This window comes from Pseudomonas sp. S3_C06, assembly GCF_054667675.1.
Map to the genome: position 1 here is coordinate 2,185,337 of NZ_CP162747.1, position 57,671 is coordinate 2,243,007.

At 59.5% G+C, this 57,671-nt stretch carries 50 protein-coding genes (1 of these 50 cut by a window edge); 21 read left to right on the forward strand and 29 right to left on the reverse strand.

Annotated elements, in window-relative coordinates; genetic code table 11:
* From AB4N44_RS09550 to AB4N44_RS09565, 4 genes are all read right to left on the reverse strand, one after another.
* A protein-coding gene (locus AB4N44_RS09550; RefSeq protein WP_460109141.1) for an AMP-binding protein crosses the window boundary here: on the reverse strand, positions 1-1,159 show its 5' portion. The gene continues 497 nt to the left of window position 1, outside the view; the window shows 1,159 of its 1,656 coding nt (coding positions 1-1,159); it begins with the start codon at positions 1,157-1,159; the stop codon falls past the left edge of the window.
* Between the two features lie 203 nt (positions 1,160-1,362).
* Positions 1,363-1,815 (reverse strand): phosphohistidine phosphatase SixA, encoded by a 453-nt coding sequence (gene sixA, locus AB4N44_RS09555; RefSeq protein WP_007917466.1) that lies wholly within the window; start codon positions 1,813-1,815, stop codon positions 1,363-1,365.
* The gene (locus AB4N44_RS09560; protein ID WP_150750540.1) at positions 1,812-2,159 is read right to left on the reverse strand and encodes a DUF4389 domain-containing protein; all 348 of its coding nucleotides are present in this window, start codon (positions 2,157-2,159) and stop codon (positions 1,812-1,814) included. The genes sixA and AB4N44_RS09560 overlap by 4 nt, the downstream gene beginning before the upstream one ends.
* Before the next feature lie 21 nt (positions 2,160-2,180).
* Positions 2,181-3,206 carry an NAD(P)H-dependent glycerol-3-phosphate dehydrogenase gene (locus AB4N44_RS09565; RefSeq protein ID WP_064391581.1) on the reverse strand — a complete coding sequence of 342 codons (1,026 nt, stop codon included), beginning with the start codon at positions 3,204-3,206 and terminating at the stop codon, positions 2,181-2,183.
* Positions 3,207-3,402: 196 nt separating this feature from the next.
* Here AB4N44_RS09565 and AB4N44_RS09570 point away from each other — a divergent pair, with 196 nt between their 5' ends.
* The 6 genes from AB4N44_RS09570 to AB4N44_RS09595 all read left to right on the forward strand — a co-directional run bounded on the left by AB4N44_RS09570 (position 3,403) and on the right by AB4N44_RS09595 (position 10,965).
* A complete protein-coding gene (locus tag AB4N44_RS09570; protein WP_460109138.1) occupies positions 3,403-5,526 on the forward strand; it encodes a TonB-dependent receptor plug domain-containing protein in 2,124 nt (707 codons plus the stop codon).
* A gap of 1 nt (position 5,527) precedes the next feature.
* Positions 5,528-6,460 carry an ABC transporter substrate-binding protein gene (locus tag AB4N44_RS09575; RefSeq protein ID WP_127929366.1) on the forward strand — a complete coding sequence of 311 codons (933 nt, stop codon included), beginning with the start codon at positions 5,528-5,530 and terminating at the stop codon, positions 6,458-6,460.
* Entirely contained in the window at positions 6,457-8,361 is a 1,905-nt protein-coding gene (locus tag AB4N44_RS09580; RefSeq protein ID WP_460109135.1) for an ATP-binding protein, read from the forward strand. Before AB4N44_RS09575 ends, AB4N44_RS09580 begins: the two co-directional genes overlap by 4 nt.
* A 247-nt stretch (positions 8,362-8,608) precedes the next feature.
* Complete coding sequence (gene fabA / locus AB4N44_RS09585; protein ID WP_003227150.1) at positions 8,609-9,124, forward strand: 3-hydroxyacyl-[acyl-carrier-protein] dehydratase FabA; 516 nt, start codon at positions 8,609-8,611, stop codon at positions 9,122-9,124.
* An 11-nt stretch (positions 9,125-9,135) separates the two neighbouring features.
* On the forward strand, positions 9,136-10,356 hold the full coding sequence (gene fabB, locus AB4N44_RS09590; RefSeq protein ID WP_003227152.1) for a beta-ketoacyl-ACP synthase I: 1,221 nt from the start codon (positions 9,136-9,138) through the stop codon (positions 10,354-10,356).
* Between the two features lie 420 nt (positions 10,357-10,776).
* Positions 10,777-10,965 (forward strand): hypothetical protein, encoded by a 189-nt coding sequence (locus tag AB4N44_RS09595; RefSeq protein WP_007917473.1) that lies wholly within the window; start codon positions 10,777-10,779, stop codon positions 10,963-10,965.
* Positions 10,966-11,035: 70 nt separating this feature from the next.
* Here AB4N44_RS09595 and AB4N44_RS09600 read toward each other — a convergent pair whose 3' ends face one another.
* From AB4N44_RS09600 to AB4N44_RS09630, 7 genes are all read right to left on the reverse strand, one after another.
* Entirely contained in the window at positions 11,036-11,578 is a 543-nt protein-coding gene (locus AB4N44_RS09600; protein ID WP_016987455.1) for a DUF2058 domain-containing protein, read from the reverse strand.
* Between the two features lie 25 nt (positions 11,579-11,603).
* The gene (gene mazG, locus AB4N44_RS09605; RefSeq protein WP_460111582.1) at positions 11,604-12,437 is read right to left on the reverse strand and encodes a nucleoside triphosphate pyrophosphohydrolase; all 834 of its coding nucleotides are present in this window, start codon (positions 12,435-12,437) and stop codon (positions 11,604-11,606) included.
* 127 nt (positions 12,438-12,564) lie between these two features.
* Positions 12,565-14,808 (reverse strand): GTP diphosphokinase, encoded by a 2,244-nt coding sequence (relA, locus tag AB4N44_RS09610; protein ID WP_007917476.1) that lies wholly within the window; start codon positions 14,806-14,808, stop codon positions 12,565-12,567.
* 101 nt (positions 14,809-14,909) lie between these two features.
* The gene (gene rlmD, locus AB4N44_RS09615; protein ID WP_150750537.1) at positions 14,910-16,286 is read right to left on the reverse strand and encodes a 23S rRNA (uracil(1939)-C(5))-methyltransferase RlmD; all 1,377 of its coding nucleotides are present in this window, start codon (positions 16,284-16,286) and stop codon (positions 14,910-14,912) included.
* Positions 16,286-17,188 (reverse strand): cysteine synthase CysM, encoded by a 903-nt coding sequence (gene cysM / locus AB4N44_RS09620; protein WP_026000780.1) that lies wholly within the window; start codon positions 17,186-17,188, stop codon positions 16,286-16,288. The genes rlmD and cysM overlap by 1 nt, the downstream gene beginning before the upstream one ends.
* A gap of 450 nt (positions 17,189-17,638) precedes the next feature.
* On the reverse strand, positions 17,639-19,063 hold the full coding sequence (locus AB4N44_RS09625; protein ID WP_127929369.1) for a sensor histidine kinase: 1,425 nt from the start codon (positions 19,061-19,063) through the stop codon (positions 17,639-17,641).
* Positions 19,050-19,772, reverse strand: a complete 723-nt coding sequence (locus AB4N44_RS09630; protein WP_127929370.1) for a response regulator transcription factor — start codon at positions 19,770-19,772, stop codon at positions 19,050-19,052. The genes AB4N44_RS09625 and AB4N44_RS09630 overlap by 14 nt, the downstream gene beginning before the upstream one ends.
* Positions 19,773-19,991: 219 nt before the next feature.
* Between AB4N44_RS09630 and AB4N44_RS09635 the strand changes: the two genes are divergently transcribed.
* Together AB4N44_RS09635 and AB4N44_RS09640 are read left to right on the forward strand one after the other, a co-directional pair.
* Positions 19,992-22,745, forward strand: coding sequence for a response regulator (locus tag AB4N44_RS09635; RefSeq protein WP_160042570.1), 2,754 nt, complete (start codon positions 19,992-19,994; stop codon positions 22,743-22,745).
* Between the two features lie 82 nt (positions 22,746-22,827).
* On the forward strand, positions 22,828-23,817 hold the full coding sequence (locus AB4N44_RS09640) for a 2-hydroxyacid dehydrogenase (RefSeq protein ID WP_137218870.1): 990 nt from the start codon (positions 22,828-22,830) through the stop codon (positions 23,815-23,817).
* A gap of 12 nt (positions 23,818-23,829) precedes the next feature.
* Here AB4N44_RS09640 and AB4N44_RS09645 read toward each other — a convergent pair whose 3' ends face one another.
* Complete coding sequence (locus AB4N44_RS09645) at positions 23,830-24,282, reverse strand: hypothetical protein (protein ID WP_460109131.1); 453 nt, start codon at positions 24,280-24,282, stop codon at positions 23,830-23,832.
* A gap of 133 nt (positions 24,283-24,415) precedes the next feature.
* Here AB4N44_RS09645 and AB4N44_RS09650 point away from each other — a divergent pair, with 133 nt between their 5' ends.
* Positions 24,416-24,850: a hypothetical protein gene (locus tag AB4N44_RS09650; protein WP_150651073.1), complete on the forward strand. Its 435-nt coding sequence runs from the start codon at positions 24,416-24,418 to the stop codon at positions 24,848-24,850.
* Entirely contained in the window at positions 24,850-25,254 is a 405-nt protein-coding gene (locus AB4N44_RS09655) for an META domain-containing protein (protein WP_127930439.1), read from the forward strand. Before AB4N44_RS09650 ends, AB4N44_RS09655 begins: the two co-directional genes overlap by 1 nt.
* Positions 25,255-25,582: 328 nt before the next feature.
* On the opposite strand, the gene AB4N44_RS09660 is transcribed toward AB4N44_RS09655, so the two are convergent.
* Entirely contained in the window at positions 25,583-26,050 is a 468-nt protein-coding gene (locus tag AB4N44_RS09660; RefSeq protein ID WP_007917494.1) for a TlpA disulfide reductase family protein, read from the reverse strand.
* A gap of 113 nt (positions 26,051-26,163) precedes the next feature.
* Here AB4N44_RS09660 and arsC point away from each other — a divergent pair, with 113 nt between their 5' ends.
* Genes arsC through AB4N44_RS09675 form a run of 3 tightly spaced genes read left to right on the forward strand, consistent with a single transcriptional unit; the run spans position 26,164 to position 27,537 of the window.
* On the forward strand, positions 26,164-26,517 hold the full coding sequence (gene arsC, locus AB4N44_RS09665) for an arsenate reductase (glutaredoxin) (RefSeq protein ID WP_460109128.1): 354 nt from the start codon (positions 26,164-26,166) through the stop codon (positions 26,515-26,517).
* The gene (gene wrbA / locus AB4N44_RS09670; RefSeq protein ID WP_460109126.1) at positions 26,514-27,110 is read left to right on the forward strand and encodes an NAD(P)H:quinone oxidoreductase; all 597 of its coding nucleotides are present in this window, start codon (positions 26,514-26,516) and stop codon (positions 27,108-27,110) included. Before arsC ends, wrbA begins: the two co-directional genes overlap by 4 nt.
* 1 nt (position 27,111) lies before the next feature.
* Entirely contained in the window at positions 27,112-27,537 is a 426-nt protein-coding gene (locus AB4N44_RS09675) for a DUF2069 domain-containing protein (RefSeq protein ID WP_077574125.1), read from the forward strand.
* 88 nt (positions 27,538-27,625) lie between these two features.
* Here the strand turns inward: AB4N44_RS09675 and AB4N44_RS09680 are convergent, their stop codons facing one another.
* A complete protein-coding gene (locus tag AB4N44_RS09680; RefSeq protein ID WP_077574126.1) occupies positions 27,626-28,300 on the reverse strand; it encodes a DNA-3-methyladenine glycosylase I in 675 nt (224 codons plus the stop codon).
* Between the two features lie 134 nt (positions 28,301-28,434).
* A complete protein-coding gene (ttcA, locus tag AB4N44_RS09685; RefSeq protein ID WP_137219598.1) occupies positions 28,435-29,259 on the reverse strand; it encodes a tRNA 2-thiocytidine(32) synthetase TtcA in 825 nt (274 codons plus the stop codon).
* A gap of 289 nt (positions 29,260-29,548) precedes the next feature.
* On the opposite strand from ttcA, the gene AB4N44_RS09690 reads away from it, so the two are divergent.
* Together AB4N44_RS09690 and AB4N44_RS09695 are read left to right on the forward strand one after the other, a co-directional pair.
* Positions 29,549-30,151 (forward strand): Yip1 family protein, encoded by a 603-nt coding sequence (locus AB4N44_RS09690; RefSeq protein WP_016773629.1) that lies wholly within the window; start codon positions 29,549-29,551, stop codon positions 30,149-30,151.
* Between the two features lie 127 nt (positions 30,152-30,278).
* Positions 30,279-30,773 carry a SprT family zinc-dependent metalloprotease gene (locus tag AB4N44_RS09695; protein ID WP_064391623.1) on the forward strand — a complete coding sequence of 165 codons (495 nt, stop codon included), beginning with the start codon at positions 30,279-30,281 and terminating at the stop codon, positions 30,771-30,773.
* Between the two features lie 109 nt (positions 30,774-30,882).
* Here AB4N44_RS09695 and AB4N44_RS09700 read toward each other — a convergent pair whose 3' ends face one another.
* On the reverse strand, positions 30,883-32,064 hold the full coding sequence (locus tag AB4N44_RS09700) for a CaiB/BaiF CoA transferase family protein (protein WP_460109123.1): 1,182 nt from the start codon (positions 32,062-32,064) through the stop codon (positions 30,883-30,885).
* Positions 32,065-32,209: 145 nt separating this feature from the next.
* Positions 32,210-33,544: a dicarboxylate/amino acid:cation symporter gene (locus AB4N44_RS09705; protein ID WP_095123044.1), complete on the reverse strand. Its 1,335-nt coding sequence runs from the start codon at positions 33,542-33,544 to the stop codon at positions 32,210-32,212.
* Between the two features lie 351 nt (positions 33,545-33,895).
* Here AB4N44_RS09705 and AB4N44_RS09710 point away from each other — a divergent pair, with 351 nt between their 5' ends.
* Positions 33,896-34,894, forward strand: a complete 999-nt coding sequence (locus AB4N44_RS09710) for an AraC family transcriptional regulator (protein WP_150750533.1) — start codon at positions 33,896-33,898, stop codon at positions 34,892-34,894.
* 203 nt (positions 34,895-35,097) lie between these two features.
* Here the strand turns inward: AB4N44_RS09710 and AB4N44_RS09715 are convergent, their stop codons facing one another.
* The 3 genes from AB4N44_RS09715 to AB4N44_RS09725 all read right to left on the reverse strand — a co-directional run bounded on the left by AB4N44_RS09715 (position 35,098) and on the right by AB4N44_RS09725 (position 37,870).
* Complete coding sequence (locus AB4N44_RS09715) at positions 35,098-36,444, reverse strand: ATP-binding protein (RefSeq protein WP_016987433.1); 1,347 nt, start codon at positions 36,442-36,444, stop codon at positions 35,098-35,100.
* The gene (locus AB4N44_RS09720; RefSeq protein WP_016987432.1) at positions 36,441-37,118 is read right to left on the reverse strand and encodes a response regulator transcription factor; all 678 of its coding nucleotides are present in this window, start codon (positions 37,116-37,118) and stop codon (positions 36,441-36,443) included. Before AB4N44_RS09720 ends, AB4N44_RS09715 begins: the two co-directional genes overlap by 4 nt.
* A 149-nt stretch (positions 37,119-37,267) precedes the next feature.
* Entirely contained in the window at positions 37,268-37,870 is a 603-nt protein-coding gene (locus tag AB4N44_RS09725; RefSeq protein ID WP_127929408.1) for an outer membrane beta-barrel protein, read from the reverse strand.
* A gap of 143 nt (positions 37,871-38,013) precedes the next feature.
* On the opposite strand from AB4N44_RS09725, the gene AB4N44_RS09730 reads away from it, so the two are divergent.
* Positions 38,014-38,805: a dienelactone hydrolase family protein gene (locus AB4N44_RS09730; RefSeq protein WP_460109121.1), complete on the forward strand. Its 792-nt coding sequence runs from the start codon at positions 38,014-38,016 to the stop codon at positions 38,803-38,805.
* A gap of 150 nt (positions 38,806-38,955) precedes the next feature.
* On the forward strand, positions 38,956-39,681 hold the full coding sequence (locus tag AB4N44_RS09735) for a 4'-phosphopantetheinyl transferase family protein (RefSeq protein ID WP_460109120.1): 726 nt from the start codon (positions 38,956-38,958) through the stop codon (positions 39,679-39,681).
* A gap of 116 nt (positions 39,682-39,797) precedes the next feature.
* Here the strand turns inward: AB4N44_RS09735 and AB4N44_RS09740 are convergent, their stop codons facing one another.
* Positions 39,798-41,408 carry an ATP-binding protein gene (locus tag AB4N44_RS09740; protein ID WP_460109119.1) on the reverse strand — a complete coding sequence of 537 codons (1,611 nt, stop codon included), beginning with the start codon at positions 41,406-41,408 and terminating at the stop codon, positions 39,798-39,800.
* Positions 41,405-42,127 carry a response regulator gene (locus AB4N44_RS09745; RefSeq protein WP_460109116.1) on the reverse strand — a complete coding sequence of 241 codons (723 nt, stop codon included), beginning with the start codon at positions 42,125-42,127 and terminating at the stop codon, positions 41,405-41,407. Before AB4N44_RS09745 ends, AB4N44_RS09740 begins: the two co-directional genes overlap by 4 nt.
* An 858-nt stretch (positions 42,128-42,985) precedes the next feature.
* Here AB4N44_RS09745 and AB4N44_RS09750 point away from each other — a divergent pair.
* Positions 42,986-45,880 (forward strand): ribonucleoside-diphosphate reductase subunit alpha, encoded by a 2,895-nt coding sequence (locus AB4N44_RS09750; protein WP_127929413.1) that lies wholly within the window; start codon positions 42,986-42,988, stop codon positions 45,878-45,880.
* A 172-nt stretch (positions 45,881-46,052) separates the two neighbouring features.
* On the opposite strand, the gene AB4N44_RS09755 is transcribed toward AB4N44_RS09750, so the two are convergent.
* From AB4N44_RS09755 to flgB, 5 genes are all read right to left on the reverse strand, one after another.
* Entirely contained in the window at positions 46,053-49,937 is a 3,885-nt protein-coding gene (locus AB4N44_RS09755) for a beta strand repeat-containing protein (RefSeq protein WP_460109113.1), read from the reverse strand.
* A gap of 263 nt (positions 49,938-50,200) precedes the next feature.
* Positions 50,201-51,541 carry a flagellar hook protein FlgE gene (gene flgE / locus AB4N44_RS09760; RefSeq protein WP_127929415.1) on the reverse strand — a complete coding sequence of 447 codons (1,341 nt, stop codon included), beginning with the start codon at positions 51,539-51,541 and terminating at the stop codon, positions 50,201-50,203.
* Between the two features lie 30 nt (positions 51,542-51,571).
* Positions 51,572-52,297 carry a flagellar hook assembly protein FlgD gene (gene flgD / locus AB4N44_RS09765; RefSeq protein WP_127929416.1) on the reverse strand — a complete coding sequence of 242 codons (726 nt, stop codon included), beginning with the start codon at positions 52,295-52,297 and terminating at the stop codon, positions 51,572-51,574.
* A 15-nt stretch (positions 52,298-52,312) separates the two neighbouring features.
* Positions 52,313-52,756: a flagellar basal body rod protein FlgC gene (gene flgC, locus AB4N44_RS09770; protein ID WP_003227217.1), complete on the reverse strand. Its 444-nt coding sequence runs from the start codon at positions 52,754-52,756 to the stop codon at positions 52,313-52,315.
* A gap of 3 nt (positions 52,757-52,759) precedes the next feature.
* Positions 52,760-53,167 (reverse strand): flagellar basal body rod protein FlgB, encoded by a 408-nt coding sequence (gene flgB / locus AB4N44_RS09775; protein WP_150651058.1) that lies wholly within the window; start codon positions 53,165-53,167, stop codon positions 52,760-52,762.
* A 311-nt stretch (positions 53,168-53,478) separates the two neighbouring features.
* On the opposite strand from flgB, the gene AB4N44_RS09780 reads away from it, so the two are divergent.
* Entirely contained in the window at positions 53,479-54,537 is a 1,059-nt protein-coding gene (locus AB4N44_RS09780; RefSeq protein WP_150774724.1) for an IS110 family RNA-guided transposase, read from the forward strand.
* A gap of 390 nt (positions 54,538-54,927) precedes the next feature.
* Here the strand turns inward: AB4N44_RS09780 and cheR are convergent, their stop codons facing one another.
* Both cheR and AB4N44_RS09790 read right to left on the reverse strand, forming a co-directional pair.
* Positions 54,928-55,755 carry a protein-glutamate O-methyltransferase CheR gene (cheR, locus tag AB4N44_RS09785; RefSeq protein ID WP_016983976.1) on the reverse strand — a complete coding sequence of 276 codons (828 nt, stop codon included), beginning with the start codon at positions 55,753-55,755 and terminating at the stop codon, positions 54,928-54,930.
* Between the two features lie 46 nt (positions 55,756-55,801).
* A complete protein-coding gene (locus tag AB4N44_RS09790) occupies positions 55,802-56,734 on the reverse strand; it encodes a chemotaxis protein CheV (protein ID WP_007917585.1) in 933 nt (310 codons plus the stop codon).
* A gap of 82 nt (positions 56,735-56,816) precedes the next feature.
* Here AB4N44_RS09790 and flgA point away from each other — a divergent pair, with 82 nt between their 5' ends.
* Complete coding sequence (flgA, locus tag AB4N44_RS09795) at positions 56,817-57,578, forward strand: flagellar basal body P-ring formation chaperone FlgA (protein WP_081265242.1); 762 nt, start codon at positions 56,817-56,819, stop codon at positions 57,576-57,578.
* The last annotated feature ends 93 nt before the right edge of the window (positions 57,579-57,671 follow it).

Sequence of the window (57,671 nt, forward strand, 5' to 3'; positions counted from 1 at the left end):
TGAAATAGCCGAGCATGTTCGCCTGACTGCGTACCTGCACTTCGCCCGATTCATCGATGCGCACTTCGACATCCGGACACGGCTTGCCAATCCAGCCCTGTTTGTATTGCCCGGGCAGACAGATGTGCGAGTAACCGCAGCCCTCGGTCATGCCATAGACCTCCAGCACATCAAGGCCGAGTTTTTGATACCAGGCAAGCAAGGTCTGCGGCACTGGCGCGGCACCGGATAATGCTACCCGCAAGGCGTCCAGCCCCAGCCCCGCCAGTACTTTGTGCCCGACCCGTTTGCCAATGAATGGCAGGCCAAGGAGGAAGTCGAGGCGCTTGGCCGGGATCTTGCTGTACACGCCCATCTGGAATTTGGTCCAGATGCGCGGCACGCCGAACATCGCGGTCGGCCGCGCGCGCTGCAAGTCAGTGATAAACGTCTCAAGGCTCTCGGCGAAGAACACTGTCTGCCCGGTGTAGATCGACGCCAGCTCAACGAACATGCGCTCGGCAACGTGGCACAGCGGCAAGTACGACAGCAGTCGGTCGTTCTCGTTGAGGCCGAACAGTTGCGTGCCACGGGTCGTGGCAAAACCGAGATTGGCAAAACTGTGCATCACGCCTTTGGGCAGGCCGGTGGTGCCGGAGGTGTAGATAATTGTCGCCAGTTGCTCGGCCGCCGGGCGCGGATCGTCCTGAATCGGTGAGCTGCGCTGCAGGTCGGCCCAGCTGAAATCGAAATCCCCGGGCGGATGCAGCGGCAGGCTGATGGTCGGCAAATCGGCCGGCACGCCTTTGGCCATGCCCGGCCAATCGTCGAGTTTGCCAATGAAGGCCAGGACGCTTTCCGAGTGATTGAGTACTTGCGCGACGGAGTCGGCGGTGAGGTTGGGATACAACGGAACGGAGACGTGCCCGGCCATCCAGATCGCCAGGTCGGCGATGATCCAGTGTGCACAGTTTTTCGAGATCAGGGCGATGTGACTGCCTTGCGGCAACTCGCGGGCGCGCAACCAGTGCGCGGCGCAGCGAGCCTGATGGCCGACATCCGCCCAGCTCAGCGTTTCGACCTGGCCGCCACCGACGGGCTGCACCAGAAAGCGCTGGCGCGGGTGCCGGGCTTCACGCTCGTAGAACACGTCCAGCGGCAAACGGAAGGCAGCAGACATGCGACTCGCTCCTGTTTTTGGGTCTGGAGCAAGCGTAGTCAACCAAGCAAGTGCTTGGTTGGAAAATTCAAACAAATAATTTCAGGATGTACGCAGAAACCAATGTGGGAGCGAGCCTGCTCGCGAATGCAGTGTGTCAGACCCATAAAGGGTGAATGACACGCCGCTTTCGCGAGCAGGCTCGCTCCCACAAGGGATCAGCGTTACGGGTGTTTGAGGCTGTTGAGGGTCATCGAGCCAATCAGCAACTCAGGGCTTTCCAGCTCGGCCAAGCCAGCAGTACTGACCTTCTCCGGCGGATACCCGGCGCCATGCTGCAGATAGCTCAGCAGATTGCCCACCAAAGGGTTATGGCTGACCAGCAACACATTGCTCACCGACACCAGTTGATCGGTCACCTTGTCCGGATCAACTTCCGGTGTCAGCCACTCCACCGTGCGGATTTCCGGCTCGAAACCCAGCGCTTCGCGAACAATCTGCGCGGTTTGCTGCGCACGCAGATAGGGGCTGGCGTAGATCGCCGTCAGCGGCTGGCCGATCAAACGGGCCGCGCTGCTCAAGGCTTCTTTACGACCGTGCTCGGTCAGTTCCCGCTCGGAATCGGGGCACGAGCCGTAAGGCACGGCCTCACCGTGACGCAACACCCAGAGTTTCATAGCTTGGGTTCCTCATCTCGGACCGGGTGCGGTGTCGGCGGCACGGCGTGCGGCGCTTCACCTTCCGGGGTACGCGGCGTTGGCCAGTCGGCGAACGGCCACGGTTTCTGGTCGCTGTGGAAACTGCCGAAGCGGCCGATCTGCGCCAGAAACTGGCTCAGGCTGTCGCCGAAGTTCATCAGGCTGGCGCTCGGGGCGCCATAGATCAAACGATAGATCAGTTGCACCAGGACCACCGCGCCGAGGATGAACTGCGCCACTTGCCAGACCAGCACGTAGACGATCATCCACAACACGCGCAGGAGGATGGATTCGTACTTGGCTTCGGTTTTCGGATCGTTCATGGCTTGCTACTCCCGGCTCACTCAGTTGAAACCACTGGTGGAAATAAAGTCGACGTCGGTTTTCGGCTCGGCCCGCATCAATAGACCGATCACCTGCTCCAGCGTGCGTCCTTCAAAGAGGATCGCATGCAGCCCGGCGACCAGCGGCATGTACACGCCGACTTCCTGGGACTTGGCCTTGAGCACTTTGAGCGTGTTGACGCCTTCGGCGACTTCGCCAAGACGCGACACCGCTTCGTCGAGGCTCAAACCCTGACCCAGCGCGAAACCGACTTGATAGTTGCGACTTTTTGGCGATGAGCAGGTCACGATCAGATCGCCGACGCCAGCCAGACCAAGGAAAGTCATGGGATTCGCCCCCTGATTCACGGCAAAGCGGGTCATTTCCGCCAATGCGCGAGTGATCAGCATGCTCTTGGTGTTCTCGCCCATTTCCAGCGCCACCGCCATGCCGGCGATGATCGCGTAGACGTTTTTCAACGCCCCGCCCAACTCGACGCCGAAACGGTCGGCACTGGCGTAAACGCGGAAGGTGCGACCGTGCAGCGCGGCTTGCACTTGTTTACAGAGTTCTTCGTCTTCGCTGGCGACCACCGTGGCGGTCAGCGCATGTTCGGCGATTTCCCGCGCCAGATTCGGCCCGGACAGCACGCCGATGCGCGCTTGCGGGGCGATCTCTTCAAGAATCTGGCTCATCAGTTTGAAGGTCTGGGCTTCGATGCCTTTGGTCAGGCTGACCAGCATCTTGCCGCTCAACCGCTCGGCGTGGGCGGCGAGTACCGTGCGCAATGCGCTGGACGGCAGCGCGACGAAGCACAAATCACAGGCGTCGAGGGTTTCCTGCAGGTCGGTGACGGCGGTCACCCCCGGCAGAATCTTGATGCCTTTGAGGTAACGCGGATTTTCGCGATTGACCCGGATGGCCTCGGCCTGCTCGGGGTCACGCATCCACTGCCGGACTTGATGGCCATTCTCGGCCAAAAGATTGGCCACGGCGGTACCAAAACTTCCGCCTCCCAGGACCGCAATCGGGCGCTGTTCAGTCATATGCAATCCGTTAATCCATACCAGTGGCGATGGCGGCATTATACGGGGCAGCCCGGTCGCGGCCAGCCCCAGCAACAATTACCGACACTTGTAGGAAGAAGACCAATAAAACCTAGGAAAATGCTACTAACGTGAATGGAAAAGTCACGGTGCTCGGTTAACATGCGCGCCAAATCTTTACGATCAAGGCTGCGTCGTGTTTTTCGCTCCTCCCCCTCCCCGTTCGTCCCTTTTGCTGGCGCTGCTGTTCAGCCCGCTAGTGCTGGCGGACGACCTGTTCATGGACAACGAAGCACTGCCGCAGGTGCTGACGGCCACGCGCCTGAAACAGACACCGGCGGAAGTGCCGGGGAGCATGACCGTACTCGACAGCGAGTTGATCAACGCCAGCGGCGCCCGCGACATCAGTGAGCTGCTGCGCCTGGTGCCAGGGATGATGGTCGGCAACATCAGCGGCAATCAGGCGGCCGTCAATTATCACGGCACCAACGCCAGCGAAGCACGGCGCATGCAAGTGTTGATCGACGGCCGCTCGGTGTACCGCGCCGGTTTGTCCACGGTGGACTGGAGCGATATCCCCGTGGCCATGGAGGACATCGAGCGCATCGAAGTGTTTCGCGGCCCGAACACTGTCAGTTATGGCGCCAACGCGCTGATGGCAGTGGTCAACATCATTACCCGTCACCCGGCAGACAGCCACGGCACTCGCCTGAAGTACACCCGTGGCCAGCGTGGCATCAATGATTTTTACGCCAGCCAGGGCACCGGCTGGAATGGTGGTGATCTGCGCTTGTCGCTGTCCGGTCAGGAAGATGACGGCTTCGACAGCGATCGCAGCGGTGCAGACTACCGTGACAGCCGCCGCTTGAATCGCTTCAGTCTCGCGGTCAGTCACACCCTCAGCGATAACCAGAGCCTCGACTGGCAGGTCAACGCCAAGGACGGCACCAACCAGCGGCCCTACACCTACCGCCCGGTGTTCTCCGGGATTACCGCCGCCGGGAACAATTCCGACGTAGTCGCCAAGGATTACGCCGGCTCGGTGCGCTGGAATCTCGATATCAACCCGGAGCACAGCCTTTATATACAAGGCTCGGCGCAACACTGGGATCGTCAGCAAACCTGGCGCGCCTGCGATGCCGAGGTATCGTTCAGCCCCGAACTGACGCAACTGTGGCAGCTCAACCCGAATTACACCGAACGTCTGGCGCGCAACATCACCCGGTTCACCGGCCCCGGAGCGGCGCCCGGCACGCCACAGGAAATGGCCCTGGCCAATCAGGTGCTTGATCAATGGCGCAACGGCGCCAGCCGAACCCTGTGCGGCGACATCGATCAGAGCGCCCGCGAATCGCGCTACGACCTCGAATTGCAGGACACCCTCAGCCTGTCCGACAGCCTGCGTCTGGTCAGCGGCATGAACTATCGTTACGACCGCGACGACTCCGAGACTTACTTCAATGGCACGCTGGACGACACCACTTGGCGCGCGTTCGGCCAACTGGAATGGCGCGCCACGGAACACTGGCTGTTGCAGGGCGGTGCGATGTTCGAAAACACGCAACTGATCGGCAGTTCGCTGACCCCGCGCTTCGCCGTCAATTACCTGATCAACCCGCGCCACGGCCTGCGTGCGGTGTATTCGGAGGCGATCCGCTCGCCGGACATGTTCGAAAACAATGTGAACTGGAGCTATCAGGTCAGCAACCTGCGCCCATCGGCCTATGGCCAGTCTTCGGCGCGCTACTTCGTCAAGACTCGCGGCCCCGGCGATCTCGATCAGGAACACATGCGCTCGCGCGAGCTGGGCTACAACGGCTATTTCGCCGAACTGGGCCTGGCCCTGGATGTGAAGCTGTTCTACGACGAGATCACCGGGATGATCAGTGAACCGCTACGTAACAACCAGTACATCGCCAGCAATGCCAACAGCTCACGTTTTCGTGGCACGGAAACCCAGCTCGACTGGCGCGTGAGCCTGGCCGACCGTTTGCGCTTCACCTACGCCTTTGTCGATGCCGAGGCGAGTAACCCACTGGATCAGCAGTTCACTTCACGCAACAGCGGTTCGGCCGGCTGGCTGCGCGACTGGGGCCATGGCTGGAACAGCGCCCTCTTCTATTACGGCGACAACGCACTCAACGGCTACCGTTTCGAGCGCGTCGACACGCGCATCGCCAAACGCATCGCGCTGGGCAAAGCACAATTGCAACTGGCTGGCGTACTGCAACAGCGTCTCGACCACGAGCCGACCACTTTCGTTGACAACAATTACGACGAACGCCGGGTGATGTACTTCAGCGCCGAGCTGGAGTTCTAGGATGCGCTACCGGCAGTCACGGAAGATGCCAACCCTGGGCCACTGGCTGGCCGGGGTTTGTCTGTTTATGACCGCATGGCTGCATGGTGTGGCGGTGCAGGCCGCCGATATCCTGTTGACCGGCGCCGAAGAAAGTCCAGGCGTACAAGCGTTCGTCCAGGCGCTCAGTGAACTGCGACCGACCGACAACGTGCGTTTCCAGCCACTGGCCAGCCTGCCTGCGCCGGGCAAACTGCCCGCCGGCCTGCGCCTGATTCTGCTCGACCTGCCGAGCCTCGACTGGCGTCTGCAAGAACCCCAAGGCCCGGCGACGCTGGTGCTGCGCATCAGTCGCCTGCAAGCCCGGCAGCGCCTCGGCAGCGCGCAACCGGCGCATCTGAGTTTGCTGTGGAGTGATCCGCCGCTGAGCCGACAGTTGCAGTTGATCCGACGCATTTTGCCCCAGGCCCGGCGGATCGGCGTGCTGTTCGATGAGCACAGCGAATTTCTCCTCAAGGAGCTGAATCTCGCCGCCGCGCCGCTGAACCTGCAAGTCGTCAGCCAGCGCTGGGACAACACCCACGACAGCCGCCCGCTGCAAACCGTGCTGAAAAACAGCGACGTGCTGCTCGGGCTCGACGACCCCGATCTGTACAACCCGAAAACCGCGAAAAACCTGCTGCTCAGCAGTTACTCACGGCAAGTCGCACTGGTCGGCCCCAACGTCGCGTTCGTCCGCGCCGGCAGCCTGGCCAGCAGTTACAGCGACCAGAACGACTGGCTGGCAATCCTCGATCAATTGCTCGACCAACCGCCGGCCACTTGGCCGCGGACGCTCTACCCCGCACGTTTTAAAGTCTCAAGTAATGCGCAGGTCGCTCGTTCACTGGGTATCGAACCGCTCAATGACGCATCTGTTGCCAGCGCGCTGGCTGAAGGAGAACGCCGCCCATGAGTTTCCGTCGCCGTTGGGACATCAACACCCGCACCCAGCTGATCAGCCTGGGCCCGGCGTTGTTGCTGACCTTGCTGTTGATCAGCTTCTTCACCTTCGTGCGCATTCAGGATTTGCGTCAGGAACTGAACCACACCGGTCAACTGATCGCCAACCAACTGGCGCCCGCCACCGAATACGGGGTGATTTCCGGTAACAACGAAGTGCTGGAAAGCCTGCTCAAAGCCACACTGGCCACGCCCAACGTGCGTTTTCTCGAAGTACAGGACAGCGCCAACCGGATTCTGGTGTACGTCGAACAACCCGCGGCGGCGCACGGTCGGCCGCATCAGGTCGAAGTGTTTCAGACACCAGTACGGTTGCAGCGCATCGCCCTGCACAATGATTTCTTCCAGGACGGCAAGGTCAGCAATAGCGGGGCCGGCGAAGATTATCTGGGCCGGGTGATCGTCGGCTTGTCCAACGACGCGTTCAGCCAGCGCCAGCAGGAGATTCTGCTCAAGGCCGGGATTCTCGCGCTGTTCGCCCTGCTCTTCACCTTTGTGTTGGCACGGCGCCTGGCCGGCAGCCTGTCGCAGCCGATCCGCGATATCGGTGACGCGGTGAAGGCGATTCAGGACGGCGATTACAAAACCCCGTTGCCGATCGTCGATGACACCGAACTGGGCGCGCTGTCGCAACACATCAACAACCTTGCCCAGGCGCTGGAACAGGCCAGCCGCGAGCAGCATCAAGCCATGGCCCAACTGATCCAGACCCGTGAAGAAGCGGAAAAGGCCAACAACGCCAAGTCCGACTTTCTGGCGATGATGAGCCATGAACTGCGCACGCCCATGAACGGCGTGCTGGGCATGCTGCAATTGCTGGAGACCACCGAGATGACCGAGGAGCAGGTCGAATACGCCGCCCTTGCCTCGGAGTCCACCGAGCACTTGCTGAAAGTCATCAACGATATTCTCGACTTCTCGCGCATCGAACGTTCGGAGCTGGAACTGGAGCACATCCCGTTCAACCTGGCCGAACTGATCGGCGCCTGCGCCCAGTCGTTCCAGCACAGCGCGGTACAGCGAGGGCTGGCGCTGAACCTGCGCATCCCGGACGACATGCGCGGTTTGCAGGTGCAAGGCGATCCAACGCGGATCCGGCAGATTCTGGTCAATCTGGTTGGCAACGCACTGAAATTCACCGAACAGGGTCGCGTCAGCATCGAGGCGCAGTGGCAGTCGCTGGATCATGAATTGCTGTGGTTCACCTGCTCGGTGCGTGACAGCGGCATCGGTATTTCTTCCGAAAGTCTGGAATTGATGTTCAACGCTTTCCAGCAGGCAGACAGTTCAATCTCGCGGCGTTACGGTGGCACCGGTCTCGGTTTGCCGATCGCCCGTACGCTGGCCGAACGGATGGGCGGCACCTTGCGCGCGCAGAGCGAGGAAGGCCGTGGTTCGGTGTTCACTCTGGAAATTCCGCTGGCACTCTATAAGCAGGCGCTCCCGCCATTGGCCGCGCCGCGTGCACTGAACGGCAAAGAGCATGGTGAAGGACGCAATGTCTTGCTGGTCGAAGACAATCCGGTAAACCAGACGGTTATTGAAGCGATGCTGCGCAGTCTGGGCTTTACTGTCAGTGTCGCCACTGATGGCGCACAAGCCGTGCGCAACGCCGAGGGCAGCGACTTCGAAGTGATTCTGATGGATTGCCGTTTGCCGATCATCGATGGCTATGAGGCCACGCGGCAGATCCGGCTGCTGCCCGGACGCAGTGAGGTGCCGATCATCGCGCTGACCGCCAACGCCTTGCAGGGCGACCGCGAAACCTGTCTGGCGGCGGGCATGAACGATTATCTGGCAAAGCCGTTCAAACGTAATGACCTGCAGCAGATTCTGCAGCGCTGGGTGTCGTAGTGTGGGCCTTTCGACCATCTGCGACTGGCGTGAAAAGCGAAAGTGCGGCAGTCTTAGGCACCCGAACGAGCCTCAAAAGGGGCTTGAATAAAAATTTCAGTGCACAAGTGTACATTCATGTCCTTGGTGCTGTGACTTTCACCACAACGCAATAGTCTATGAGTAGGCTGCCGGTTCGAGGCATGAACGCTTCGAACGGTCGGGAAGATTTGCCCCACCTGCCGCATGGGATTATTGAGGAGCTCGCATGACCAAACAAAACGCCTTTACTCGGGAAGATCTGCTGCGCTGCAGTCGCGGTGAGCTGTTCGGCCCAGGTAACGCGCAACTGCCCGCCCCGAACATGCTGATGGTCGATCGCATCACCCTGATCAGCGAAGAAGGCGGCAAGTACGGCAAAGGTGAATTGGTCGCCGAGCTGGATATCAACCCTGATCTGTGGTTCTTCGCGTGCCACTTCGAAGGCGATCCGGTGATGCCGGGCTGCCTGGGTCTGGACGCCATGTGGCAACTGGTCGGTTTCTTCCTGGGCTGGCAAGGCCTGCCGGGCCGTGGCCGTGCGCTGGGTTCGGGCGAAGTGAAATTCTTCGGTCAGGTACTGCCGACCGCCAAGAAAGTCACCTACAACATTCATATCAAACGCGTCCTCAAGGGCAAGCTGAACCTGGCCATTGCCGATGGTTCGGTGACTGTCGACGGTCGCGAAATCTACACCGCCGAAGGCCTTCGCGTCGGCGTGTTCACCTCCACTGACAACTTCTAAGGGTTATTCGCATGCGCCGCGTCGTTATCACTGGTCTGGGCATTGTTTCGTGCCTGGGCAATGACAAAGAGACCGTCTCCGCTAACCTGCGTGCAAGCCGCCCTGGCATCCGGTTCAACCCGGAATATGCCGAAATGGGTCTGCGTAGCCAGGTTTCCGGCTCCATCGACCTCAACCTTGAAGAGCTGATCGATCGCAAGATCTATCGCTTCGTTGGCCACGCAGCGGCTTACGCCTACCTGGCCATGAAAGACGCTATTGCTGACTCCGGCCTGACCGAAGAGCAAGTGTCCAACCCGCGTACCGGCCTGATCGCCGGCTCCGGCGGTGCTTCCACACTGAACCAGATGGAAGCGCTGGACATCCTGCGCGAGAAAGGCGTGAAGCGCGTTGGCCCGTACCGCGTAACGCGGACCATGAGCAGCACCGTTTCCGCTTGCCTGGCCACGCCATTCAAGATCAAGGGCCTGAACTACTCCATCGCTTCTGCCTGCGCCACCAGTGCTCACTGCATCGGTACCGCCATGGAACAGATCCAGATGGGCAAGCAGGACATCGTTTTCGCCGGTGGCGGTGAAGAAGAGCACTGGAGCCAGTCGTTCCTGTTCGACGCCATGGGCGCTCTGTCCAGCAAGCGTAACGACACCCCGGAACAAGCTTCCCGTGCCTACGACGCCGACCGTGACGGTTTCGTCATCGCTGGCGGTGGCGGCATGGTCGTGGTTGAAGAGCTGGAACACGCTCTGGCCCGTGGCGCGAAAATCTACGCGGAAATCGTTGGCTACGGCGCGACCTCCGACGGTTACGACATGGTTGCCCCGAGTGGCGAAGGCGCGATCCGCTGCATGCAGATGGCGATGTCCACCGTTGATACGCCGATCGACTACCTGAACACCCACGGCACCTCGACTCCGGTCGGCGACGTCGCGGAAATGAAAGGTGTGCGTGAAGTGTTCGGCGACAAGGCACCGGCGATCAGCTCGACCAAGAGCCTGTCGGGTCACTCCCTGGGCGCCGCCGGCGTTCACGAAGCGATCTACTGCATGCTGATGATGGAAGGCAACTTCATTGCCGGTTCCGCCAACATCGACGAGCTGGACCCAGAAGTGGCCGACCTGCCGGTGCTGACCAAGACCCGCGAAAACGCCACGATCAACACCGTGATGAGCAACAGCTTCGGCTTCGGCGGCACCAACGCCACGCTGGTACTGAAGCGCTGGGAAGGCAAGTAATTCCCCCCGCTTGAGCCACACATGAAAACGCCCCGACTGGTTCGGGGCGTTTTTTTTTTCGCCTGTAGAAATTAGCCGGGACACTATCGGTCCGTGTTGTTGATCGTTCCCACGCTCTGCGTGGGAATGCAGCCCGTGACGCTCCGCGTCACTGGACGCGGAGCGTCCCCAGAGGCATTCCCACGCGGAGCGTGGGAACGATCAAAGACAATGGGTTTCGGCGCTTCTGAAAATGAAACTTCTGTCATGAAACTTACCGCCCTGCGACCGAATGTCGCGGATTACGCGGGCTGCAGCACTGTTGCAAAATACGCAATAACACCTTGCACAAATCAGCCGTTTACTTAGCAAGCTAACAAATCATATAACAGAGTCCTGCACACGCCTTGCTGCAGATAACTTGAGATTTGGAGCTAGCAGATGACTGTAAAAGTAACTGAACGCGACGATTCACACATGTCCCACGAAGGCGTAGCCGCCGGTATCCGCATCTGGGATGTGCATCAACAAGACTTGCTGGTCGGCATGTTCCACAACGAGATCGATGCCCACAACTACAAGGCCGAACTGGAAGTGCAAGAACAGCAGCGGGATCTGAAATCCGCCTGATTCAACCACAGCATTGAAAACGACAAACCCCGCCATGAGCGGGGTTTGTCGTTGTTACAGCTTTATCGATTTACCACATCAGATCATCAGGAATCTGATACGCCGCGTACGGATCGTCCTCAGTGCTGACCTCTTCGGTCTGCACGTTGAGCTGGACGATACGCTGTGGATCGCGCTCCTGGATCTTCAGGGCCGCTTCACGCGGGATCACTTCGTAGCCGCCGGCATGGTGGACGATCGCCAGCGAACCGCTGCTGAGCTTGTTGCGCATCAGCGTGTTGACCGAGATGCGCTTGACCTTCTTGTCGTCGACGAAGTTGTAGTAGTCCTCGGTGGTCAGCTTCGGCAGACGCGAGACTTCAATCAGTTGCTTGACCTGCGCCGCACGCGCCTTGGCCTCGGCTTTCTCTTTCTGCTGACGGTTCAGCTCCTGGTCACGCTTGACCTTCTCGGCCATGGCTTCCTGGGCGGCACGCTGCTGCGAGTCGTCCAGCTCGATCTGGCCTTTGTGCGCCAGACGCTGCTGCTTCTGCTTGTCCTTGCTGACCTGTTTGGCCTGCTTTTGGTTGACCAGGCCTGCTTTGAGCAACTGGTCGCGAAGGGAAATACTCATGGTGCTTACTCACTTGGGCAGTGGCTCAGCCGCAGCCGGGCAAATTCTTTTCCTGACGTTTGGCTTCACCCCACAGGGCGTCCAACTCTTCGAGGGTGCAATCTTCTATGGGACGGTGGGTGTCGCGCAATGCCTGTTCGATAAATCGGAAACGTCTTTCGAACTTGCCGTTGGCGCCACGCAATGCCGTTTCCGGGTCGACCTTCAGATGCCGGGCCAGATTGACCACGGAAAACAGCAGGTCGCCGATCTCGTCAGCCACAGCGACGGGATCGTTTTCGGACATGGCTTCGAGGACTTCATCGAGCTCTTCGCGCACCTTGTCGAGCACGGGCAAGGCGTCTGGCCAGTCAAAACCGACCTGCCCTGCGCGCTTCTGCAGCTTGGCCGAACGCGACAAGGCCGGCAACGTCGCCGGCACGTCATCGAGCAGTGACAGTTGCTCGGGCGCGGCGGATTTCTCGGCGCGCTCTTCGGCCTTGATCTCTTCCCAGCGCTGCTTGACCTGTTCTTCGCTCAAGCGCGGCACATCCAGCGGTGCGTAGAGATCACCGGTGGGGAACACGTGGGGATGACGGCGGATCAGTTTGCGGGTGATGCTGTCGATCACGCCGGCGAATTCGAAGCGCCCTTCTTCCTTGGCCAACTGGCTGTAATACACCACCTGGAACAACAAATCGCCGAGCTCACCCTGCAAATGATCGAAGTCGCCGCGTTCGATGGCGTCGGCCACTTCGTAGGCTTCTTCGAGCGTGTGCGGGACGATGGTCGCGTAGGTTTGCTTGATGTCCCACGGGCAACCGTACTGCGGATCGCGCAGACGGCTCATCAGGTGGAGCAGATCTTCAAGGCTGTACATCATTTAGCTGTCTCACCACAAAACCACTGTGGGAGCGAGCCTGCTCGCGAAAGCGGTGTGTCTGCAACTATGTTGTCGACTGACACGCCCTCTTCGCGAGCAGGCTCGCTCCCACAGAGAAGCCACATCACGGCGTACGGTTACGCCGCGTTTCGATGATGTTCGGCAACTGCGAAATCCGCCCGAGCAACCGCCCCAGTGCATCCAGACCCGGGATCTCGATGGTCAGCGACATCAGCGCGGTGTTGTCTTCCTTGTTCGAGCGGGTGTTGACCGCCAGCACGTTGATGCGCTCGTTGAGCAGTACCTGCGAGACGTCACGCAGCAGACCGGAGCGATCATAGGCACGAATGACAATGTCCACCGGGTAGGTGAGCACCGGCACCGGGCCCCAGCTGACCTGAATGATCCGCTCTGGCTCGCGCCCGCCCAGTTGCAGCACCGAGGCACAGTCCTGACGGTGAATGCTCACGCCACGACCCTGAGTGATATAGCCGACGATCGCATCGCCCGGCAGCGGCTGGCAGCAGCCGGCCATCTGCGTCATCAGGTTGCCGACGCCCTGGATCTGAATGTCGCCGCGCTTGCCCGGTTTGTAGCCGGTGGCTTTGCGCGGAATCAGCTCCAACTGTTCGTTGCCGCGTTCCGGCTCGACCAGTTGCTGCGCGAGGTTGACCAGTTGCGCCAAACGCAGATCGCCGGCACCGAGGGCGGCGAACATGTCTTCGGCGGTTTTCATGTTGGCCTTGTCGGCCAGCTTGTCGAAATCCACCGCGGGCAGACCGAGGCGCGTCAGCTCGCGCTCGATCAGGGTTTTACCGGCGGCCACGTTCTGGTCGCGCGCCTGCAATTTGAACCAGTGGACGATCTTCGCCCGCGCCCGCGAGGTGGTGACGTAACCGAGGTTGGAGTTCAACCAGTCGCGGCTCGGTGTGCCGTGTTTGCTGGTGATGATCTCGACCTGCTCACCGGTCTGCAGGCTGTAGTTGAGCGGCACGATGCGCCCGTTGATCTTCGCGCCACGGCAGTTGTGGCCGATTTCGGTGTGCACGCGATAGGCGAAGTCCAGCGGCGTCGCGCCTTTCGGCAAGTCGATGGCGTGACCGTCGGGAGTGAAGATGTAAACCCGATCCGGCTCGATATCGACACGCAACTGTTCCGCCAGACCACCGATATCGCCCAGTTCTTCGTGCCACTCGAGCACCTGACGCAGCCAGGAGATTTTCTCTTCGTAGTGATTCGAACCGGATTTGACGTCGGTGCCCTTGTAGCGCCAGTGCGCGCAGACGCCGAGTTCGGCCTCTTCGTGCATCGAGTGCGTACGTATCTGCACCTCAAGCACTTTACCCTCAGGGCCGATCACCGCCGTGTGCAACGAGCGGTAGCCGTTCTCTTTCGGGTTGGCGATGTAGTCGTCGAATTCTTTCGGGATGTGCCGCCACAAGGTGTGGACGATGCCGAGCGCGGTGTAGCAGTCGCGCATTTCCGGCACCAGCACGCGCACCGCGCGCACGTCGTAGATCTGGCTGAATTCCAGACCCTTGCGCTGCATTTTGCGCCAGATCGAATAGATGTGTTTGGCGCGGCCGCTGATATCGGCGTCGACGCCGGTGGCCTGCAATTCATCCTTGAGCTGGGTCATCACGTCGGCGATGAAACGCTCGCGATCAAGCCGTCGCTCGTGGAGCAACTTGGCGATCTGTTTGTATTGATCGGGTTCGAGATAACGGAAGGACAAATCCTCCAGTTCCCATTTGATATGACCGATGCCGAGCCGGTGCGCGAGCGGCGCATAGATGTCGAAGACTTCCCGGGCGACACGGTTACGCTTTTCGTCGTCGGCGGTTTTCACTGCACGAATGGCGCAGGTACGTTCGGCCAGTTTGATCAGCGCGACACGCACATCGTCGACCATCGCCACGAGCATCTTGCGCAGGTTTTCCACCTGCCCTTGCGTGCCCATGACCATCGACTGACGCGGGCTGAGACTGGCACTGATGGCCGCCATGCGCTGCACGCCGTCGATCAGCTTGGCGACCACCGGACCGAAGCGCTGGCCGACGGCCGCGAGTTCGATCTGGCCTTCGCGCACGCCGCGATACAGGACCGCCGCGACCAGCGAATCCTGATCGAGCTTGAGGTCGGCGAGAATCTCGGCGATTTCCAGGCCGGTACTGAAACTGCCGGAGCCTTCGGCCCACAGATTCTTCTTGGCATTGGACTGTTGTTCGGCCTCGCGAGCGAACTCGCAGGCTTCTTTCAAGGCTTCGCGATCCAGTGCCAGATCGACACTGACCGCGTGATCGAGCCAAGCCTCGAGATTGATACTGCCGTCAGTGTTGATCGGCTGGTGTGCTCTCACCTGTACCATCTTGCTTTACCTTCCCTACGACGCAGATTCAATGCGTCAAATCGCTGATCCTTATTGCCCGTTTGCGCTCGCGGGGCTAAAGCGAGCGCTGCGCGGACAGATCAGACGGATTCAGACGAGCCATCCTGGCTCGCTTCAAATAACGCCATGGCCTCGACATGTGCCGTCTGAGGAAACATATCGAGAATCCCGGCACGTTTTAACCGGTAGCCCTGCTTGATCAATTCGACCGTATCGCGCGCCAGAGTTGCAGGGTTGCACGATACGTACACCAACCGTTTGGCACCCAGGGTCGCCAGCTTGCGAACCACCTCGAAAGCACCGTCACGCGGTGGGTCCAAGAGTACCGCAGAAAAGCCGTTTCCGATCCACTGGGCATCGGTCAAAGGCTGGGATAAATCGGCTTGAAAAAACTTTGTGTTATGCAAATTGTTACTGGCGGCGTTCGCTTCAGCGCGATCGACCATGGTTTGCACACCCTCGACCGCGACGACTTCGCGCACGGCTTTGGCCAACGGCAAGGCGAAGTTGCCCAAGCCGCAGAACAGATCGAGCACGCGCTCGTCGCGACCCGGCTTCAGCCAGTCCAGCGCCTGTGCAACCATCGCTTCGTTGACACCGGCATTGACCTGAATGAAGTCACCCGGTCGGTACGCCAGATCCAGATCCCACTGCTCCAGGCGATAGCCCAGCGACTGGGTGGCATCGACCGGTTGCGGCTCACCTTCGCCATGCAGCCACAATTGCGCTTCATGGAACTGGCAGAAGTCCTTGAGGATGGTCAGATCCGCTTCGGACAACGGCGCCATGTGCCGCAGCAACACCGCCAGTGACGAGCCGCTGAACAACTCGACATGCCCCAACGCTTGCGGTTTGCTCAAACGACGGAGCATCTCCGGCAAACGGGTCATGATCGGTTGCAAGGGCTGTACCAGCACCGGGCATTCGCTGATCGCGACAATGTCCTGACTGCCGGCGGCACGGAAACCGACTTCGAGTTTCTTCGCCTTCATGTCCCAGCGCACCGCAATCCGGGCGCGACGGCGATAGCCGAATTCGGGACCGGTCAGCGGTGCTGCCCATTCTTCAGGTTCGACACCGGCAACGCGCGACAATTGCTCGGCGAGCATGCGCTGTTTCAGGGCGAGTTGTTCGTCATGGGGCAAATGCTGGACGCTGCAACCGCCGCAACGGCCGGCGTGCTGACACGGTGCCGGGCGGCGCAATTCGCTGGCCTTGAACACGCGCTCGGTGCGCGCCTCGACCACTTTGCCGTGGGCGCCGAGCACCCGCGCTTCGACCTCTTCACCGGCAAGCGCGCCGAGGACGAACCAGGTTTTGCCTTCGAAAAACGCGATACCGCGACCGTCATTGGCCAGGCGCTCAATGCTCAAGCGCTGCTTTTTACCGGTCGGAATTTGCGCGGCCTTGCTGCCACCCGTGGGCTGGAAGCGCAGGCCTCTCTCGTGCTTGGCCATCAGTTGGGCGCGTCGAAAATGCCGGTCGACAGATAACGGTCGCCACGGTCGCAGATGATCGCGACGATCACCGCGTTTTCAACTTCTTTGGACAGGCGCAGCATCGCTGCCACCGCACCGCCTGAGGACACGCCGCAGAAGATGCCTTCCTCGCGGGCCAGACGCCGGGTGACGTCTTCGGCCTCGCTTTGCGCCATGTCGACGATGCGGTCAACGCGGTCAGCCTGATAGATCTTCGGCAGGTATTCCTGCGGCCAGCGGCGGATGCCGGGAATGGCCGAGCCTTCCATCGGCTGCAGACCGACGATCTGCACGCTGTCGCTCTGCTCTTTCAAGTAGCGCGACACGCCCATGATGGTACCGGTGGTGCCCATCGAACTGACGAAATGGGTGATGGTGCCCTGGGTCTGACGCCAGATTTCCGGACCTGTGGTGGTGTAGTGCGCTTCAGGATTGTCGCCGTTGGCGAACTGATCGAGCACCTTGCCACGGCCTTCGGCTTCCATACGCTGCGCAAGATCGCGCGCGCCTTCCATGCCCTCTTCCTGGCTGACCAGAATCAGCTCGGCGCCATAGGCGGTCATCGCCGCTTTACGTTCAGCGCTGGAGTTGTCCGGCATGATCAGGATCATTTTGTAACCCTTGATCGCGGCCGCCATGGCCAGCGCGATCCCGGTGTTGCCCGAGGTCGCTTCGATCAGCGTATCGCCGGCGTGGATCTGCCCGCGCAACTCGGCGCGAGTGATCATCGACAGCGCCGGACGGTCCTTGACCGAACCCGCCGGGTTATTCCCTTCGAGCTTGAGCAATAGGGTGTTGCTGGTGGCACCGGGCAGGCGCTGCAAACGCACCAGCGGAGTGTTGCCGACGCAATCGGCGATGGTTGGGTACTGCAGGGTCATGGCGTATTCGCAATCCAGACGTGCGGGGGCGCCTATCATACCGGCAAACCCGCGCAGGCCATATCACGCAAAGTGCGGTGCTTATGGTTTATGGGAATAAGCAGCAATAGTCTCACCACTGGTGAGACTTTTACGCTGGGTCATCTTTGTTTGCGGTGATGCGAATGGCCTCATCGCTGGCAAGCCAGCTCCCAAAGTGACCCGTGTTGCTCTATTAATAATGTCAGCAGTGCTGACACTGTCTTGTATTGCTCAAACAATCTGCGAGTAAAACACACTCCCTATGGGATGGGAGTAAGCGATAAAAGTCGCACCAGTGGCGCGACTTTTGTGTTGCGCCATTTTCATTGGTGGTGATGCTCAGAGACTCTTCGCGAGCAGGCTCGCTCCCACAGGGAGTAGTGTCATTCGCAGAATAGTGTCAGCAGTGATGACACTATTAACTGTTGATCACACAATCTGCGGCGAACCGAGATCCAATGTGGGAGCGAGCCTGCTCGCGAAGGCGTCAGTCTGCGCAACACAATCATCCGCCAGCAACCGTAAATTCAGCCGCAATCCCGCCCCGCCATTCTCCGCCCAAATACTTCCGCCCTGACGCTGGACGGCATTGCGCGCGATGCTCAGCCCCAAGCCAAAACCGCCATCACCGGGCCGCGAGCCGTCGAGCCGGGTGAACGGTGAGAAGATCCGTTCCAGATCCCCTTCCGCTACGCCGCCGCCCTTATCTTCCAGCCACAGATGCCAGAAATCGCCATCGCGCCGTCCATCCAGTCGCACGATCCCGCCCGGTGGCGAATGCCGAATGGCGTTGCGCAAAATGTTCTCCAGTGCCTGCGCCAGCGTGTTCAGGTTGCCGCGCACCCAGCATGAGGACTCGACCGCGCACTGCAATTGCAGACTCGGCCAGCCGCTTTCATAACAGGCATTGTCAGTGAGCATTTCCCACAGGGCCTGGATCTGAATCGCTTCTTCGGGCAATGGCGTGCGGTCGGTATCGAGCCAGGCCAGTTGCAGGGTGTCTTCGACCAGTCTTTGCATACCGTCGACTTCGCGACCGATGCGCTCGCGCAACTGCAGCAGACTTTGTTCGCTTTCACTGGCGACCCGCAAGCGGCTCAGCGGTGTGCGCAATTCGTGGGACAGGTCGCGCAGCAATTGCTGTTGCAGGGCGACGGTCGATTGCAAGCGTTCGGACATCGAGTCGAATGCCCGCGCAAGCTCACCGAGTTCATCCGGCCGTTGGGTGATGCCGCTCGACAGCCGCACATTCAATTGATCGGCGCGCCAGGCGTTGGCCTGTTCGCGCAGGTTGTTCAGGGGCACGACCAGCAAGCGGTACAGACCGACGCACAGCAACAAGGTGAACAGGCCCGGAATCACGCCGTTAGTGATAACGCGCCAGAACACACGATACTTGCCCGGCAGGAAACGTTCGGGTAGCTCGATCACCAGGCTGCCGGCAGATGGCTCTTTGGGAAACGGCACACGCAACCACGGCCGGTTCTTTTTGTGAATCGGCCAGTCGAGGCCGCGCAAGAACGTCAGGTGCTGGATTTCCTGCTCATTCAGCGGATCACTGCTCAGCGACTGCAGGTTGCCGCCGATGACGCCGACCCAACTGGCTTCACGCAACTCCATACTCTGCAACCAGTCATCGACCCCGCTGCGGCCGCCGTGCTGCCACGCTTGCTCGGCTTGCATCGCATAACGTGAAAGGGTGCCGCGCGCTTCGTCGGAGAGGAACTGGTTGCGCTCCTCCATATAACGGCCCCACGACCAGCTCAGCCAGATCATCAGCAGACAGAATGCGACCAGCAGACAGGCCAGTTTCCAGAACAGCGAATGCCGGCCCGGCAGTTCAGAGATTTTCATCGGCGGCGCTCAAGACGTAACCCTTGCCCCAGACGGTGCGCACTTCACGCTCGGTGTAACCGATGGCTTTGAGCTTGCGGCGGATCTGGCTGATATGCATGTCGAGACTGCGGTCATGGGCCGCGTATCCACGCTGCAGAACGTGCTGATAAAGGAAGGCTTTGCTCAGCACTTCTTCGTCATTGCGATTGAGGGTTTCCAGCAGACGGTATTCGCTGCGGGTCAGCCCGGCGGCGTGTTCGCGAAAAAAAACATCGCATTGCTCATCGTCAAAACGCAGCGTACCGGCCGCCACTGGCGCCGCCAGCGATGCCGGGCGCCGATCCAGCGCAACCCGACGCAGGATCGCTTCAATGCGCACATGCAACTCGGCCATGCTGAACGGCTTGGGCAAATAATCGTCGGCGCCCAGACGGAAACCGCTGATGCGATCCGCCTCGGCGCCTAGGGCCGACATCAGCAGCACCGGGGTCGAATGGCTTTGACGCAACTGCGTCAATACATTCAAACCATCCATTCCGGGCAACAGAATATCCATCAGCACCACGTCGAATGGCTGACGCCTGGCGATGCTCAGGCCTTCCTGACCATTCTGGCACCAGGTCACCTGAAAGCCGCTGCGGCCCAGATGTTCGTGAACATAGGCGCCGAGAACCGGATCGTCCTCGATGGAAAGAATGCGTGGCTGGCCGACGGAAACAGGAGTCATGAGTATCTGCAAGTAATTCTCAGTTGAGCGCGATTATTCAAGATTGCCCGGCAGCGGGCAACACAAGGCTGCCCTTTCTGACAAACGAGCACCGGTGCCCTGACCCACCCTGAGCGCATTTTTCCGGAGATTGCCTGCGAGCAAATCGCTACACTGCGCCCATGTCGCGTGCCGGATGCACGCATGAGTCAACAGATCAGCGGGATGCAGGAGATAGGCGTGCTCAAGAAACTGGGAATCAAAGGTCGCGTGTTGTTGCTGACCTTGTTGCCGACCAGCCTGATGGCGCTGGTACTGGGTGGTTACTTCACCTGGACGCAGCAGTCCGACTTGCAGAGCCAATTGATGCAGCGCGGCGAGATGATCGCCGAGCAACTGGCGCCGCTGGTGGCACCCGCCATGGGTCACGGCAACAGCGATCTGCTCGAACGCATTGCCACTCAGTCCCTTGAGCAACCGGATGTGCGCGCGGTGACCTTCCTCGCCCCGGACCGCTCACCGCTGGCCCATGCCGGCCCGACCATGCTCAATCAGGCGCCGAGCGGCGACAGCGCGCATTTGCAACGGCGCAGCGGCAATGACGCGACGCGTTACCTGATGCCGGTATTCGGCAAGCATCGCAACCTCGCCGGCGAACTGATCCCGGAAGAGTCTGACCGCTTGCTCGGCTGGGTCGAGCTGGAACTGTCGCACAACGGCATGCTGCTGCGCGGTTATCGCAGCCTGTTTGCCAGCCTGCTGCTGATTGCCGCCGGTCTGGCGGGCGCGGCATTGCTGGCGTTGCGCATGGGCCGCACCATCAATCGTCCGCTGAGCCAGATCAAACAAGCCGTCGCGCAACTCAAGGACGGCCATCTGGAAACGCGTCTGCCGCCGCTCGGCAGTCAGGAGCTGGATGAACTGGCCTCGGGCATCAACCGCATGGCCGGCACCCTGCAAAACGCCCGCGAAGAACTCCAGCACAGCGTCGATCAGGCCACCGAAGACGTCCGGCAGAATCTGGAAACCATCGAGATCCAGAACATCGAACTGGACCTGGCGCGCAAAGAAGCGCTGGAAGCCAGCCGGATCAAATCCGAATTCCTCGCCAACATGAGTCACGAGATCCGCACGCCGCTCAATGGTATTCTCGGCTTCACGCATCTGTTGCAGAAAAGCGAACTGACCCCGCGCCAGCTCGACTATCTGGGCACCATCGAAAAATCCGCCGACAGCTTGTTGGGGATCATCAACGAGATCCTCGACTTCTCGAAAATCGAGGCTGGCAAACTGGTGCTCGACCATATTCCGTTCAACCTGCGCGACCTGTTGCAGGACACCCTGACCATCCTCGCCCCCGCTGCGCACGCCAAGCAGCTTGAGCTGGTCAGCCTGGTCTATCGCGACACACCGCTGTCGCTGGTCGGTGACCCGCTGCGTCTGAAGCAGATTCTCACCAACCTTGTGAGCAACGCGATCAAGTTCACCCGCGAAGGCACCATCGTTGCCCGGGCGATGCTTGAAGATGAACACGAAGACAGCGTGCAACTGCGCATCAGCATTCAGGACACCGGCATCGGCCTGTCGAATCAGGACGTGCGCGCGTTGTTCCAGGCGTTCAGTCAGGCCGACAACTCGCTGTCGCGCCAGCCGGGCGGCACCGGTCTGGGGCTGGTGATTTCCAAACGCCTGATCGAACAGATGGGCGGCGAAATCGGCGTCGACAGCACACCGGGCGAAGGCTCGGAATTCTGGATCAGCCTGAGCTTGCCGAAAACCCGTGACGACGCCGAAGACCTGCCGGCCGCGCCGTTGCTCGGCCGCCGCGTGGCGGTGCTGGAGAATCACGAACTGGCGCGCCAGGCCTTGCAGCATCAACTGGAAGACTGTGGCCTCGATGTCACCCCGTTCAACACCCTCGAGACCTTGACCAACGGCGTCACCGGCGCCCACCAGACCGATCAGGCGATTGATCTGGCGGTCATCGGCATCACCAGCAACGACATGCTGCCAGAGCGATTGAACCAGCACATCTGGGACCTCGAACACCTTGGCTGCAAAGTGCTGGTGCTGTGCCCGACCACCGAACAGACGCTGTTCCATCTGTCGGTGCCGAACCCGCACAGTCAACTTCAAGCCAAACCGGCCTGCACACGCAAACTGCGCCGAGCCTTGGCCGATCTGGTCAACCCGCGCCAGCCGCGCAATGAGCCGGGCGAACCGCTGTCGAGCCGGGCGCCGAAAGTGCTGTGCGTCGACGACAATCCGGCCAACCTGCTGCTGGTGCAAACCCTGCTCGAAGACATGGGCGCCAAGGTGCTTGCCGTGGAAAGCGGTTACGCCGCGGTCAAAGCCGTGCAGAACGAATCTTTCGATCTGGTGCTGATGGACGTGCAGATGCCGGGCATGGACGGCCGTCAGAGCACCGAAACCATTCGCCAGTGGGAAAGCGAGCGGCACTGCACGCCGCTGCCGATCGTCGCCCTCACCGCCCACGCCATGGCCAACGAAAAACGCGCGCTGCTGCAAAGCGGCATGGATGATTACCTGACTAAACCCATCAGTGAGCGGCAACTGGCGCAGGTGGTGCTGAAATGGACCGGCCTGGCTTTGCGTAATCAAGCGCCGGAGCGGATCAGCGACAGTGCGGCGGGCAACAATGAACTGCCAGTGCTTGATCACGAGGAAGGCTTGCGCCTGGCTGCCGGCAAGGCTGACTTGGCGGCGGACATGCTGGCCATGTTGCTCGCTTCACTGGAAGCCGACCGCGAAGCCATTCGCGCGGCGTGCGAGAACCGCGACCAGAACGCATTGATCGAGCGCGTCCATCGCCTGCACGGTGCCACCCGTTATTGCGGCGTACCGCAATTGCGCGCGGCCTGTCAGCGCAGCGAAACCCTGCTCAAGCAGGACGACCCCAAGGCCGTGGCAGCGCTGGAAGAACTGGAGCGCGCGATCAACCGGCTCGCGGCGCAAGCGAAGATCAGTGCCTGATCCACAGCAATGCCGATCAACGCCAGCACCGCTAAAGTGAGCTTGGGTGATTCAATCCGCGTCGATGTTCCAGGAGGTTTTCATGCGCACGCTCGTTTTCAGTAGCCAGACCTATGATCGCGACAGCTTCCTCGCCGCCGATTGCCCGGCAGGTGTCGAGCTGCAGTTTCAACCGGCGCGGCTCAGCCTCGATACGGCGGCGCTGGCTGAAGCGCATGAAGTGGTCTGTGCGTTTATCAACGACGACCTTAGCGCACCGGTACTCGAGCGACTGGCCGCTGGCGGCACACGCCTGATTGCCCTGCGCTCGGCGGGTTACAACCATGTCGATCTGGCCGCGGCGAAACGTCTCGGACTGGCCGTAGTGCGCGTGCCGGCCTACTCACCGCATGCGGTGGCCGAACACGCCGTGGCGCTGATCCTCGCCCTCAACCGCCGTCTGCACCGCGCCTATAACCGCACCCGTGAGGGCGATTTCAGCCTGCATGGCCTGACCGGTTTCGACCTGGTCGGCAAAACCGTCGGGATTGTCGGCACCGGTCAGATCGGTGCGACCTTCGCGAAAATCATGCACGGTTTCGGCTGTGAGTTGCTGGCCTACGATCCGTTCCCGAACCCGGATGTACTGGCGTTGGGCGCGCGCTATCTGAGCCTGCCGGAACTGCTCGCGCAGTCGCGGATCATCAGCCTGCACTGCCCGCTCAACGAGCAGAGCAAACACCTGATCAACCGCGATTCACTGGCGCACATGCAGGCCGGCGCCATGCTCATCAATACCGGTCGCGGCGGCCTGGTCGACACCCCGGCGCTGATTGACGCCTTGAAGGACGGCCAGCTCGGCTATCTGGGTCTGGATGTCTATGAAGAAGAGGCGCAACTGTTTTTCGAGGATCGCTCCGACCTGCCCTTGCAGGATGATGTGCTGGCGCGATTGCTGACTTTTCCCAACGTGATCATCACCGCGCATCAGGCCTTTTTGACGCGTGAAGCACTGGGGGCGATTGCCGCAACCACACTGCACAACATCGCGACCTGGGCGGCGGGAACGCCGCAGAACCAGGTCGAGGGCTGAGCGCTTTTCAGCTTATTTCGGTGAAAGCGAGGACGCCAGAATCAACAACGCCAGCCAGCCGAAGCCGAAGAAGCGCTGTTTCATCGAGTGGCCGTAGCGCAGCAGGAACCAGACGAAAAACATCGGCAGCAGGAAAATCATGATCTTCAGCCAGCCTTCCACCGGCCGACTGCCGTCGGCATTGGTCTGCTCGGTAGCCGGTTGCTCGGTGGGCTGCTGGCGCCGGCGCCGCGCGGCGGCCGGCATGACTTTCGGCAAAGGTTGCGGTGCGGGTGCCGGAGCAATGACCTCGGGCACAGACTTGTTGCGCGGCAAGCTGCCGAACGAGATCGTCGCGGCCTGAGCGGGCGCAGCTGCGCCGTGCGCTTGTGTCACATGCTCCGCCATCGGAGCCCCACAATGAATGCACGCGTTGGCTTCGGAGCTGATGCTCTTCTTGCATTCATAACATTCGATCAGCGCCATGTTCCGTTCCTTCAGAGTCGAGGCCGGCAGTTTGCCATGAGCGTCGCCTCAATTGAACCTGATCGAAGGTCACACGCGCACATCATTCTGCAATCAAGCCCGTGCTAGCATGTCGCGCATATTTGGAGGACCCATGGTCGAACACGATTTCCGCTACAACCTGATGAACCCGCAACACACCCTCACCGAATGCCGCGCCCTTGTTCCGGGCCGCTATCAGGTCACCGGCAATGGTGGCTCGATTCGCATTGGTGACGCCTTGTTGGTCACCCTCAAAGGCAGCAAGGACTTGTCCATGCGCCTGACCGTTGAAACCGTCCGCCACCTGATCAATCCGCCGGGCCAATGGACCGCGATGACCACAGGTCCGGTATTTGGTGAACTGGCGATCCACACCTGGCAGGTCAACTGCGACAGCTGCGCCAAAGAGCTGAGCTTCGAATTCGCCGTGGACGCCAAACTCGGCAAAGCCGCCGAGAAACCGGCGGCCACCGCGCGCATCGCCGAGCTGGGCTGGAAAGCCGTTGGCGACAAACACCTGTGCCCGAAATGCCAGGAGCCGGCATGATGAAACGCTTTGCCCTGACCGCGCTGGTCGGTGCCGGCCTGGTGGGATGCGCTGCGGAGCCGGTGCAACTGCAACAGAACCGCAGCTACATTCTGGAATGGATCGGTGAGCGACCACTGATGGATTACAGCCATCTGACGGTGACCCTGGGCGATGATGGCCGCGCCTATGGCAACGGTGGCTGCAACCATTGGTTCGCGCCGTACACGCTGGACGGTGACAAGCTGACTTTCGGCAAGATCGGCAAGACCCGCAAACTGTGCGCCCCGGCGCTGATGGAGCAGGAGCAGCGCTTCCTGCAGGCGCTGGAGCATGTCCAGCGCTGGGACATCTCGCCGATCGAACAGATGCGCTTCTGGCCGGCAGAAGGCAAGCCGTTGCGCTGGTGGCTGGAAGAGGGTTAAGCCTCAGGATCGCCAAAGCCCTCACCCTAGCCCTCTCCCAGGGGGAGAGGGGACTGATTGGGGGATATTGGGGAGCTACGCCGACCTGAAAGGTCTTCACCGAATCCATCATCGACTGGACCTTGCTTTGGCGAATCCATAATCGACTGGATCCTGCTTTGGCGAATCCATAATCGACTCGATCCTGCTTTGGCGAATCTACAATCAACTCGACTCTGTTTTGGCGAATCTACAATCGACTCGATCTCTCAGGTCGCTGTAACTCGCCAGACACCTCGGTCGGCCCCCTCTCCCCCCGGGAGAGGGCTGGGGTGAGGGGCTTTTGACGTTACTTGGTCGCTTGCAACGCCTCCAGCTTCGCCATCACCCCCGCCGCCGTCTGCTCCCCCATCAACTGCTCACGCACCTTGCCTTTGTTGTCGATGATGTACGTCACCGGCAATGCCTCACTGCGCGGCAACTCGAACAGCTCCGCCGGATCCTGCGCCAGCACGGTGAACTTGATGCCCAGTTTTTCGCTGGCGTCTTTCAGTTCCACACCCTGCACGTTGTCGAAGTTGACCCCGAAGACGCCTACGTTCTTGCTCTTGAGCTCATCAGCCAAATGGTTGAGCTCCGGGATCTCGGTGCGGCACGGACCACACCATTCGGCCCAGTAGTTCAGCACCACCCATTGCTTGTCCAAACGCTCGGACGCCACTTTCTGGCCGTTCTGGTCGATACCGTAATCATTGCCGCAGCCCCCCAGCATCAACGCCCCGATTATCGTCAATGCCGCTGCCAATCGCCGTGTCATGTCGTGTTCCTTGTGAAAATTTGAAGGCGCCTGCGACCCATTGCCTCCGAAGGTTCTGGATTGCGCGCTGCACAGTTAGAATAGCCGCCACTTTACGCCAGAAGCGACCCGACATGACCGATCTGACGCTTTATCACAATCCGCGCTGCTCGAAATCCCGCGGCGCGCTGGAACTTCTTGAAGCCCGCGGCCTGACCCCGAACGTCGTGCGTTACCTCGAAACCCCTTTGAGCTCTGCGCAAATCAAGGCCCTGCTCGGCAAGCTCGGGATCAGCGCACGCCAGTTGCTGCGCACCGGGGAAGATGAATACAAAATGCTTCAACTGGCTGACGAAAGCCTCAGCGAAGCGCAATTGATCGACGCGATCGCTCAGCACCCGAAACTGATGGAGCGACCGATTTTCGAAGTCGGCGACAAAGCAGTGATCGGTCGCCCACCGGAAAATATCCTGGAGTTGTTGCCGTGAGCGCGCCGTACATTCTGGTGCTGTATTACAGCCGCAACGGCTCGACCAACGAGATGGCCCGGCAGATTGCCCGTGGTGTCGAGCAGGCCGGTCTCGAAGCGCGTTTGCGCACCGTGCCGGCAATCTCCACCGAGTGCGAAGCCGTGGCCCCGGCCATACCGGACGAAGGCGCGCTCTACGCCACCCTCGATGACTTGAAGAACTGCGCCGGTCTGGCCCTCGGCAGCCCGACGCGCTTTGGCAACATGGCTGCGCCGCTGAAATACTTCCTCGATGGCACCAGCAATCTGTGGCTGACCGGCGCCCTCGTCGGCAAACCGGCCGGCGTGTTCACCTCCACCGCCAGCATGCACGGCGGTCAGGAAACCACGCTGCTGTCGATGATGCTGCCGCTGCTGCACCACGGCATGCTCATCACCGGCCTGCCGTACAGCGAGTCGGCTTTGCTGGAAACCCAGGGCGGCGGTACGCCTTACGGTGCCAGTCATCACGCTGGGGCTGACGGTAAAAAAGGCCTCGATCAGCATGAAGTGGCGCTGTGTCGCGCGCTAGGTCTGCGGCTGGCTAAAACCGCTCAGAAACTGGAGGGCTGAGATGGCGAAGAAGCCGAAGATTCTGCCGAGTGTCGAGTGGCTTGAGCCACGGGTGAAAGCGATGCGGGTTGTCAGTCTGCTGAGCTTTTTTGCCCTCGCCGGCTTGCTGGCGGCCTACTACTTGCTGTTCGCCGATCTGCACGGCGCGCGGCCGTGGGTGATTCTGCTGGTCGAGCTGATCCCGTGGATTGTTCTCGCCCCGGCGATGATCATGGGCAGTGCCCGTGGGCATTCGTGGATGTGTTTTGTGGTGAATCTGTATTTCATCAAAGGCGCACTGGCAGCGTATGACCCGAACCGGCAGTTGTTTGGTGTGCTGGAGATGGTCGCGAGCCTAGCGGTGTTCTGCTCGGCGCTTTTGTATGTGCGGTGGCGGTATCAGTTGAATCGCAAGTTGGCTGGCGAAGGCGAGATCTCCGTCGCCTAAACGGACGCCTTCGCAGCAGGCTCGCTCCCACATTTGGAATGTGTTCCCCTGTGGGAGCGAGCCTGCTCGCGAATGGGGCGACGCGGTCTTAATGGTTGACGGTGTACGCGAGCATCATCGAAATCTGGCTCATCGCCCGCCCACCACTCTGCTCATGCCACTGGTTGAACACATCCTGCACAATCGCCAGATCGCGCAGACTGGTCGGCGCCTTGTCGACGATCTTCTGTGCATTCAGCGCCGCGACCACGTCATAGCTCGGCACAAACGTATCCTTGCCGACCATGCGCAAAAAGCGTGGCGCCGACAGCCCGCCCAGTTGATGACCGTGCTTTTTCAAGTACGTCCACAGCCCGACGATATCGGTCACCGGCCAGTCGGCAATCAGCGCACCGAAACTGCCCTTCTCCTTCTCCACATCGAGAATGAACTGCGCATTGCGCGGCACGCTTTTCAGTTTGCCCAAATGGCGAATGATCCGCGCGTCCTGCATCAGGCGCTCAAGATGTTCGGCGCTCATCAGCACAACTTTTTCCGGGTCGAACTTGAAGAACACTTCCTCAAAGGCCGGCCACTTGGCGTCGACCAGACTGTGCTTGAGGCCGGCACGAAATACGCGCAGGGCCATAGTCGAGAGGTAGCGGTCGTCGCTGATCTTGCGCAGTTGCGCCGGGGTCTTGGGAACGGGCAGATGGGCTTCCAGTTCAGCCGCCGAACCGAAGCGGTTCAGACAGTATTCGTGCAGCCACTTGTAATCGCGCATGCCCTCTCCTATTGAATGAAGCGAAGAAACCAATGTGGGAGCGAGCCTGCTCGCGAAAGCGGTGTGTCATTCAACTGATTTGTTGACTGATACTCCCCCTTCGCGAGCAGGCTCGCTCCCACATTTGAAGGTGTTTACAGGTTGACGACGTTAACGAAGCGCGAAGCCGCCGTCTCGTCGATCTTCAGGCTGGTGAAGTCGAACAGGTTGCGATCGGCCAGTTGCGACGGGATCACGTTCTGCAGACTGCGGAAGATGCTTTCAGTTCGACCCGGGGTCTTGCGCTCCCAGTCCAGAAGCATTTCCTTGACCACCTGCCGCTGCAGGTTTTCCTGCGAGCCGCAGAGGTTGCACGGGATAATCGGAAATGCCTTGAAGTCCGAGTACGCCTGGATGTCTTTCTCGTTGCAGTACGCCAGTGGACGGATCACCACGTTGCGACCGTCATCGGCACGCAGCTTCGGCGGCATGGCTTTAAGCGAACCGTTGAAGAACATGTTGAGGAAGAATGTCTCGACGATGTCGTCACGGTGATGACCGAGGGCCATTTTGGTCGCGCCGATTTCATCGGCAAAGGTGTACAGCGTGCCGCGACGCAGGCGCGAGCACAGCGAGCAAGTGGTCTTGCCTTCCGGGATCAGTTCCTTGACCACCGAATAGGTGTCTTTCTCGACGATGTGATACTCGACGCCCAGCTCTTTCAGATAGGCCGGCAGCACATGCTCGGGGAACCCCGGCTGCTTCTGGTCCATGTTCACCGCGACGATCTCGAACTTGATCGGTGCAACCTTCTGCAGGTGCAGGAGCACGTCGAGCATGGTGTAGCTGTCCTTGCCCCCGGACAGGCAGACCATGACCTTGTCGCCGTCTTCAATCATGTTGAAGTCAGCAACCGCTTCGCCGGCCAGGCGGCGCAGGCGCTTTTGCAGTTTGTTCTGGTTGACCGTAAGAGTGCCCATGACGCGAAATCCGTGAGGTGTGCCGAAAGGCCGGCATTTTACGCAAAAACCCCGGCGTTGTGGGCACAGGATATCGTGGCTCAAGGGTGCAATCTTTACAGACCCCAAGGCGATTAAGCCCCGTGTTTACAGCGCGATTTGCTCTAAGCCCCTGATACCTGTGCGGGTAAGACCTTTCTATACTGCGACATAAGGTCGCACACAATCTGAAGACCTGTATTTGCTCGGCCACCTTGGCCCGTAGGCGCTCCGCTGGGGGGCGATGGCAATAACAAGAGGAGTGACTGGCATGATCCATCACGTAGTGGGACTTTTCACCCACCCCGATCAGGAATGGAAGGAAATCCGTGGCGACCAAGAGGAAAGCATCAGCCACATGTACCTCACCCACACGCTGATTCTGGCGGCGATCCCCGCTGTCTCGGCGTTTATCGGCACTACTCAGGTTGGCTGGGTGATCGGCAACCGCGCACCGGTGATGCTCACCTTTGAAAGCGCACTGTGGATGACGATCATGTCGTACCTGGCAATGCTCGGCGGGGTCGCGGTCATGGGTGCCTTTGTGCACTGGATGGCCCGCACCTATGACGCCAATCCGAGCCTGGCCCGTTGCGTGGCATTTGCCACTTACACGGCGACACCGCTGTTTGTCGGTGGGCTGGCGGCGCTGTATCCACATATGTGGCTGGGGATGATCGTCGGTACGGCGGCCATCTGCTACACGGTTTATCTGCTGTATGTGGGTCTGCCGACGTTCATGAATATTCCGTCGGACGAGGGTTTTCTGTTCTCGAGCTCGGTGCTCGCGGTGGGTCTGGTAGTGCTGGTCGCCATCATGGCATTCACCGTGATCGTCTGGGGACTGGGCGTAGGTCCCGTTTACACCAACTGACTCGACAGGCTGAATACAGGCCGCCGCAAGGCGGCCTTGTCGTTTCACGGATGACCATTCGGCAGCTCGGCGATTCGCAAGTCCACAGGGTTGCGGCATACTCAACGCCTCTGGAGATCCATCAAGCATGCCCGAGCAACTCAATACCCGCGTCGAAGACTGTTACCAACTCGCAGAATCCTTTTTCAAACGTTCTTTCCCACGCCCTGTCGTCAGTCTCAAGCTGCGCGGGCAAAAAGCCGGTGTCGCGCATCTGCACGAGAACCTGCTGCGCTTCAATCCGCAGCTGTACCGGGAAAACGCCGAACACTTCCTCAAGCAGACCGTGGCCCACGAAGTTGCGCACCTGATCGCCCATCAGCTGTTCGGCGACCGTATCCAGCCGCATGGCGAGGAATGGCAATTGATCATGCGCGGGGTTTACGAACTGCCACCGGATCGCTGCCACACCTATGCAATCAAACGCCGCAGCGTGACCCGCTATATCTACAAATGCCCGTGCGCCGACAGCGATTTTCCGTTTTCGGCGCAGCGCCATAGTCTGGTGCGGCAGGGGCGGCGGTATTTGTGTCGGCGCTGCCGGAGTACTTTGGTGTTCAGTGGTGAGATGCGGGTGGAATGACTCCCTGATCGTTCCCATGCTCCGCGTGGGAACGCCGCCATGGACGCTCCGCGTCCACTGTGACGCAGAGCGTCGCGGGATGCATTCCCACGCAGAGCGTGGGAACGAGCTACGCAACTACCTTTAAGGCTCGCAATTCAGCAATCCGCTCAGCACTGAACCCCAACTCCGCCAACACCTGATCCGTATGCTGCCCCAACACCGCGCCAACATGCCGCGGCGCCGGCAACGCTTCGGAAAACTTCAACGGACAGGCCATCTGCGCCTGTGTCGTGCCATCCGCGCGCGGCACCTGCGTCACCAGTTCCCGCGCCTGCAACTGCGGATGGCGCACCGCCTCACCCAGACTCAACACCGGCTCGACACACGCATCGATCCCGGCAAACATTTCACATAGTTCAGCAAAGTCATGTTTTTCAAACTCGACCGTCAGTGCGTATTTCAACGCCCGCTGCTGCTCAGGCTTTGGGGACAGCCCTTGCGCGGCCAACTCCGGCCGCCCCAACGCCGTACACAGTTGCTGCATAAAGCCCGGTTCCAGACTGCCCACCGACATCCAGCGGCCATCGCGAGAGCGGTAATAATCGTAGAAGCTGCCGCCGTTGAGCATCTGATCTTCCCACTCAGGCTCTTCGCCGCAAGCGAGATACCCGGCCCCGGCCATGGCATTCAGGCTGAACGCACAGTCAGTCATGCTCACGTCCAGATGTGTACCCTGCCCCGTTTGCTGTCGGGCAATCACCGCCGCCAACAAGCCGATCACCCCGTGCAACGAACCACCGGCGACATCCGCCACTTGCATGCCCAACGGCAACGGGCCGCTGTCGGCGCGGCCGGTGTAACTGGAAAGCCCGGCCAGCGCCAGATAGTTGATGTCATGCCCGGCGCGATCCTTGTACGGCCCGGTCTGGCCGTAACCGGTAATCGACACATAAATCAGCTTCGGGTTGATCGCCTTCAGCGCTTCATAGCCCAGGCCCAGACGCTCCATCACGCCGGGGCGAAACTGCTCCAGAACGATGTCGTAATCGCCCAGCAGTTGCTTGACCACTTCCAGCGCCCCGGGCTGCTTCAGATCCAGCGCCAGACTGCGTTTGTTGCGGTTCAGGTAGGCATGGCTGGCCGATACTCCGCCATCATGCGGCGGCAACACGCGCAGCAGATCCATGCGTGTCGGCGATTCGATGCGCAGTACTTCAGCGCCCATGTCCGCCAGCAACAGCGAGGCGAACGGCCCCGGCAGCAATGTCGAGAAATCGAGGATTTTCAGTGAGGCCAGCGGTGCGGACATGGGCGAACTCCTTGGGCGATGCACTCAGCCTAGGCAGCGATACCGCGCACGGCAATCACCGGAAATGTCAGCGGGTGTGACCGTTACGCTCAAATCGCAGGCAAGAAAAAACCCGCCGAAGCGGGTTTTTCCAGGCAAGCAGTGCTTACTTCACATTGCTTGGGGTTGGGCCTTCAGCCACACCCAGGTCATCTTCCGGACGGGTATCAGCGATACCGCGGCCACCCGAGGCCAGCTCGGTTTGCAGCTGATCGGTATCCAGCTCCTTGACCCACTTGGCAACCACGATGGTGGCTACTGCGTTACCGACCAGGTTGGTCAGTGCGCGGGCTTCGGACATGAAGCGGTCGATACCGAGGATCAGCGCAAGACCGGCCACTGGCAGGTGACCGACCGCCGACAGGGTGGCAGCCAGCACGATGAAGCCCGAACCGGTTACACCAGCCGCGCCTTTGGAGGACAGCAGCAATACCAGCAGCAGGGTGATCTGGTGGGTGATGTCCATGTGGGTGTCGGTCGCCTGAGCGATGAACACGGCCGCCATGGTCAGGTAGATCGACGTACCGTCGAGGTTGAACGAGTAACCGGTCGGGATCACCAGACCTACTACGGATTTCTTCGCGCCCAGACGCTCCATCTTGATCAGCATGCGTGGCAATGCCGATTCTGACGAGGATGTACCCAGTACGATCAACAGTTCTTCACGGATGTAACGCACCAGTTTAAACACGCTGAAACCGTGAGCACGGCAGATCGCACCCAGCACCACCACCACGAACAGGATGCAGGTGATGTAGAAGCAGATCATCAACTGGCCCAGTTGCACCAGCGAGCCGACGCCATAGGCACCGATGGTGAAGGCCATCGCGCCGAAAGCACCCAGCGGCGCCAGTTTCATGATCATGTTGATGATGTTGAACATCACGTGGGCGAAGCGATCGATCATGTCCAGCAGCGGACGACCGTACGAACCCAGGCGATGCAGGGCGTAGCCGAAGATCACCGAGAACATCAGCACTTGCAGGATGTCACCGGTGGCGAACGCGCCGACGATGGTGTTCGGGATTACATTGAGGAGGAAACCGACAATGCTCTGGTCTTTACTGGCCGTCACATAAGTGGCGATTTTCGAGGCGTCCAGGGTGGTGACGTCGATGTGCATCCCGGCGCCCGGTTGCACAACGTTGACCACGATCAGACCGATCAGCAGGGCAATGGTGGAAACGATTTCGAAGTACAGCAGCGCGTAGCCGCCGGTCTTGCCCACGGATTTCATGTTCTGCATGCCGGCGATGCCGCTGACAACGGTACAGAAGATGATCGGGGCGATGACCATTTTGATCAGTTTGATGAACCCGTCACCCAGCGGCTTGAGGGCCACACCGGTCTGAGGGTAGAAGTGACCAAGCAGGATGCCGATGGCGATGGCAACGATCACCTGGAAATACAGGGATTTGTACAGTGGCTGACGAGTCGTCATTGCAGGTTTCCTCAAGAGCCTCGCGTGACAACATCCATCTGTTGGCCGCGAAACCTTAATTGCGAACCCTCCTGCACTGGAGGGATTTGTTGTTGGAGCAGCGTTTTCCGTCAGGGACAAACGCACGCTTCTGTGGCTTGTATCGCAAACCTCGTGCCACTTTGGTGCGATTAGCTGCAAGCCTTTTGATATCAGGGTTAACAGGTCCGCGGATGTCACCATCCGGTGACTCAAGTGTGGCGGATTTCCGCCAACTCGCCGCTTCTCGTCCTACAATTTGGCGGAAATCCGCCTTGCCGATGCGTCCAGCCCGCCGCTACCATCCGGCGCCTGAGGAAGGATCTGCCGCTTATGCGCGAACGCACCATCGCCAGTCATTTTGCCCGTGCCGCCCTCGGTGGCGCACGCCGCGCGGGTTTCGATTACTCGGGCCTGCTGCTGCAACTGGGCATCAGCCCGGAATTGCTCGATGAGCCCCGTGCACGCATTGCCCCGGAACAATTCACCCGGTTGATTCAGGGCCTGTGGCTGGCGCTCGACGACGAATACCTGGGTTTCGGCAACGCACCAAGCAAACCCGGCAGTTTCGCCATGATGTGCCATGCCTCGATTCACTGCCGCAATTTGGAAAAAGCCCTGCAACGCGGCTTATTGTTTTATAGCCTATTCCCCGAAGCCCCGCGCCTGAGCCTGACGCGCGAAGACGAATGGGTGCGCCTGAGCCTCGACGATTCACAATTGTGGGATCCCGATCACTTTCTCACTGAGAGCTTGCTGGTGATCTGGCATCGCTTGGGGAGTTGGCTGATTGGCCAGAGGATTCGCCTCGAACAGGCGAGCTTCAGCTATCCACGCCCCGAGCATGGCGCCGAGTACGATCTGCTGTTCCCCTGCCCGCTGACCTTCGGCACCGAGCAAAGCAGCCTTTTATTCCACAGCCGCTATCTGTCTATGCCGCTGCTGCAGGACGAACGCACCCTCAAACACTTCCTCGAACGCTCCCCCGCCGACCTGCTCTCACGCCCGGACGACGGCGACAGCCTGAGCAGCCGCCTGCGTCGTTTGCTCAGCCGTGACACTGCACGTTGGCCGGATCTTGAGGCGGTCGCCGAGCATTTGCACATCAGCCCGCAGACGTTGCGCCGGCACTTGCGCGAGGAAGGCACGAGTTTTCAGGAACTGAAGGATCAGTTGCGGCGGGATATCGCCATTTATCATTTGGGCCGGGCTGATCTGTCGTTACAGCAGATTGCCGAACAGCTTGGGTTCTCCGAACCGTCGGCGTTTCATCGGGCGTTCAAGAAGTGGACGGGGCTGACGCCGGGGGCTTATCGGGCGCAGGAGCAGTGAGGCTATAAATCAAAAGCCCCTCACCCTAACCCTCTCCCGGAGGGAGAGGGGACTGATTGGGGGATGTTCAATAAATCCGCCGACCTGACAGCTCTCGCTGAATCCATATTCGACGCAAATCGCTCAGGTCGATCATTTTCGCAAGACACTTCGGTCAGTCCCCTCTACCTCTGGGAGAGGGTTAGGGTGAGGGCAACTTCCAATCACACCGCCGGAAAATGAATCCTGAACGCCGCCCCACCCATCGGCGAGTCGCCCAGCGCCAGTTTGGCGTTGTAGCTTTCAATAATGTCCTTGACCACCGCCAACCCGATCCCCTGCCCCGGATGCTGGGCATCCAGTCGTTCGCCACGCTCCAGAATCCGCGCACGCTGATCCGGCGGCACGCCCGGGCCGTCATCTTCGACGCACAATTCAATCCCGGCCAGGGTCTCGCGCACGCTGATACGCACTTCGCCCAGACACAGGCGATAAGCGTTCTCCAGCAAGTTGCCCATCATTTCCAGCAGCGCGCCCTGCTCGATCGGCACATAACAGTGCTCTGGCAGATCGAATGCCACGCGCACATGCTTGTCGCGGTAAACCTTGTCCAGTGTGTCGCACAGGCTTTTGAGCACCGGTTGCAGGCGCACCTGATGGCGCACCAGTCCGCTTTTGCGCAAACTGGCCCGTTGCAGTTGGTAGCTGATCTGCTGGCTCATGCGTTCGATCTGACTTTGCAGCACCCAGGCCTGATCGCGCTCTTCTGGACGCTGGGCCATGTCCTCGCTGACGCCTTGCAACACTGCCAACGGAGTTTTCAGGCTATGCGCGAGGTCATCGAGAGAATCGCGATAACGACTGCGCTGCTGGCGCTCGCTGTGCAGCAAGCGGTTGAGCGAGCCGGTCAGGCGCAGCAACTCGCGCGGATGTTGCTCGGTGAGGCTTTCGCGGGTGCCACCTTCGATTTCGTCGAGTTCCTGACTGAGCCGGCGCAAGGCTTTGAGGCCCCAGGTCAGGCCGATCCACAACAATGCCAGCAGCACGAGCAGTGCCGCGCCGAAGCCCAGGTAGAGATTCTCGCGCAGTCCTTCAAGGGTGGTTTCGTACTCGCGCACCGGTTGCAGGGCAACGATGCTGAATGCCGCGCTTTTGCCGCCGAGCAGTTTGACTTCAACGTCGTAGACGAAGAACTCCTGGCCGTTGGTTTCGCGAATCCGCGCGAACTCGTTACCGAGTCCGTCGTAGCGCGGTTTGTAGTTGATCTGCTCTTCCTGGGTGGCTTTCGAGCGCCAGACCAAATGCCCTTCGCGGTCGTAGATGTAGCCGAGCAAACGGAAATCGGTGAGGTTGAAGCGCTCATCCGGCAACTGATTGGGCATCACCAGCCGCCCGTTTTCGATGCGCGCGGCTGAGATCAGCGTGGTCACGTCCGAAGCCAGGCGCTGCTCGATCGAGTCCTGCAACGCCAGGCTGAACGCGCCTTGCATCGCCGGCAGCAAGGCGAGCATGAACAACACCGCCAACGTGGTGGCGGCGAGCATCAAGCGAACACGAAGCGAACGAATCAAGTGCAGCGCTCGTTGAACAGGTAGCCGAGGCCACGCACAGTGTCGATCGGTTTGAATCCAGCGGGGCCTTCGAGTTTGCGCCGCAGACGACCGACCAACACTTCGATGACATTAGGATCACGCTCGTCGTCGTCCGGGTAGAGCTGCTCCATCAAGCGATCCTTGGGCACCACTTGTTGATGGTGGCGCATGAGGTATTCGAGGATGCGGTACTCGTACGCGGTCAGCGCCAGCGGTTGCTCGTCGAGTGTCGCCTGTTTGCGATTGAGGTCGAGCAGCAGCGGCCCGGCGACGATGGTCGACTGGGTGAAACCGCTGGAGCGGCGCAGCAAGGCATTCAGACGCGCGTCGAGTTCTTCGAACTGGAACGGCTTGACCACGTAATCGTCGGCGCCGGCGGCGAGGCCTTCGACCTTGTCCTGCCAGTTGCCGCGCGCGGTGAGGATCAGGATCGGGAAGGTCTTGCCGCCCGCGCGCAACTGGCGAATCAGGTCGAGACCGCCCATGCCCGGCAGGCCAAGATCGATCACCGCCAGGTCAAAGTTGAACTGTCCGGTCTGGTACAGCGCCTCTTCGGCATTGGCCACGGACTCGACCACGTGGCCACTTTCCGTCAGGCGGGTTTGCAGGTGATGGCGCAACAGCGCTTCATCTTCGACGACCAACAGTTTCATAACACTCTCCCGGGCAAATCAGAATCTCCAGTCACACACCTGTGGGAGCGAGCCTGCTCGCGAAGGCGATGGTTCAGTCGACATCTCATCGACTGAACCGGCGCTTTCGCGAGCAGGCTCGCTCCCACACTGAATCTGTCAGCAACTCCTTAGAAATTGTAGTTGGCCGACAGGTAAGTCTGGGCGCTGCTGGTCAAATCCAGCGAGCCTTGCTTGCTGCCGCCGCGCTCGCTCATCTCGGTGCTGGCGTTGCTGCGCAGGTAACGGTAACCGAGTTCGACCGAAGTGTTTTGCGATACTTGTTGCAACACACCCAACTGACCACCGACGGCATAACCGATATCACTGTCGCGGCTAAAGCCTGGCGATTCCTGGGTCAGCTTGGTCAGACCCGCCGTCGCACCGCCGAACAACTTGGTGCTGCCGCCGACCGGGTAGAACAGATCGTAGCTGCCCAGCAGATTTTCCTGACGCAGTTTAATGCCATTGTGCGAGCCCGACACGTTGTCGTAAGTGGCGTAGTAGCGACCCTGGCTGTTTTGCTGACCGAGGCGCACGCCGTAGGTGTTGTTGCCGTCGATCGCGCCGGTGGCGTTCGGGTGATCGAGGTTGTTGTTCAGCGAATTGGATTTGTTGATCTTGTCGCTGGTCTGGCCGAAGGACAGGCCGGCGAAGTTCGAAGTGGTATCGGCCTGGGCCGCGATACTGGCGCTCATTACGGTCAATGCCAGCAACAGTTTGTTAAAAGTCATGGGTATTTCCTCTTTCACAGTGCTGTTTGGGTATGGCGCAAGGTTACTGACCCTCCCCTGTACCGCCCCTGAACCGTCTCTGAACCTGACCTGAACCAAATGAACTAGGCTGATCTGACCTTTTATTGTCAGGAGACCCGACCATGCGCCTGTTCCTTGCCCTCACCTTGCTGGCCGTCAGCAGCCTCACTCAGGCTGCGATCAAGACTGAAGAAATTCCCTACCAAAGTGCCGATGGCACAAAGTTGATCGGCTACTACGCCTATGACGACGCCATCAAAGGCAAGCGTCCGGGTGTCGTCGTGGTGCACGAATGGTGGGGCCTGAACGACTACGCCAAGCGCCGCGCCCGGGATCTCGCCGGGCTCGGCTACAGCGCCCTGGCCATTGATATGTACGGCGAAGGCAAGAACACCGAGCACCCGAAAGACGCGATGGCGTTCATGCAGGCGGCGACCCAGGATGCGGCGGCTTCCAGCAAGCGCTTCGAGGCCGGGCTGGATTTGTTGAAGAAGCAGCCGCAGACCGACGTGAATAAAATTGCCGCCATCGGTTACTGCTTCGGCGGTGCGGTGGTGCTGAACGCGGCGCGTCAGGGTGTGCCGCTGGCGGGCGTGGTGAGTTTCCACGGTGCGCTGGCGACGAAAACACCAGCAACGCCCGGCAGCGTGAAGGCGAAGATTCTGGTCGAGCATGGCGCGCTGGACAGCATGGTCACTCAGGACAATGTCACCGCGTTCAAGGCAGAAATGGACAAGGCCGGGGCTGACTACAAGTTCGTCAGTCTGGATGGCGCCAAGCACGGTTTTACCAATCCGGATGCCGATCGCCTGAGCCATGGCGAGCATGGTGGCCCGGACATCGGGTACAACAAGGCAGCGGATGAAAAATCCTGGGCGGACATGAAGGCATTCTTGCAGAAAATCTTTAGCTGATCAGAGAGACCGCGGCGCGGCCTTCGCGAGCAGGCTCGCTCCCACACTGGATCTATGCCGCCCAGTAGATCCCCTGTGGGAGCGAGCCTGCTCGCGAAAGCCGCACCGCCGATCTCGACCTTGGCCCGACTAACCGGCAAAATGCCCGCCATGAATCTCACCCCCGCCCTCCCCGCCTGCTGCACCGCGCTCGACAGCCACTGGCCGTTGCCGACGGTATTGGCCGACACTGTGCTGCTCAGCACCCACTTCGATCCTGCTCAACTGCTTGGCGATGATTTTCAACGCAGCGCCGTGGTTGCGCCGCCAAGCATTCAGCGTTCGGTGGCCAAGCGTCAGGCGGAATTTCTGGCCGGCCGGATCTGCGCCCGGGCGGCGTTGCAGCAACTGGAAGGCAGCGGCGTGGTTCCGGCGATTGGTGCAGATCGCGCGCCGATATGGCCCGCGCACATTTGCGGCTCGATCACCCACAGCAGCGGACGCGCGGCAGCGATTGTCGCCAACAAGCAACACTGGCGCGGTTTGGGCATGGACCTGGAAAACCTGCTCAATACCGAACGCGCCGAGCGCCTGGCGGGGGAGATTCTGACACCACCCGAAATGCAGCGCATGACGGCCGCCTCGCGAGATCAGTTGGCGTTGTGGGTGACGCTGACGTTTTCGGTGAAAGAAAGTCTGTTCAAAGCACTGTACCCGATCGTGCAACAGCGCTTTTATTTCGAGCACGCTGAAGTGCTGGAGTGGACTGAGGCCGGTGAAGTCCGGTTGCGGTTGTTGACGGATTTGTCTGCTGAGTGGCGCAACGGCACTGAACTGGACGCGCAGTTCGGGGTGCAGGATGGGCAGTTGTTGAGTCTGGTCAGCATTGAGGCCTGAAGATTTGTGTGGTGGGCACTGGCCCTATCGCGAGCAGGCTCACTCCTACAGGGGAACGCATTTCAACTGTAGGAGTGAGCCTGCTCGCGATGAGGCCAGACCCGACACCACACATCTCAACGGCGTTCCTGATTCCTCGGCCAACTCAGGCTGAAACAAGCCCCACCCAGACTCTTGCTCTTGCCAATAATCGCCCGGCCGTCATGCCAGTGGATGATCCGCCGCACAATCGACAAGCCCAGACCATGCCCGCCCGACGCCCGTGTGCGGCTGTCGTCCAGGCGCAGAAACGGCGTGAAAATCCGCTCCCACGCTACTTCCGGCACGCCCGGTCCGTCATCCTCGACATCCACGCGACAGCGCAATTGCCCGACCTGATAACTCACCGTCACCTTCGAGCGTGCGTGGCGCATGGCGTTGCTCACCAGATTCTGCAACGCCCGGTGCAGATAACGCGGCTCGGCCTCGACCCAGGCATCATCGTTATCGGCGGCGGAGAGGCACAAACCTCGCTGCACCGTGACCTCGGCGCGCAACGGCGCCAACTCTTCAATCACCTGATTGACCAATGCGTCCAGATCGATGCGCTGGAACGTCAGCGCCGGCGAGCCCTGCTCCAGGCGCGCGTAGGTGAGCATTTCATCGACCAGCTTATCGAGGTCTTCGATGTCGTGATCCATGCCTTCGCGGTATTTCTCCAGCGCTTGCGGGGTGGTCGCCGAGCCGATCATTTCCAGACCGAAACGCAGGCGCGCCACCGGTGTGCGCAATTCATGGGACACCGCGCGCACCAGTTCGCGCTGGATCGCCAGCAACTGTTGCAAGTGCTCGGCCATACCGTTGAACGCCGCCGCCAGACGTCCGACCGAGTCGGCACCGCGCGCCGGCACACGGGTTTCCAGGCTGCCCTTGGCAATGCGCGTGGCCGCTGCTTCGAGGCCGCGTAAACGGCGCTCGAGCTGACGCACCAACAGATAAACAATGAGGCCGATCAAGGTCAGGCCGAGCGCCGCAATCAGCACCAGCCATTCCGGCGGATACGGGTTCATCTGATACAACGGCCCGATCTCCAGCACCCACGGCGTGCCGACCATGCCGGCAAATACGCGGACCGAGTCGCCGCCCTTGCCCAATGCCATCACCGTGTCGCCTTCGGCCACGCGGCGACTCTGGTCTTCGTCCATGTCAGCGTCGTTCACCGTGACCAGGCGCAGATCGAAACCGAAGCCCTTCTCTTCCTTTATCTGTGCAAGGCGCTTGGGTTGTTCGCCGACCGGTACGCGCACCAGCTCATCGGCCAGCAGGTAAATGGTCGCGCGCGCCAGTTGCTCGCTGATCTGCTGCACTTCGCCGGTGAGAACCAACTGCTCTTTGTCGCTGACCATTCGATAGACTTTCGCCGCGTGCGGCCCGGTCTGCTCGACCAACGCCTGGCCACGCTGCACGCGAGTGCGCTGGGACAGATCAAGATCGGTTTCGGCAAACTTCTTCAGTGCCAGCGGAATCCCCAGCAAACGCTCCCACACCAGCAGCGCCCGATGGCGCTCGGTTTCGTTCATCGGTTGCAGGTTGCCGGCCATCAGCGAAAACGTGCCGTGGGCCAGGCGCTCGCGATATTGCTCGCTGCGCACGGTGTTGAGCAGATTCAGCGCCAGCACACCGAGTACCGCCACCAGAATCAGCGCTGCGCACATGCCGCCGTAGATGCGCAGGAAGATCGAGTTCACAGCGGCAGGTCTACGCAGGCTTCCGGGACGAACAGGTAACCTTTGCTGCGAATGGTCTTGATCAGCCGCGGGTGGTCCGGGTCGTCGCCGATTTTCGGGCGGATCCGCGAGATGCGCACATCGATCGAGCGGTCCTGGCCGTCGTAGCCGATGCCGCGCAGTGCGGTGAAGATTTCTTCGCGGGACAGAATGCGCCCGGCGTTGGACACCAGCAGCCAGAGCAGGTCGAATTCGGCGCTGGTCAGCTCGATGCCGTTGTCACTCAGCCACGCCTCGCGCAAGGCGTTGTCGACCACCAGCGGGCCGAACTGCAGACGGCGGGATTTTTCGGTGACCGGTTCAGGTGTGTCGCTACGGCGCAGTAACGCCTGGATTCGCGCCAGCAACAGGCGTGGGCGCACCGGTTTGCACACGTAATCGTCGGCACCGAGGTCGAGGCCCTGGATCTGATCGGCATCGTCGGTGCGTGCGGTGAGCATCAGGATCGGCCCGTCGTACTGATTGCGCACCTTGCGGCAAATGCTCAGGCCATCTTCACCGGGCAGCATCAGGTCGAGGATCACCAGGTCCGGCTGCTCCTTGATGATCCGCGCTGCGGCCAGCACACCGTTGCCTTCGATGTCCACGCGCAATCCATTGGCTTGCAGGTAGTCACGCGTCAGCTCGGCCAGTCGCTGGTCATCCTCGACGATCAATACCTGAAAGGCTTGTTGCTCCACCGGTGACCTCTGCTTTCTATTGTTATTAATAAAGGAAGAACATCTGACTCGACACAATTCCCTGTGGGAGCGAGCCTGCTCGCGAAAGCGTCGTATCACTCAACATCGATGCTGAACCTACCGACGCATTCGCGAGCAGGCTCGCTCCCACAGTTTTGGATCCTCCCGTCCTTTTGTCATGTTTCTGGAGGATAAGAATGCCTGTGCATGGGCCGATTGTATAAACGGCGTACAGCCAGAACACAAGTCGGTAAATGCGTTCGGACAAGGCGGTTTTTTGTGATAGGGTTCGCGCCCTTAAAAATCCGCTGAAGCGTTTTTCCCGGTGAAAAAACAGTGACGGACGGTCTAGCTCAGCAGGTTCGCGGCCTACACGCATTTTCGAAGTTTCTTACACAATTTACGCACAGGCTTATCCACAGGTAGTACGTTGCAATCCCCCCCTGAAACGCATTATCTTGTAGCCCGAGCGCAAAAAAACCCTACATGTAGGGTTTGACGCTAAAAAACCAAACACAAACCCGGCAGTGAATTCAAGGCTTTTTATTGCCATTGTCGGGTTGAACCAAACGTATTTTCGAAAGCCCAAACCGCGCCTGCGGATGGCTACCGTTTTTGCGCCGATCACGGCGTTTACGGTACGGGTGTTGCAGTGGCGAAACTGCTCCCCGAAAGGAATGCGGTGATACGCGTATCGCGTGAACCGAAGACTTCGGCATGGAAGCGGCGCTCACAAGGCCCTCTTCCTGAACTGTCCCGAAGTCGTTATGCCCGGCGCGTGCCGGTTGTAGTGCTTCAGGACGGAACGGTGGGCACCGTGATGGTGCCCAAACAAACATAGAGAACGTGGAGACACCCATGCAAACCGACACAACTCGCGAGAACCCGCAGGGCACCTTGCCGCAGGCCGCCGATTCGAATTCGGATCTGGCTGCTACCGCGCCTGGTCAACTGCGCGTGATCAAGCGCAATGGCACTGTCGTTCCTTACACCGATGACAAGATCACCGTCGCTATCACCAAAGCGTTCCTCGCAGTTGAAGGCGGCACCGCTGCCGCTTCGTCGCGAATCCATGACACCGTGGCCCGTCTGACCGAACAGGTCACCGCGACCTTCAAGCGTCGCATGCCGTCGGGCGGCACCATCCACATCGAAGAAATCCAGGACCAGGTCGAACTGGCCCTGATGCGTGCCGGTGAGCAGAAAGTTGCGCGCGACTACGTGATCTACCGTGACGGTCGTTCGAAAGAACGCGCTGCCCACGCGCCGGCCGAAGAAGCAGTCAACGCGCACCCGTCGATCCGCATCACCCGTGCCGACGGTAGCCTGGCGCCGCTGGACATGGGCCGTCTGAACACCATCGTCACCGAAGCGTGCGAAGGTCTGGAAGAAGTCGACGGCGACCTGATCCAGCGTGAAACCCTGAAAAACCTCTACGACGGCGTAGCCCTGACCGACGTCAACACCGCGCTGGTAATGACCGCGCGTACCCTGGTTGAGCGCGAGCCGAACTACTCGTTCGTGACCGCCCGCCTGCTGATGGACACCCTGCGTGCCGAAGGTCTGGGTTTCCTCGGTGTGGCCGAAAGCGCCACTCACCACGAAATGGTCGACCTGTACGCCAAGGCTCTGCCGGCCTACATCGCCAAAGGTATCGAGTTCGAACTGCTGAACCCTGTGCTGGCCACCTTCGACCTGGAAAAACTGGGCAAGGCGATCAACCACGAGCGTGATCAGCAATTCACCTACCTGGGCCTGCAAACCCTGTACGACCGTTACTTCATCCACAAGGATGGCGTGCGTTTCGAACTGCCGCAGATCTTCTTCATGCGCGTGGCCATGGGCCTGGCGATCGAAGAGAAGCAGAAAGAAGACCGTGCGATCGAGTTCTACAACCTGCTGTCGTCCTTCGACTACATGTCGTCGACCCCGACCCTGTTCAACGCCGGTACCCTGCGTCCACAGCTGTCGAGCTGCTACCTGACCACCGTGCCCGATGACCTGTCGGGCATCTACCACGCGATCCACGACAACGCCATGTTGTCGAAATTTGCTGGCGGTCTGGGCAACGACTGGACGCCGGTGCGTGCACTGGGTTCGTACATCAAGGGCACCAACGGCAAGTCGCAAGGCGTTGTTCCGTTCCTCAAAGTAGTGAACGACACCGCCGTTGCCGTTAACCAGGGTGGCAAGCGCAAAGGCGCTGTCTGTGCCTACCTGGAAACCTGGCACATGGACATCGAAGAGTTCATCGAACTGCGCAAGAACACCGGTGATGATCGTCGTCGTACCCACGACATGAACACAGCAAACTGGATCCCTGACCTGTTCATGAAGCGTGTCTTCGATGACGGCAAGTGGACCCTGTTCTCGCCATCCGAAGTGCCGGACCTGCACGACCTGACCGGTAAAGCCTTCGAAGAACGCTACGAGTACTACGAAGCGCTGACCGAATACCCAGGCAAGGTCAAACTGTTCAAGACCATCCAGGCCAAAGACCTGTGGCGCAAAATGCTCTCCATGCTGTTTGAAACCGGCCACCCTTGGCTGACTTTCAAAGACCCGTGCAACCTGCGCAGCCCGCAGCAGCACGTCGGCGTGGTTCACAGCTCGAACCTGTGCACCGAGATCACCTTGAACACCAACAAGGACGAGATCGCCGTTTGCAACCTGGGCTCGATCAACCTGCCGAACCACATCGTCAACGGCAAGCTGGACACCGCCAAGCTGGAACGCACCGTGAACACCGCCGTGCGCATGCTCGATAACGTGATCGACATCAACTACTACTCGGTGCCACAAGCGAAGAACTCCAACTTCAAGCACCGTCCGGTCGGTCTGGGCATCATGGGCTTCCAGGACGCTTTGTACCTGCAGCACATCCCTTACGGTTCCGACGCTGCCGTCGAGTTCGCCGACAAGTCGATGGAAGCTGTCAGCTACTACGCGATCCAGGCTTCCTGCGACCTGGCTGACGAGCGCGGCGCGTACGAGACGTTCCAGGGTTCGCTGTGGTCCAAAGGCATCCTGCCGCTGGATTCGCAACAGATCCTGATCGAGGCTCGTGGCCAGAAGTACATCGATGTCGACCTGAACGAATCCCTCGACTGGGCACCGGTTCGCGCCCGTGTACAGAAAGGCATTCGTAACTCGAACATCATGGCCATCGCACCGACCGCGACCATCGCCAACATCACTGGCGTATCGCAGTCGATCGAACCGACCTACCAGAACCTGTATGTGAAATCGAACCTGTCGGGCGAATTCACCGTGATCAACCCGTACCTGGTTCGCGACCTCAAGGCTCGCGGTCTGTGGGACTCGGTCATGATCAACGACCTGAAGTACTACGACGGTTCGGTTCAGCAGATCGAGCGCATCCCGCAAGAACTCAAAGAGCTCTACGCGACCGCGTTCGAAGTGGACACCAAGTGGATCGTTGACGCCGCCAGCCGTCGTCAGAAGTGGATCGACCAGGCCCAGTCGCTGAACCTGTACATCGCCGGCGCATCGGGCAAGAAGCTCGACGTGACCTACCGCATGGCCTGGTATCGTGGTCTGAAAACCACTTACTACCTCCGTGCCCTGGCCGCGACCAGCACCGAGAAGTCGACCATCAACACCGGCAAGCTGAACGCTGTTTCCAGCGGCGGCAACCACGGCGACGATTCGGTTCTGGCAGCACCTGCCGGTCCTGCTCCAGTGCCAAAGGCTTGCGCGATCGACGAGCCGGATTGCGAAGCTTGCCAATAAGCTGAGCTGAATCAGGCGTTGCGAGACGCCTGATACTCTCCGGGCAAAAGAACCCCCGACAGACTTCTGGTGTGTCGGGGGTTTTCTTTTGTCTGGAGTAAAAATCGAAGTAAAAAAAAACGGCGAAACCTGAATGCAGGCTTCGCCGTTTTTATTCGTACAACGGCTTTTGTCAGACCGCGAATGACTCGGTCATTGCCTGCCCTACGACAGGAATGGTGAAGGATTGACCGTTGTTGGTGTAGAACGTTTCGATGGTATTCCCGCCCTTGTACCAGTCCTTCAGGAACACACCGGAATCCAGGTTGCCGCTTTGCAGATCGGCGGCATTGAAGATGTAGGCGCCAAGGTCGTTCTGGACAATCCGCACATCACTGACACTCTGAATGTTCTTGAGGGTGACAGTGTCGATCCCGGATGTGCCTGTGTCCTGGATGCCTACCATGGTTTTCGAGAACACAATATAGGCGTCACCGCTCTCTCCGCCCAAGGCATCACCCGATCCGCGCAAGTTCAACGTATCAACACCTGCACCACCCTGGAGTTCATAGCCGTAACCGGTACCCGTCAAGGTATCGTTACCGTCACCACCATAGGCAATTCCTGCCGACACGGTGATGTTGTCGTTGCCAGATTCACCATAAAGAATGCTGCCGGCATCGTCATCGGCACTGCGCATGGTGTCATTGCCGTTACCACCGTAAAGCGTATCGGCCTGGACGCCGCTAATAGTCAGTGGTCCGAATGCACCGGTATCAGTGGCGGTGCCGCCATAGATAAAGTCATCCCCCTCACCACCATAGATGAGGTCGTTACCCGCCCCGCCCTCAAGCTTGTTCGAGTAGGCGTTGCCAGTCAGCATGTCATTGAATGCCGATCCCATCAGGTTATCGATGTTAATCAGCACGTCACCTTGAGCGTCGCCACCTGCGGCAGTGCCCTCCGGCAAATTGATCTGAACGCTGCCAGTGCTGGTCAAGTACCAGGCGCCATCACCTCGACCAACACCCGTCAGCAGATCGGCGCCAGCGCCACCGACAAAATTCTCCGCCGCAGCGCCACTGCCCGTAAAGCTGTCGGCCTGTGTCGTACCCTGGAATACTTCGATCGACGTATAGATATCGCCGGCGGCCGCGCCAGTCAAAACAGGTGCGCCCAGATCCAGGGTGACACCGCCAGCTTCGTCGGCAAAGCTCACCATATCCATACCGAAACCACCGTCGAATCGGTTGATGCCCGCATCCCCGACAAACGCATCACTGAAGTCAGAACCCAAGATCGCTTCGATACTGCTGTAAACATCGCCGGCGGCAATTCCGGTGTGTATCCCGGTTTTGGTATTGAGGGTCACGCCCTTGTCGGCATCGCCATAACTGACCGTATCAAAACCCTCTCCACCGATGAGTTGGTCTGCTCCTGCGCCACCGAACAACGTGTCATTGCCAGCCCCACCCGTGATGATGTTGTCCGAGGCATTGCCACGAGCATTGAAGTTGCCGGTACCGGTGAAAGTCAGACGCTCGACTTCACTGGCCAAGGTGATGGTGTTCAGTGTGGTGCGCACTTCGTCATCACCGCCGCCGGCCATTTCCAACACGTTCTGGCTGGCCGAACCGTTGATGATGTACACGTCGTTGCCGGCACCGCCGTAGAAGGTCGTGGTGCCCAGCGAGGCGGTGAATACGTCGTTGTAGTTCGAGCCAATAATGGTTTCGAAATCCGAGAACGTGTCACCTTGCGCGTCGCCACCCAGACCGGTGCCCACACGCGCGGCGGTCATGGTGATGTTGACGCCTTGCTCCGACTGCGCGTAGCTCAGCCGGTCGTTACCGTTGTAACCATCAAGGTTGTCGGCAGCAGCGCTGGCATAGAACGTATCGTCATAATTTGAACCACGGAAACTCTCGATCCCGACAAAGGTATCGCCCGCTGCATACCCGGTATGCACACCGGTTTTCAGGTTCAGGGACACCGCCACGCTGTTGGGTACGTCTTCATAGCTGACGATATCGAAACCTGCGCCGCCAATCAGTTGGTCGGCACCTGCGCCTCCCATCAGGATGTCATTGCCGGCACCGCCGGTAATAACGTTGTCAGAGGCATTGCCACGAGCATTGAAGTTGCCGGTACCGGTGAAAGTCAGACGCTCGACTTCACTGGCCAAGGTGATGGTGTTCAGTGTGGTGCGCACTTCGTCATCACCGCCGCCGGCCATTTCCAACACGTTCTGGCTGGCCGAACCGTTGATGATGTACACGTCGTTGCCGGCACCGCCGTAGAAGGTCGTGGTGCCCAGCGAGGCGGTGAATACGTCGTTGTAGTTCGAGCCAATAATGGTTTCGAAATCCGAGAACGTGTCACCTTGCGCGTCGCCGCCCAGACCGGTGCCCACGCGCGCGGCGGTCATGGTGATGTTGACGCCTTGCTCCGACTGCGCGTAGCTCAGTCGGTCGTTACCGTTGTAACCATCAAGGTTGTCGGCAGCAGCGCTGGCATAGAACGTATCGTCATAATTTGAACCACGGAAACTCTCAATCCCGACAAAGGTATCGCCCGCTGCATACCCGGTATGCACACCGGTTTTCAGGTTCAGGGACACCGCCACGCTGTTGGGTACGTCTTCATAGCTGACGATATCGAAACCTGCGCCGCCAATCAGTTGGTCGGCACCTGCGCCTCCCATCAGGATGTCATTGCCGGTACCGCCGGTAATAACGTTGTCCGAGGCATTGCCACGAGCATTGAAGTTGCCGGTACCGGTGAAAGTCAGACGCTCGACTTCACTGGCCAAGGTGATGGTGTTCAGTGTGGTGCGCACTTCGTCATCACCGCCGCCGGCCATTTCCAACACGTTCTGGCTGGCCGAACCGTTGATGATGTACACGTCGTTGCCGGCACCGCCGTAGAAGGTCGTGGTGCCCAGCGAGGCGGTGAATACGTCGTTGTAGTTCGAGCCAATAATGGTTTCGAAATCCGAGAACGTGTCACCTTGCGCGTCGCCGCCCAGACCGGTGCCCACGCGCGCGGCGGTCATGGTGATGTTGACGCCTTGCTCCGACTGCGCGTAGCTCAGTCGGTCGTTACCGTTGTAACCATCAAGGTTGTCGGCAGCAGCGCTGGCATAGAACGTATCGTCATAATTTGAACCACGGAAACTCTCGATCCCGACAAAGGTATCGCCCGCTGCATACCCGGTATGCACACCGGTTTTCAGGTTCAGGGACACCGCCACGCTGTTGGGTACGTCTTCATAGCTGACGATATCGAAACCTGCGCCGCCAATCAGTTGGTCGGCACCTGCGCCTCCCATCAGGATGTCATTGCCGGCACCGCCGGTAATAACGTTGTCAGAGGCATTGCCACGAGCATTGAAGTTGCCGGTACCGGTGAAAGTCAGACGCTCGACTTCACTGGCCAAGGTGATGGTGTTCAGTGTGGTGCGCACTTCGTCATCACCGCCGCCGGCCATTTCCAACACGTTCTGGCTGGCCGAACCGTTGATGATGTACACGTCGTTGCCGGCACCGCCGTAGAAGGTCGTGGTGCCCAGCGAGGCGGTGAATACGTCGTTGTAGTTCGAGCCAATAATGGTTTCGAAATCCGAGAACGTGTCACCTTGCGCGTCGCCACCCAGACCGGTGCCCACACGCGCGGCGGTCATGGTGATGTTGACGCCTTGCTCCGACTGCGCGTAGCTCAGCCGGTCGTTACCGTTGTAACCATCAAGGTTGTCGGCAGCAGCGCTGGCATAGAACGTATCGTCATAATTTGAACCACGGAAACTCTCAATCCCGACAAAGGTATCGCCCGCTGCATACCCGGTATGCACACCGGTTTTCAGGTTCAGGGACACCGCCACGCTGTTGGGTACGTCTTCATAGCTGACGGTGTCGAAGCCGGCACCGCCAATCAGTTGATCGGCGCCATCGCCGCCGATCAACAGATCATTACCTGCCCCACCATTCAAGACATCATTGCCCGCCAAACCGCGTATCTGATCATCGCCCGCAGTACCGAGCAGATTATCGGCACCAGCGGTCCCGTTGATTATCGCCATTACATCGTCCTTGTGTTTTTGTGTTGGAAACTACGGTTGAAAAACCAGGTAGAAGCTTCCTGACTTCCATATCGCCATCCAGTGTCATGGCCCAATGAAGCAGGTCGTGCGAAGTTTTGACGCCAAGGTCCTTTGCCAGGCAGGACTGCAACTTCCACACCATAAATTCAGACAAACGGTTAATTGGTGAATGTAAATTTAGTGACACGCATAAAAAAACCGACGCTCAAGGCGTCGGTTTTCAATGCAGCTATCAGATCACATCAAGTCATCTGAATGATGGTCTGCATGATGGTGCTCTGAGTGGAGATGGTCTTGGCGTTCGCCTGATAGTTGCTCTGGCCCTTGATCAGGTCTACCAACTCGTTGGTCAGGTTAACGTTCGACTCTTCCAGCGAGTTGGAAACAACCGAACCCAAGGTACCGGTTTCCGGTGCATCGTAGCCCGGGATACCCGAAGCAAACGTCTCTTTCCAGCTGGTGCCACCGATAGCCTGCAGGCCTTGTTCGTTGGTGAAGCTGGCCAGTGCAACCTGGCCGATGGCCTTGCTCTGGTTGTTGCTGAAGTTGGCGAACAAGGTACCGGTGCCGTCGATGGTCAGGTTGGTGATCTGGCCAGTTGCATAACCGTCCTGAGTCGGGATTGAACGCGCGGTGTCAGCGTTGTACTGAGTGGTCTTGGCCATCGAAATGGTAATACCGGCCGGGTTGGCCGATGCGCCGTTAGGCGTAAAGGTGCCGTTGACCACTTTGCCCGGTACCCAACCGGTCAGTTTCAAGTCGCTACTGATGATCGGGTTCGGCGCCGGAGCCGGTAACGTGCTAGGCGTGCTGACCTGCAGCAGGTTGCCGGAACTGTCAAACGTAAGCGTCGAAGCAACCGGATCGACCTTGGTTGGATCGCTACCGGCTGCATCCGGGTTACGGCCATCGACCAGGGTGTACACCTTCCAGGTGTTCTCGCCAGTTTTAACCACGTACTGGTCCATAACATGCGAGTTGCCCTGCGTGTCATAGATCGGAGTGCTAAAGCTCTTCGTGTACGTCTCAAGCTTGCTTGGGTCGAACTTGACGGCGTTGGTGCCGGTATCAACGATCACCGACGCAGTCGAGTTCAAGTTGATGCTCGACGTCACCAACGAAGTCGATTTCGGCGCCAGGTTCGACGTATCGATCTTCAGATCGGTCAATACACCGTTGATGATCTTGCCGTTGGCGTCCACACCGTAACCCTGCAGGCGCGAGGTGTAATCGGTGTTGGTGATGTAACCGGCGTTGTCGACCTTGAACGTACCGGCACGGGTGTAGGACACCGAGCCGTTGTTGCTCATGGTGAAGAAGCCCGAACCGTTGATGCCCATGTCCAGCACGTTACCGGTGTTGTTGATGTCACCCTGGGTGAACTGCTGGGAAACGTTGGCCAGGCGCACGCCGTTGCCGATCACTTTGCTGCCGCTGCCCAGGCGAGTGGCCGAGTAGACGTCTTCGAATTCTGCACGGGACGATTTGAAACCGGCAGTCGCGACGTTGGCGATGTTGTTGCCGGTCACGTCCAGTTGTTTGTTGGCTGCATAGAGACCGCTAAGGCCGATATTGAAAGACATATTCCACTCCTTTGTGCCGGTTAGTCGGCTCTATATACCAATGGTTTGTACTTTGGACAGGGCAACGGTGCCCTTGCCGGACAGGTTGAGCATCAGCTCGCCGCCGGTCTGGCTGATCGTCACGCTGGTGACGGTGGCCGGCAGGTACGTCGCCATGTCGGTCGAGGTACCATTGATCGATGCGTTGGCCTTGACGGTATAGGTACCGGTCTTGACCAGATTGCCGTCCTTGTCCTTGCCGTCCCAAGTGAAGCTCGCGGCGCCTGCGGCGCGACTGCCCAGATCGATGGTGCGAACCACCGCGCCGCTGCTGTCGGTAATGCTCACGGTGCCGCCGGCGATCGACGACGGAACGGTGACCGAACCGGTCATGCCTTTGCTCGGATCGTCGAGCTGAACCGAGTTGGTCTGCACGATCACATTGCGACCCACCAGCGACGAAGCCTGCAAGGCTTGCGAGGAGTTGTAGTTGCCGGCCAGCGAACTGACCGTGCTGTTCAGCGTGGTGATGCCTTCCAGGCTACTGAACTGGGCCAACTGGGCAACGAATGCGCTGTTGTCCTGCGGATCGAGCGGGTTCTGGTTTTTCAGCTGGGTGACCAGCAATTGCAGGAACGCGTCCTTGCCCAGGGCCTGGCCGCCGGTGGCGCTGTTAGTGGCCGAAGCAATGCCACCGGCGGTCGAACTGGTCTTTTTCGACGAGTTCGACAGGATGTCATTCATGCTCAAGCTGCTGGTGGTATCGGAAACACTCATGGCCGTCGCCCCTTATTACTGACCGAGGGTCAGTACCTTCTGCATCATGGTTTTGGCGGTGTTCATCATTTCGGCGTTGGTCTGGAAGGACCGGCTCGCGGAAATCATGTCAGCCATTTCTTCCACCACGTTGACGTTCGGGTAGTAGACGTAGCCTTTGGCGTCGGCCGCCGGATGATTCGGCTCGTAGCGCGCTTCGAGGTTGCTCTGGTCTTCGACCACGCCGAGCACCTGTACGCCTTGACCGGCTGCGTCCTGGCTCTGGAACAGCGAGTTGCTGCCACTGTTCTGGCCGCCCTGGAACATGGTGGCGAATACCGGGTGACGGGCGCGGTAGGTCTGGTCGATGCTCGAGGAGACGGTCTCGGCGTTGGCGATGTTCGACGCCACGGTGTTCAGACGCGTGGTCTGTGCGCTCATGCCGCTGCCGGCAATGTTGAAAACGCTGGACAGGGACATGGATTACTCTCCGCGCAGGGCTGACACCAGCCCTTTGAATTTGCTGTTGAGCAGGGTGAAGCTGGCCTGGAAGCCGACGGCGTTTTCCGCGTAGTTCGACTGTTCCAGTTGGGCGTCCACGGTGTTCTGGTCGATCGAAGGTTGCATCGGCGTGCGATACATCAGCGATTCGTCGCCGTTGCCAAGGCCTTCAGCTTCGATGTGACGGCTGTTGGTCATGTTCAGGGCGATGGTGCCGTTAGCGTTTTTCTGGGTCTGTGCTTCAAGCACTTTGGAGAACTCCAGATCCCGCGCCTTGTAGTTCGGGGTATCGGCGTTGGCGATGTTGTTGGCCAGCACTTCGGCACGCTGGGCGCGGAAGCCCAATGCCTTTTCGTGAATGCCGAGCGCTTTATCGAAGCTGATGCTCATGTCGGGAACCTTCAGGTGACCGGTTTTTCGTAACTGAGCTTTAGCAAGCGCCGTGCCAAACTACAAAACCCCCATAAACCGCGGCTTTGCGGGGAGTCGGCAAAGCGGCAATGCCAGAAAAGCGGCAACCGGTTTCCGCCGGATGCCGCTTTTCTGCCGCTTCTTCCTGTTAACACCTCCCCCTGTAATTGTATGGACTCGCCCAAGCCGAGGCGTCTGTGCGCCACGGTGGCATTCTTATAGAAGCCAACGACAGCGAGGGCGAGGCCATGAAAAAGCATACGACGAATAATCAGTCTTTGTCAGCCGACGTGTCGGCATGCTCCACAGTCGCAGTGGATCTTGCCAAAAGGGTTTTCCAGGTGGCAGGGGAAGATGCCCTCGGCCTGCTGATATTCGAGGAGAGAATCAAGTCACGCGAAGCCTTTCAGGTATTTCTCCGTGAGCTTCCTCCGAGCGTGACGGTGTTGGTGGAAACCGGGCCCGGTGCTCAAGCATGGGCGCGGTTGCTGCAAATGCAGGGTAATCCCGTTCGCATCCTGCCCGCTCAACTGGTCGCCAGCCACCGCAGCGGCCCGAAAAATGATCGCAACGATGCTTTGGCTATCTTGCGTGCCGGCCGCGACTGCAAAATCTCGGCGGTGCCGATCAAGAGCGCGGCCGCGATGGCGATGCAGGCTCTACACCGGGCGCGTCAGGGATATGTGCGGCGGCGCACTGCGGTCGGCAATCAAATGCGCGGTTTACTGCTCGAACATGGAGTGGCCATGGCACAGGGCGAAATTGCGATCAGCCAGCTGGTGCCTCGAATACTGGAAGATGCCACCCAACCGCTGCCTGATTTGTTGCGTGAACTGATTGCTGAATTGCTGGGCGAATGGAGTCAATTGGGCGATCGCGTCAACGTGCTGACCGGCCGGCTGGAAATGGCAGCGAAAGAAGACGAGACGGCGAAGCGGCTGATGACGGTGCGCGGTGTTGGCCCGATCATCGCCACGGCGCTGATCGCCAAGCAGACCGAGCCTGAACGGTTCGCCAACGCTCGCTTGTTCGCCGCCTATTTCGGGTTGGTGCCCAGCCAGCACAGTTCTGGCGAGAAGACCCGACTGGGCAAGATGAGCAAGCATGGTGATGCGTATTTGCGCAGTCTGACGATCCAGGGCGCTCATGCTGTTTTAAGGCAACTGCGGCCTGATTCACAGCAGCCGGACGATCAGCGGCTGCAACGCTGGATCAACCGCTTGGGTCGCAAGGAAGCTGCGGTGCGATTGGCTAATCGCAACCTTCGGATTTTGTGGGTGCTGCTGCAAAACGATCAAACATATCGTCGCCAGCCGGGCAACGGCCAGGAGGCGACGATGAGTCACTGATAAAAGAGTTCTGCCACCGAGGCGCTAAGCCGCTTCAACCCCTGCTAAGAACATTGACCCCAGGTCAGACCGTCGCGAATTGATGCCTGAGCTCCTACTGGCCCTTGAGGCCTTACTGTAATCGGCATATCGCGAGCTTACCCAATGTTGGCCAGAAGCCGGTTAACGCTTCCTCGAATAGGCCTTATACATAGATGCAACCGGGTAGCAGTGTTCAAAAGCGGGTTGAATGGTGGGGCGAGTCCATACATAGGAGCTGCCGAAGGCTGCGATCTTTTGATCTTGTTCTTAAAAAATAAAATCAAAAGATCGCAGCCTTCGGCAGCTCCTACGTGAAGCATGCGGCAAAAAAAAGGAGCCCCTGTGGGCTCCCTTTTATTTCCGCATGCTTCACTTCGCCTGGTAAATGATCCCCGGGCTGCACTGCACCATCTGGTAATGGTCCGGCAAACCGTTCAACGCTTCGGAAGCGCCAAGGAACAGATAACCGCCCGGCTTCAACGTGCTGTGAATGCGCAACAGGATGTCTTTCTTCACTTCGGCAGAGAAGTAGATCAACACGTTGCGGCAGAACACGATGTCGAACTTGCCTAGCGCGGCATAGCTGTCGAGCAGGTTGAACGAGCGAAACTCCACGCGGTTCTTGATCGGTGCCTTGATCACCCAGCGCCCCGGCCCTTTCGGGTCGAAGTAACGCTGCAGACGTTCCGGCGACAAACCGCGACCGATTGCCAGACTGTCGTACTCGCCGGTCTTGCAGTTGGTCAGCATAAGACCGGACAGGTCGGTGGCGACAATCTGCACGCCCATCTTCAACTGGCCAAGATTCGTGCGCTCGAACTCATCGATCGACATCGACAGCGAGTACGGTTCCTGGCCCGACGAGCAGGCGGCCGACCAGATCCGCAGACGCTGGTTGGGGCTGGCCTTGATCGCTTCAGGCAGCACCTTGTTCTTCAAGACTTCAAACGGATAGGTGTCACGAAACCACAGGGTTTCGTTAGTCGTCATGGCATCGACCACCTGCTCGCGCAAACCGCTGCGCGGCTGGGTCTGGATGCGCTGAACCAGCTCACCCAGGGACTTGATGCCTTGCTGCTCCATCAGTTTGTTGAGACGGCTCGAGACCAGGTACTGCTTGTTTTCACCGAGCAAAATGCCACAGGCTTTTTCCAGGAAGACCCGGAACTGTTCGAAATCCAAATTACCCGTAGACAATGATGCCGCCTCTTAAATCGTGTTGACCGCCAAGGGCAAAGCGCCCTCAGCTGATATCTGCTGCTTTGATCCGGTCGACTACCCGGGATGCCAGGTCATCAGGGCGGAACTTGGCCAGGAAGTCATCAGCACCGACTTTCTTGACCATCGCCTGATTGAATACCCCGGACAACGAAGTATGCAGGATGATATGAAGCTTTTGCATGCGTGCGTCGCCGCGGATTTCCGCCGTCAGGGTGTACCCGTCCATCTCCGGCATCTCGATGTCGGAAATCATCATCAGGAACTCTTCTTCCGGCTTCTTGCCCTCGTCGACCAGCTTGCGCAGGTAATCCAGCGCCTGTTTGCCGTCGTTCAGCGCCACCACTTCGACACCGATCGTCTGCAGACAACGCGTGACCTGCTTGCGCGCCACCGATGAGTCATCGACCGTCAAGACACGCAAAGACAGTGCCTTGGTCTGGGTCTCGACATCGACCACGCCCACCGAAATCGCTTCCGGTGTCGGCGCAACTTCCGCCAGCACTTTCTCGACGTCGATGATTTCGACTAACTGATTGTCCACCCGAGTCACAGCGGTCAGGTAATGATCGCGACCCGTGCCCTTGGGCGGCGGATGAATCTCTTCCCAGTTCATGTTGACGATGCGCTCCACCGAGCGGACCAGGAAACCCTGGGTCTTGGTGTTGTACTCCGTGATGATCACGAACGGGTTGTTCTTGTCCTTCAACGCTCCGGAACCGGTGGCCATTGCCAGATCAAGGATCGGAATGGTCGCCCCCCGGATATTTGCCACCCCGCACACGACAGGACTGGACTTGGGCATCAACGTCAGCGACGGGCACTGCAACACTTCCCGCACCTTGAACACGTTGATTCCATAGAGCTGCTGACCGTCAAGACGGAACAACAACAACTCCAGGCGATTCTGCCCCACCAGTTGCGTGCGCTGGTTCACCGAATCCATTACACCAGCCATGCCCAGACTCCTACACCAACGCCAAGTGTTGTTGCGACGCACATTCATTGCTAAACGGCACGGCGCTTGCTTTTTAACTCGTATGAACGCTCAAACGACATTTTTCCGACACCTGACCTCCCGCGCTCGCAAAAGCCTTTGCGCGATGTCAGCCGTCTGCTGCTTTTTCGCTGGCAGCCCTGCCATTGCTGATGCGGTTACCTTGCCTGACATGCTTATCGGCGTCACTCAGGGCTTTCTTGAGTTCACCGTAGAAGACTATCTGGCTACCAGTCAAACGGAAGGTCGCTACGAAATCGAAGTAAACCAGCTCGACCCCCGTATGCGCATGCCTATGTGCGACAAGGAATTGACAGCGACTTTGGAGAGCCCGGCACGTCCGTTGGGCCGGGTCACGGTGAAGGTCCGCTGTGAAGGCGCCTCGCCCTGGACCGTGTTCGTGCCCGCTCAAGTCCGCCTGTTTCGCGAGATTGTGACGACCACGCGGCCACTGAAACGCGCAGGGATTATCGAGCCACAGGACGTGACCTTGCGAGAGCGCGACGTAAGCACGATCAACCAAGGCTTTCTGACTTCGGTAGACGAAGCGATCGGGCAGAAATTAACCCGACCAACGGTCGCCGATCAGGTGATTACCCTGGTTCATCTGGAACAGGCCGAAGTGGTTCGCAAGGGCGATCAAGTGGTCATCACCGCACGCAGCGGTACGCTGGCCGTGCGCATGCCCGGTGAAGCACTGGCCAATGGCGGTTTGAAAGAACAGATACGCGTGAAAAACCTCAATTCGCAACGGGTCATCAAGGCGCAAGTCACCGCGCCCGGCCAAGTGGAAGTGGCGATGTAGAAAACTGGCGCTGACCCCGGCTGTTCCCTAAACTGTGCCGCAGCAGGACACGCGCCGGCGCATGCAAGGCTCATTGTAAATGTGCCTAAAGTT

Bases quoted from the DNA above. Each gene is read 5' to 3' on its own strand.
- sixA (WP_007917466.1), bottom strand. From the start codon at position 1,815: ATGAAACTCTGGGTGTTGCGTCACGGTGAGGCCGTGCCTTACGGCTCG.
- AB4N44_RS09560 (WP_150750540.1), bottom strand. From the start codon at position 2,159: ATGAACGATCCGAAAACCGAAGCCAAGTACGAATCCATCCTCCTGCGC.
- AB4N44_RS09565 (WP_064391581.1), bottom strand. From the start codon at position 3,206: ATGACTGAACAGCGCCCGATTGCGGTCCTGGGAGGCGGAAGTTTTGGT.
- AB4N44_RS09575 (WP_127929366.1), top strand. From the start codon at position 5,528: ATGCGCTACCGGCAGTCACGGAAGATGCCAACCCTGGGCCACTGGCTG.
- AB4N44_RS09580 (WP_460109135.1), top strand. From the start codon at position 6,457: ATGAGTTTCCGTCGCCGTTGGGACATCAACACCCGCACCCAGCTGATC.
- fabA (WP_003227150.1), top strand. From the start codon at position 8,609: ATGACCAAACAAAACGCCTTTACTCGGGAAGATCTGCTGCGCTGCAGT.
- fabB (WP_003227152.1), top strand. From the start codon at position 9,136: ATGCGCCGCGTCGTTATCACTGGTCTGGGCATTGTTTCGTGCCTGGGC.
- AB4N44_RS09595 (WP_007917473.1), top strand. From the start codon at position 10,777: ATGACTGTAAAAGTAACTGAACGCGACGATTCACACATGTCCCACGAA.
- AB4N44_RS09600 (WP_016987455.1), bottom strand. From the start codon at position 11,578: ATGAGTATTTCCCTTCGCGACCAGTTGCTCAAAGCAGGCCTGGTCAAC.
- mazG (WP_460111582.1), bottom strand. From the start codon at position 12,437: ATGTACAGCCTTGAAGATCTGCTCCACCTGATGAGCCGTCTGCGCGAT.
- relA (WP_007917476.1), bottom strand. From the start codon at position 14,808: ATGGTACAGGTGAGAGCACACCAGCCGATCAACACTGACGGCAGTATC.
- rlmD (WP_150750537.1), bottom strand. From the start codon at position 16,286: ATGGCCAAGCACGAGAGAGGCCTGCGCTTCCAGCCCACGGGTGGCAGC.
- cysM (WP_026000780.1), bottom strand. From the start codon at position 17,188: ATGACCCTGCAGTACCCAACCATCGCCGATTGCGTCGGCAACACTCCG.
- AB4N44_RS09625 (WP_127929369.1), bottom strand. From the start codon at position 19,063: ATGAAAATCTCTGAACTGCCGGGCCGGCATTCGCTGTTCTGGAAACTG.
- AB4N44_RS09630 (WP_127929370.1), bottom strand. From the start codon at position 19,772: ATGACTCCTGTTTCCGTCGGCCAGCCACGCATTCTTTCCATCGAGGAC.
- AB4N44_RS09640 (WP_137218870.1), top strand. From the start codon at position 22,828: ATGCGCACGCTCGTTTTCAGTAGCCAGACCTATGATCGCGACAGCTTC.
- AB4N44_RS09645 (WP_460109131.1), bottom strand. From the start codon at position 24,282: ATGGCGCTGATCGAATGTTATGAATGCAAGAAGAGCATCAGCTCCGAA.
- AB4N44_RS09650 (WP_150651073.1), top strand. From the start codon at position 24,416: ATGGTCGAACACGATTTCCGCTACAACCTGATGAACCCGCAACACACC.
- AB4N44_RS09655 (WP_127930439.1), top strand. From the start codon at position 24,850: ATGAAACGCTTTGCCCTGACCGCGCTGGTCGGTGCCGGCCTGGTGGGA.
- AB4N44_RS09660 (WP_007917494.1), bottom strand. From the start codon at position 26,050: ATGACACGGCGATTGGCAGCGGCATTGACGATAATCGGGGCGTTGATG.
- arsC (WP_460109128.1), top strand. From the start codon at position 26,164: ATGACCGATCTGACGCTTTATCACAATCCGCGCTGCTCGAAATCCCGC.
- AB4N44_RS09675 (WP_077574125.1), top strand. From the start codon at position 27,112: ATGGCGAAGAAGCCGAAGATTCTGCCGAGTGTCGAGTGGCTTGAGCCA.
- AB4N44_RS09680 (WP_077574126.1), bottom strand. From the start codon at position 28,300: ATGCGCGATTACAAGTGGCTGCACGAATACTGTCTGAACCGCTTCGGT.
- ttcA (WP_137219598.1), bottom strand. From the start codon at position 29,259: ATGGGCACTCTTACGGTCAACCAGAACAAACTGCAAAAGCGCCTGCGC.
- AB4N44_RS09690 (WP_016773629.1), top strand. From the start codon at position 29,549: ATGATCCATCACGTAGTGGGACTTTTCACCCACCCCGATCAGGAATGG.
- AB4N44_RS09695 (WP_064391623.1), top strand. From the start codon at position 30,279: ATGCCCGAGCAACTCAATACCCGCGTCGAAGACTGTTACCAACTCGCA.
- AB4N44_RS09700 (WP_460109123.1), bottom strand. From the start codon at position 32,064: ATGTCCGCACCGCTGGCCTCACTGAAAATCCTCGATTTCTCGACATTG.
- AB4N44_RS09705 (WP_095123044.1), bottom strand. From the start codon at position 33,544: ATGACGACTCGTCAGCCACTGTACAAATCCCTGTATTTCCAGGTGATC.
- AB4N44_RS09710 (WP_150750533.1), top strand. From the start codon at position 33,896: ATGCGCGAACGCACCATCGCCAGTCATTTTGCCCGTGCCGCCCTCGGT.
- AB4N44_RS09720 (WP_016987432.1), bottom strand. From the start codon at position 37,118: ATGAAACTGTTGGTCGTCGAAGATGAAGCGCTGTTGCGCCATCACCTG.
- AB4N44_RS09725 (WP_127929408.1), bottom strand. From the start codon at position 37,870: ATGACTTTTAACAAACTGTTGCTGGCATTGACCGTAATGAGCGCCAGT.
- AB4N44_RS09730 (WP_460109121.1), top strand. From the start codon at position 38,014: ATGCGCCTGTTCCTTGCCCTCACCTTGCTGGCCGTCAGCAGCCTCACT.
- AB4N44_RS09735 (WP_460109120.1), top strand. From the start codon at position 38,956: ATGAATCTCACCCCCGCCCTCCCCGCCTGCTGCACCGCGCTCGACAGC.
- AB4N44_RS09750 (WP_127929413.1), top strand. From the start codon at position 42,986: ATGCAAACCGACACAACTCGCGAGAACCCGCAGGGCACCTTGCCGCAG.
- AB4N44_RS09755 (WP_460109113.1), bottom strand. From the start codon at position 49,937: ATGGCGATAATCAACGGGACCGCTGGTGCCGATAATCTGCTCGGTACT.
- flgE (WP_127929415.1), bottom strand. From the start codon at position 51,541: ATGTCTTTCAATATCGGCCTTAGCGGTCTCTATGCAGCCAACAAACAA.
- flgD (WP_127929416.1), bottom strand. From the start codon at position 52,297: ATGAGTGTTTCCGATACCACCAGCAGCTTGAGCATGAATGACATCCTG.
- flgC (WP_003227217.1), bottom strand. From the start codon at position 52,756: ATGTCCCTGTCCAGCGTTTTCAACATTGCCGGCAGCGGCATGAGCGCA.
- flgB (WP_150651058.1), bottom strand. From the start codon at position 53,167: ATGAGCATCAGCTTCGATAAAGCGCTCGGCATTCACGAAAAGGCATTG.
- AB4N44_RS09790 (WP_007917585.1), bottom strand. From the start codon at position 56,734: ATGGCTGGTGTAATGGATTCGGTGAACCAGCGCACGCAACTGGTGGGG.
- flgA (WP_081265242.1), top strand. From the start codon at position 56,817: ATGAACGCTCAAACGACATTTTTCCGACACCTGACCTCCCGCGCTCGC.